Annotated in this window: 50 protein-coding genes (1 of these 50 cut by a window edge); 29 read left to right on the plus strand and 21 right to left on the minus strand. The window is 70.9% G+C overall.

Annotated elements, in window-relative coordinates; all coding sequences use genetic code 11:
• Positions 1–185 precede the first annotated feature (185 nt).
• Genes AB0O15_RS35270 through AB0O15_RS35285 form a run of 4 tightly spaced genes read right to left on the minus strand, consistent with a single transcriptional unit; the run spans position 186 to position 5,990 of the window.
• Complete coding sequence (locus AB0O15_RS35270; RefSeq protein WP_364327986.1) at positions 186–1,010, minus strand: carbohydrate ABC transporter permease; 825 nt, start codon at positions 1,008–1,010, stop codon at positions 186–188.
• Positions 1,007–1,936 (minus strand): sugar ABC transporter permease, encoded by a 930-nt coding sequence (locus AB0O15_RS35275; RefSeq protein ID WP_364327989.1) that lies wholly within the window; start codon positions 1,934–1,936, stop codon positions 1,007–1,009. The genes AB0O15_RS35270 and AB0O15_RS35275 overlap by 4 nt, the downstream gene beginning before the upstream one ends.
• 2 nt (positions 1,937–1,938) lie before the next feature.
• On the minus strand, positions 1,939–3,264 hold the full coding sequence (locus tag AB0O15_RS35280) for an ABC transporter substrate-binding protein (protein WP_364327992.1): 1,326 nt from the start codon (positions 3,262–3,264) through the stop codon (positions 1,939–1,941).
• Positions 3,261–5,990 (minus strand): glycoside hydrolase family 78 protein, encoded by a 2,730-nt coding sequence (locus AB0O15_RS35285; protein WP_364327995.1) that lies wholly within the window; start codon positions 5,988–5,990, stop codon positions 3,261–3,263. Before AB0O15_RS35285 ends, AB0O15_RS35280 begins: the two co-directional genes overlap by 4 nt.
• A 189-nt stretch (positions 5,991–6,179) precedes the next feature.
• Here AB0O15_RS35285 and AB0O15_RS35290 point away from each other — a divergent pair, with 189 nt between their 5' ends.
• Positions 6,180–7,130, plus strand: a complete 951-nt coding sequence (locus tag AB0O15_RS35290) for an AraC family transcriptional regulator (RefSeq protein WP_364327998.1) — start codon at positions 6,180–6,182, stop codon at positions 7,128–7,130.
• On the opposite strand, the gene AB0O15_RS35295 is transcribed toward AB0O15_RS35290, so the two are convergent.
• Complete coding sequence (locus tag AB0O15_RS35295) at positions 7,116–7,394, minus strand: hypothetical protein (RefSeq protein WP_364328001.1); 279 nt, start codon at positions 7,392–7,394, stop codon at positions 7,116–7,118. The genes AB0O15_RS35290 and AB0O15_RS35295 overlap by 15 nt on opposite strands.
• Before the next feature lie 108 nt (positions 7,395–7,502).
• Here AB0O15_RS35295 and AB0O15_RS35300 point away from each other — a divergent pair, with 108 nt between their 5' ends.
• Positions 7,503–7,940 (plus strand): GNAT family N-acetyltransferase, encoded by a 438-nt coding sequence (locus tag AB0O15_RS35300; RefSeq protein ID WP_364328004.1) that lies wholly within the window; start codon positions 7,503–7,505, stop codon positions 7,938–7,940.
• Here AB0O15_RS35300 and AB0O15_RS35305 read toward each other — a convergent pair.
• Positions 7,937–8,473 (minus strand): TetR family transcriptional regulator, encoded by a 537-nt coding sequence (locus tag AB0O15_RS35305; protein WP_364328006.1) that lies wholly within the window; start codon positions 8,471–8,473, stop codon positions 7,937–7,939. The genes AB0O15_RS35300 and AB0O15_RS35305 overlap by 4 nt on opposite strands.
• Before the next feature lie 71 nt (positions 8,474–8,544).
• Between AB0O15_RS35305 and AB0O15_RS35310 the strand changes: the two genes are divergently transcribed.
• Positions 8,545–9,216 (plus strand): SDR family oxidoreductase, encoded by a 672-nt coding sequence (locus AB0O15_RS35310; protein ID WP_364328008.1) that lies wholly within the window; start codon positions 8,545–8,547, stop codon positions 9,214–9,216.
• Positions 9,217–9,255: 39 nt separating this feature from the next.
• Here the strand turns inward: AB0O15_RS35310 and AB0O15_RS35315 are convergent, their stop codons facing one another.
• Entirely contained in the window at positions 9,256–10,290 is a 1,035-nt protein-coding gene (locus tag AB0O15_RS35315; RefSeq protein WP_364328009.1) for an RICIN domain-containing protein, read from the minus strand.
• Positions 10,291–10,407: 117 nt separating this feature from the next.
• Positions 10,408–11,157 (minus strand): hypothetical protein, encoded by a 750-nt coding sequence (locus AB0O15_RS35320; protein ID WP_364328011.1) that lies wholly within the window; start codon positions 11,155–11,157, stop codon positions 10,408–10,410.
• A gap of 39 nt (positions 11,158–11,196) precedes the next feature.
• On the opposite strand from AB0O15_RS35320, the gene AB0O15_RS35325 reads away from it, so the two are divergent.
• Complete coding sequence (locus tag AB0O15_RS35325) at positions 11,197–11,979, plus strand: sulfotransferase (protein ID WP_364328013.1); 783 nt, start codon at positions 11,197–11,199, stop codon at positions 11,977–11,979.
• 71 nt (positions 11,980–12,050) lie between these two features.
• Positions 12,051–12,218 carry a hypothetical protein gene (locus AB0O15_RS35330; RefSeq protein ID WP_364328016.1) on the plus strand — a complete coding sequence of 56 codons (168 nt, stop codon included), beginning with the start codon at positions 12,051–12,053 and terminating at the stop codon, positions 12,216–12,218.
• A 4-nt stretch (positions 12,219–12,222) separates the two neighbouring features.
• Here the strand turns inward: AB0O15_RS35330 and AB0O15_RS35335 are convergent, their stop codons facing one another.
• Positions 12,223–16,560, minus strand: a complete 4,338-nt coding sequence (locus AB0O15_RS35335) for a glycoside hydrolase family 2 TIM barrel-domain containing protein (RefSeq protein ID WP_364328019.1) — start codon at positions 16,558–16,560, stop codon at positions 12,223–12,225.
• 157 nt (positions 16,561–16,717) lie between these two features.
• Here AB0O15_RS35335 and AB0O15_RS35340 point away from each other — a divergent pair, with 157 nt between their 5' ends.
• From AB0O15_RS35340 to AB0O15_RS35360, 5 genes are all read left to right on the plus strand, one after another.
• Entirely contained in the window at positions 16,718–17,290 is a 573-nt protein-coding gene (locus AB0O15_RS35340; RefSeq protein ID WP_364328021.1) for a DUF642 domain-containing protein, read from the plus strand.
• Positions 17,291–17,352: 62 nt separating this feature from the next.
• Positions 17,353–18,432, plus strand: coding sequence for a DUF3616 domain-containing protein (locus AB0O15_RS35345; RefSeq protein ID WP_364328024.1), 1,080 nt, complete (start codon positions 17,353–17,355; stop codon positions 18,430–18,432).
• A 109-nt stretch (positions 18,433–18,541) separates the two neighbouring features.
• A complete protein-coding gene (locus AB0O15_RS35350; RefSeq protein WP_364328027.1) occupies positions 18,542–19,504 on the plus strand; it encodes a helix-turn-helix transcriptional regulator in 963 nt (320 codons plus the stop codon).
• Positions 19,505–19,645: 141 nt separating this feature from the next.
• Entirely contained in the window at positions 19,646–20,194 is a 549-nt protein-coding gene (locus AB0O15_RS35355; protein WP_364328030.1) for a hypothetical protein, read from the plus strand.
• 115 nt (positions 20,195–20,309) lie between these two features.
• Positions 20,310–21,068: an NAD-dependent deacylase gene (locus tag AB0O15_RS35360; protein ID WP_364328031.1), complete on the plus strand. Its 759-nt coding sequence runs from the start codon at positions 20,310–20,312 to the stop codon at positions 21,066–21,068.
• On the opposite strand, the gene AB0O15_RS35365 is transcribed toward AB0O15_RS35360, so the two are convergent.
• Entirely contained in the window at positions 21,001–21,501 is a 501-nt protein-coding gene (locus tag AB0O15_RS35365) for an NUDIX domain-containing protein (protein ID WP_364328034.1), read from the minus strand. The two genes, AB0O15_RS35360 and AB0O15_RS35365, sit on opposite strands and share 68 nt — an antisense overlap.
• A 181-nt stretch (positions 21,502–21,682) precedes the next feature.
• Here AB0O15_RS35365 and AB0O15_RS35370 point away from each other — a divergent pair, with 181 nt between their 5' ends.
• Positions 21,683–23,113, plus strand: coding sequence for an aldehyde dehydrogenase family protein (locus AB0O15_RS35370; RefSeq protein WP_364328037.1), 1,431 nt, complete (start codon positions 21,683–21,685; stop codon positions 23,111–23,113).
• Positions 23,114–23,128: 15 nt separating this feature from the next.
• Here the strand turns inward: AB0O15_RS35370 and AB0O15_RS35375 are convergent, their stop codons facing one another.
• Entirely contained in the window at positions 23,129–24,325 is a 1,197-nt protein-coding gene (locus AB0O15_RS35375) for a helix-turn-helix transcriptional regulator (RefSeq protein ID WP_364328040.1), read from the minus strand.
• A 322-nt stretch (positions 24,326–24,647) separates the two neighbouring features.
• Between AB0O15_RS35375 and AB0O15_RS35380 the strand changes: the two genes are divergently transcribed.
• Positions 24,648–25,295: a ThuA domain-containing protein gene (locus tag AB0O15_RS35380; protein ID WP_364328042.1), complete on the plus strand. Its 648-nt coding sequence runs from the start codon at positions 24,648–24,650 to the stop codon at positions 25,293–25,295.
• Here the strand turns inward: AB0O15_RS35380 and AB0O15_RS35385 are convergent.
• The gene (locus AB0O15_RS35385) at positions 25,288–26,379 is read right to left on the minus strand and encodes a crosslink repair DNA glycosylase YcaQ family protein (RefSeq protein WP_364328044.1); all 1,092 of its coding nucleotides are present in this window, start codon (positions 26,377–26,379) and stop codon (positions 25,288–25,290) included. The genes AB0O15_RS35380 and AB0O15_RS35385 overlap by 8 nt on opposite strands.
• Positions 26,380–26,570: 191 nt before the next feature.
• On the opposite strand from AB0O15_RS35385, the gene AB0O15_RS35390 reads away from it, so the two are divergent.
• Both AB0O15_RS35390 and AB0O15_RS35395 read left to right on the plus strand, forming a co-directional pair.
• On the plus strand, positions 26,571–28,145 hold the full coding sequence (locus tag AB0O15_RS35390; RefSeq protein WP_364328046.1) for a serine/threonine-protein kinase: 1,575 nt from the start codon (positions 26,571–26,573) through the stop codon (positions 28,143–28,145).
• 58 nt (positions 28,146–28,203) lie between these two features.
• Positions 28,204–28,764 (plus strand): DUF2087 domain-containing protein, encoded by a 561-nt coding sequence (locus AB0O15_RS35395; RefSeq protein ID WP_364328048.1) that lies wholly within the window; start codon positions 28,204–28,206, stop codon positions 28,762–28,764.
• A 7-nt stretch (positions 28,765–28,771) separates the two neighbouring features.
• Here AB0O15_RS35395 and AB0O15_RS35400 read toward each other — a convergent pair whose 3' ends face one another.
• Together AB0O15_RS35400 and AB0O15_RS35405 are read right to left on the minus strand one after the other, a co-directional pair.
• Complete coding sequence (locus AB0O15_RS35400; RefSeq protein WP_364328050.1) at positions 28,772–30,163, minus strand: DUF4041 domain-containing protein; 1,392 nt, start codon at positions 30,161–30,163, stop codon at positions 28,772–28,774.
• A 271-nt stretch (positions 30,164–30,434) separates the two neighbouring features.
• On the minus strand, positions 30,435–31,436 hold the full coding sequence (locus AB0O15_RS35405; RefSeq protein WP_364328052.1) for a LacI family DNA-binding transcriptional regulator: 1,002 nt from the start codon (positions 31,434–31,436) through the stop codon (positions 30,435–30,437).
• A gap of 155 nt (positions 31,437–31,591) precedes the next feature.
• Between AB0O15_RS35405 and AB0O15_RS35410 the strand changes: the two genes are divergently transcribed.
• The 5 genes from AB0O15_RS35410 (at position 31,592) to AB0O15_RS35430 (ending at position 36,956) form a co-directional block, all read left to right on the plus strand.
• Positions 31,592–33,424 carry a beta-L-arabinofuranosidase domain-containing protein gene (locus tag AB0O15_RS35410; RefSeq protein WP_364328054.1) on the plus strand — a complete coding sequence of 611 codons (1,833 nt, stop codon included), beginning with the start codon at positions 31,592–31,594 and terminating at the stop codon, positions 33,422–33,424.
• Between the two features lie 15 nt (positions 33,425–33,439).
• Entirely contained in the window at positions 33,440–34,726 is a 1,287-nt protein-coding gene (locus AB0O15_RS35415; RefSeq protein WP_364328056.1) for a sugar ABC transporter substrate-binding protein, read from the plus strand.
• Between the two features lie 68 nt (positions 34,727–34,794).
• The gene (locus AB0O15_RS35420; protein WP_364328059.1) at positions 34,795–35,736 is read left to right on the plus strand and encodes a sugar ABC transporter permease; all 942 of its coding nucleotides are present in this window, start codon (positions 34,795–34,797) and stop codon (positions 35,734–35,736) included.
• Positions 35,733–36,587, plus strand: coding sequence for a carbohydrate ABC transporter permease (locus tag AB0O15_RS35425; RefSeq protein ID WP_364328062.1), 855 nt, complete (start codon positions 35,733–35,735; stop codon positions 36,585–36,587). Before AB0O15_RS35420 ends, AB0O15_RS35425 begins: the two co-directional genes overlap by 4 nt.
• A 243-nt stretch (positions 36,588–36,830) precedes the next feature.
• Entirely contained in the window at positions 36,831–36,956 is a 126-nt protein-coding gene (locus AB0O15_RS35430; protein WP_364328065.1) for a hypothetical protein, read from the plus strand.
• Here the strand turns inward: AB0O15_RS35430 and AB0O15_RS35435 are convergent.
• The 4 genes from AB0O15_RS35435 to AB0O15_RS35450 are packed head-to-tail and all read right to left on the minus strand — an operon-like array spanning position 36,943 to position 40,026.
• Positions 36,943–37,809 carry an ABC transporter permease gene (locus tag AB0O15_RS35435; protein ID WP_364328068.1) on the minus strand — a complete coding sequence of 289 codons (867 nt, stop codon included), beginning with the start codon at positions 37,807–37,809 and terminating at the stop codon, positions 36,943–36,945. The genes AB0O15_RS35430 and AB0O15_RS35435 overlap by 14 nt on opposite strands.
• Positions 37,799–38,530 carry an ABC transporter ATP-binding protein gene (locus AB0O15_RS35440; RefSeq protein WP_364328071.1) on the minus strand — a complete coding sequence of 244 codons (732 nt, stop codon included), beginning with the start codon at positions 38,528–38,530 and terminating at the stop codon, positions 37,799–37,801. The genes AB0O15_RS35435 and AB0O15_RS35440 overlap by 11 nt, the downstream gene beginning before the upstream one ends.
• A gap of 1 nt (position 38,531) precedes the next feature.
• On the minus strand, positions 38,532–39,596 hold the full coding sequence (locus AB0O15_RS35445; RefSeq protein ID WP_364328074.1) for an ABC transporter substrate-binding protein: 1,065 nt from the start codon (positions 39,594–39,596) through the stop codon (positions 38,532–38,534).
• A gap of 7 nt (positions 39,597–39,603) precedes the next feature.
• Positions 39,604–40,026: an Rrf2 family transcriptional regulator gene (locus AB0O15_RS35450; RefSeq protein WP_364328399.1), complete on the minus strand. Its 423-nt coding sequence runs from the start codon at positions 40,024–40,026 to the stop codon at positions 39,604–39,606.
• Positions 40,027–40,145: 119 nt separating this feature from the next.
• Between AB0O15_RS35450 and AB0O15_RS35455 the strand changes: the two genes are divergently transcribed.
• Both AB0O15_RS35455 and AB0O15_RS35460 read left to right on the plus strand, forming a co-directional pair.
• Positions 40,146–40,937 (plus strand): serine hydrolase, encoded by a 792-nt coding sequence (locus tag AB0O15_RS35455; protein WP_364328077.1) that lies wholly within the window; start codon positions 40,146–40,148, stop codon positions 40,935–40,937.
• Positions 40,938–41,002: 65 nt separating this feature from the next.
• Positions 41,003–41,599, plus strand: a complete 597-nt coding sequence (locus AB0O15_RS35460) for a dihydrofolate reductase family protein (RefSeq protein WP_364328080.1) — start codon at positions 41,003–41,005, stop codon at positions 41,597–41,599.
• Here the strand turns inward: AB0O15_RS35460 and AB0O15_RS35465 are convergent.
• On the minus strand, positions 41,568–43,082 hold the full coding sequence (locus AB0O15_RS35465) for a hypothetical protein (RefSeq protein WP_364328402.1): 1,515 nt from the start codon (positions 43,080–43,082) through the stop codon (positions 41,568–41,570). The two genes, AB0O15_RS35460 and AB0O15_RS35465, sit on opposite strands and share 32 nt — an antisense overlap.
• Positions 43,083–43,149: 67 nt before the next feature.
• Between AB0O15_RS35465 and mptB the strand changes: the two genes are divergently transcribed.
• Together mptB and AB0O15_RS35475 are read left to right on the plus strand one after the other, a co-directional pair.
• Positions 43,150–44,682 carry a polyprenol phosphomannose-dependent alpha 1,6 mannosyltransferase MptB gene (mptB, locus tag AB0O15_RS35470; RefSeq protein WP_364328082.1) on the plus strand — a complete coding sequence of 511 codons (1,533 nt, stop codon included), beginning with the start codon at positions 43,150–43,152 and terminating at the stop codon, positions 44,680–44,682.
• Positions 44,679–45,860 (plus strand): glycosyltransferase 87 family protein, encoded by a 1,182-nt coding sequence (locus AB0O15_RS35475; protein ID WP_364328085.1) that lies wholly within the window; start codon positions 44,679–44,681, stop codon positions 45,858–45,860. Before mptB ends, AB0O15_RS35475 begins: the two co-directional genes overlap by 4 nt.
• Here the strand turns inward: AB0O15_RS35475 and AB0O15_RS35480 are convergent.
• Complete coding sequence (locus AB0O15_RS35480; protein ID WP_364328088.1) at positions 45,793–46,818, minus strand: LacI family DNA-binding transcriptional regulator; 1,026 nt, start codon at positions 46,816–46,818, stop codon at positions 45,793–45,795. The genes AB0O15_RS35475 and AB0O15_RS35480 overlap by 68 nt on opposite strands.
• A 240-nt stretch (positions 46,819–47,058) precedes the next feature.
• Here AB0O15_RS35480 and AB0O15_RS35485 point away from each other — a divergent pair, with 240 nt between their 5' ends.
• The 5 genes from AB0O15_RS35485 (at position 47,059) to AB0O15_RS35505 (ending at position 52,092) form a co-directional block, all read left to right on the plus strand.
• Positions 47,059–48,342, plus strand: coding sequence for an ABC transporter substrate-binding protein (locus AB0O15_RS35485; protein ID WP_364328091.1), 1,284 nt, complete (start codon positions 47,059–47,061; stop codon positions 48,340–48,342).
• A gap of 69 nt (positions 48,343–48,411) precedes the next feature.
• Positions 48,412–49,395: a sugar ABC transporter permease gene (locus tag AB0O15_RS35490; RefSeq protein WP_364328094.1), complete on the plus strand. Its 984-nt coding sequence runs from the start codon at positions 48,412–48,414 to the stop codon at positions 49,393–49,395.
• The gene (locus tag AB0O15_RS35495) at positions 49,392–50,270 is read left to right on the plus strand and encodes a carbohydrate ABC transporter permease (RefSeq protein ID WP_364328096.1); all 879 of its coding nucleotides are present in this window, start codon (positions 49,392–49,394) and stop codon (positions 50,268–50,270) included. Before AB0O15_RS35490 ends, AB0O15_RS35495 begins: the two co-directional genes overlap by 4 nt.
• A 104-nt stretch (positions 50,271–50,374) precedes the next feature.
• Positions 50,375–51,304, plus strand: coding sequence for an ATP-binding cassette domain-containing protein (locus AB0O15_RS35500; RefSeq protein WP_364328099.1), 930 nt, complete (start codon positions 50,375–50,377; stop codon positions 51,302–51,304).
• Complete coding sequence (locus AB0O15_RS35505) at positions 51,301–52,092, plus strand: ABC transporter permease (RefSeq protein ID WP_364328102.1); 792 nt, start codon at positions 51,301–51,303, stop codon at positions 52,090–52,092. Before AB0O15_RS35500 ends, AB0O15_RS35505 begins: the two co-directional genes overlap by 4 nt.
• Here AB0O15_RS35505 and AB0O15_RS35510 read toward each other — a convergent pair.
• Positions 52,018–55,101, minus strand: coding sequence for a BTAD domain-containing putative transcriptional regulator (locus tag AB0O15_RS35510; RefSeq protein WP_364328105.1), 3,084 nt, complete (start codon positions 55,099–55,101; stop codon positions 52,018–52,020). The two genes, AB0O15_RS35505 and AB0O15_RS35510, sit on opposite strands and share 75 nt — an antisense overlap.
• Before the next feature lie 124 nt (positions 55,102–55,225).
• Between AB0O15_RS35510 and AB0O15_RS35515 the strand changes: the two genes are divergently transcribed.
• Positions 55,226–55,852, plus strand: the 5' portion of a protein-coding gene (locus AB0O15_RS35515; protein WP_364328108.1) for a LacI family DNA-binding transcriptional regulator. Its footprint extends 423 nt past the window's final position; 627 of the gene's 1,050 nt are visible here — the first part of the coding sequence; its start codon is at positions 55,226–55,228; its stop codon lies beyond the right edge, outside the window.

Genomic DNA, 55,852 nt, shown 5'->3' on the forward strand with positions numbered 1-55,852 from the left:
GCGCGGTGGCCCCGAGCGCGGTGGCCCCGAGCGCGGTGGCCCCGAGCGCGGTGGCCCCGAGCGCGGTGGCCCCGAGCGCGGTGGCCCCGAGCGCGGTGGCCCCGAGCGCGGCGGCTCGGGGGCGCGGCGGCACGGGAGCGCGGCGGCACGGGAGCGCGGCGGAGTGGTCGGGGGAATCGAGCGCGCTAGCCCTTGACGGCTCCGGAGGTCATGCCGGCGACGATCTGGCGGTTGAAGAACAGGAACATGATCAGCGGCGGGATGGTGACCAGCAGGATGTCGGTGAAGAGCAGGTTGTACTGGGTGTTGAACTGGCTGTAGAAGTTGTAGAGGGTCAGCTGGACCGTGGCGTTCTGTTCGCCGGGCAGGAAGTACAGCGGGTTCACGAAGTCGTTGAAGACGTTCACCGACTGCACCAGGATCGCGGTGATGGCGACCGGGCGGAGCAGCGGGAAGATCACCCGGAAGAAGAGCCGCAGCGGGGTGGCGCCGTCGATGATCGCGGCCTCGTCCAGTTCGCGGGGGATCGTCGAGATGAACGCGCGGAACAGCAGGATGCAGAAGCTGAGCCCGAACGCCACCTCGACCAGGATCAGGCCGGGCATCGTGCGGAACAGCCCGAGCCGTTGCAGCACCCAGATCGTCGGCACGACCGCCGGCGGCATGATCAAGCCGGCCAGGACGAGGCCGTTGACCAGCGCGCTCCAGCGGCTCGAGCGGCGTTGCAGGGTCCACGCCACCATCGCCGACAGCACCACCATGATGGTCACGCTGGCCACCGTGAGGATCGTGCTGTTGATGAACGCGATGATCAGCAGGTAGTCGCGCGCCTCGATGACCGCCTGGAGGTTATCGAGGAACTGGAAGTTGCGCGGCCAGGCGAAGGTGAGCTCGGACGCCTGCGTACGGTCCATGAAGGACGTGAGCAGGATGAAGGCGAAGGGTACGAGGAACACCACGACCGACGCCAGGATCGCGAAGGCGCTGAGAAACCAGCGGGGCCGGGTCACATCTCCACCTCCTTCCGGTTCAGGAAACGCCAGAGCGGGAAGACGATCGCCGTCACCACGATGAACAGCACGACGTTGCCCGCGGTGGACAGGCCGTAGAAGCCGGCCTGGTACTGCTTGTAGATCACCGACGCGATGACGTCCGAGGTGAAGCCGGGGCCGCCCCGGGTCATCGCCCAGATCAGGTCGAACGATCGCAGCCCGCCGATCAGCGACAGGATGATGACGGTGACCGTGGCCGGGCGGGCCAGCGGCAAGATGATCTTGCGGAAGTTCTGCCAGGCGCCGGCGCCGTCGACCCGGGCCGCCTCGAAGTACTCCTGCGGGATCGACACGATGCCGGCGATGTAGATGAGCGTGGCCAGCCCGACGCCCTTCCACACGTCGACCAGGGCCACCGACAGCAGCGCGTAGCTGGGATCGGTCAGCCAGCCCGGGCCGTCGATCCCGACCTTGCCCAGGGCCTGGTTGATCAGGCCGCGCTCGGGGTTCATCAGGATCGTGAACGTCAGGCCGACCCCGATGGTGCTGACCAGGGTCGGGAAGAACACCACCGAGCGCAGGTAGCCGCGGGCGATGATCTGCGAGGTCAGCAGGATGGCCAGCGCCATGCCGAGGACCACCTTGAGGCCCGAGGTGACCACGGCGTAGACCAGCGTGTGCCACAGGCCCGAGAACAGCGCCGGCTCCCGGAAGAACAGCGCGTAGTTGTCGAAGCCGATGAACTCGTTGGAGAACAGGCTCCAGCGGGTCAGGCTGAAATAGAGCGCCAGCACGGTCGGGACCAGGAACAGGATCCCGTAGATGGCGGCCGCGGGCGCGTAGAACCAGTAGGGGTAGGGGCTTTGTCGTCGTCCCGCGGAGGGGGCCGGACCGCGCTTCGCGACCCGGCCCTCCGTGCGGCCGGCGGCGGTGGACGTCGCCACTGCTACCAGCCTTCCAGCCCGAGCTGTTGGGCCTGCTTCTTCACATCCTCGTCGTAGAGGGCCGCGCCGGCCGGCGCCTTACGGATGCCGGAGCCCACCTCGACGCAGATCTGCTCCAGCGCCGGCCCCTTGACCGGGGACAGGAACTCCAGCGCCAGGCTGGACGTGTTCTGCCCGTCGATGTACGTCTGCATGTCCTTGGCCACCTGCGGCACGTCGGCCGGGAGCTGGCAGCCGGTCACCGCGTACGGCCCGGTCGGCGCCGAGGCCGTGGTCTGCGAGGTGCAGCCGTCGGGGCTGCCGACGAAGGCCAGGAACTTCTTGGCCGCCGCCAGCTTGTCGCCGGTCGTGGTCTGCGGGATGTAGAGGCCGTTGGGCGTCCACACGGTCAGGCCGTTCTTGGCCGCGTCGTTGCCCGGGATGGGGAACAGGCCGACGTCCTTGGCCTGATCCTTGTAGTTGGCCACGATGGTGGCGATGGTGCCGGACAGGATCGGGTAGTGCACGCCCTCGCCCTTGGCGACCATCCGCAGGCCGTCGTCCAGCTTGGCCGACGCGAAGTCCTTGTTGAGGTAGCCGGCGTCGTGCACCTCCTGCAGGTGCTGGAAGCCGAGCAAAGCGTTCGGGTCGCTGGCGTACTTGGCCTGGTTCTTCGTGTACTTGTCCGGGAAGTCCGGCTCGGCGGCGAGGACGTTGTGGAAGTCGCCCAGGATGAACAGCTGCGACGTCCACGTCTCCTGGTAGGTCTGGATGACCGGCGCCGCCTTGCCGTCCGCCTTGATCTTGGCGTTGTTGGCCATGAACTCGGCCCAGGTCTTCGGCACCTGGAGGCCGAGCCGCTGGTAGATCGGCCGGTTGTACATGATCCCGCCGGCCGAGAAGGTGCCCCACGGCACGCCGTAGAGCTTGTTGTCGGCCGACACGGTCTTCTTGAAGTTCTCGTCGAGCTGGCCCGCGTACGGCTGGTCGGTCACGTCGACCAGGTTCTTCTGCGGCGCGATGGCCTGGAACAGCGAACCCGAGTTGTACATGAACACGTCGGTCATGTCCCCGGTGGACAGCCGCGTCTTGATGATGTTGTCGCCCTCGGTGCCGGCCGGGCGGGTCTCGACCTTGACCGTGATGTCGGGGTTCTTGGCGGTGAAGTCCTTGGCCAGCTGCTCGCCGGCCCGGACGGTGTCCTCCGAGTTGTCCACCAGCAGGGACAGCGTGACCTTGCCGCCCTCGCCGCCGTCGTCGTTGGAACCGAGGCTGCCGGCGCTGCACGCGCCACCGGCGGCCATCGTCGCGGCGGCCAGCGCCCCGACGGCCATGGTGCGAAATCTCATCTCGACCTCTCAAGAAGGGTTTGCAGGGCGGCGCGGAACGCTTCTGCGCCGGGTACGAAGCCTCGGCCGGTGGCGGCGTCCGCCAGGTCGGTGGTGGGTGCGTCGAGGTAGCGCGCGAGGCGGTCGGCCAGCGCGGCTTCGCCGTCCGCGACGCCCGCTTCGGTCGCCGCGGCGACCACGCGCTGCCAGCTCGGTTCGTGGTCCATCAGCCGGCGGATGGTCGCGCCGGTGGGCAGCTCGGGTTCTTGCGCGTACGGGTCGTCCACGGTCCATTCGTGTACGCCGTGCGCCACCTCGACCGTGTCGCCGCCGGGGATCTCCACGGTGGCGCGGCTGCCGACCGGCACGGTGACGGTGAGCGTGAGCCGGCCGCCGGCCCGCTCCCATCCGGCGGCGGCCTCGCCGTACGGCGTCAGGTGCCGGGCGCTCGCCGACGTCAGCGCGTGACCGGGCAACGGGCGTACCGAGATCGTGCGGTAGCCCGCGTCACCCGGCGCCAGACCGGCGACCCGGCGGTGCATCCAGTCCGCGACCGCGCCCAGCGCGTAGTGGTTGAACGAGGTCATCTGGCCCGGGTTGATGCTCCCGTCGGGCAGCATGCTGTCCCAGCGCTCCCACACCGTGCTGGCGCCCATGGTCACCGCGTAGAGCCAGGACGGGCAGCCGGTCTGCAGCAGCAGCCGATACGCCAGCTCCGGCTCGCCCGCGTCGGCGAGCACGTCGGTCATCAGCGGCGTGCCGACGAAGCCGGTGCTGATCCGGTAGCCGGCCGCGCGGACCAGGTCGGCCAGCCGCTGACCGGCCCGTTCGCGCTGCCCGTCGTCCGGCAGCAGGTCCCAGTGCAGGGCGAGGGCATAGTTGGTGGCCGAGTCGGAGAGCACCCGGCCGCCGGCCGTCGTGTACTCCCGGGCGTACGCCGCGCGGGCCCTGGTGGCCAGGTCGGCGTACTGCTTCTCGACCGCCGTGTCACCGGTCACCGCCGCGGCCTTCGCGACCAGGCCGGCCGAATAGGCCAGGTGCGCGGTGGCGATCACGTCCGGGTCGGCCTTGGCCCGGAACGGGTCGGCCGGCGGTGCGGTCGGGTCGAGCCAGTCGCCGAACTGGAAGCCGCCCTGCCACAGCAGGTCCGGGCCGGCCAGCTCGACCATCCGGTCGACCCAGCCGCGCATGCTCGGCAGCTGGCGGGCGAGCAGGCCGGCGTCGCCGTGCGCCCGGTAGACCACCCACGGCACCACGGTCGCGGCGTCGCCCCAGGCGGTGGCCGACGGTCCCGCGTCGCGGATCACGTCCGGGATGACGAACGGGACCGAGCCGTCCTTCTGCTGCTCGGCGGCCAGGTCGGCGAGCCAGTTGGTGAGGAAGCCGGCGCTGTCGTACAGGAAGGTGGCGGTGGGGGAGAAGACCTGGAGGTCGCCGGTCCAGCCGAGCCGTTCGTCGCGTTGCGGGCAGTCGGTGGGCACGTCCAGGAAGTTGCCGCGCATGCCCCATACGACGTTCTCGTGGAAGCGGTTGAGCAGGTCGTGGCTGCTGGTGAACCACCCGGTGCGCTCCAGGTCGGAGTGCAGCACGACGGCCTGGATGTCGTCCTTCGCCAAGGCAGGAACACCGGTCACCTCGGCGTAGCGGAAGCCGTGGAAGGTCAGCTCCGGCTCCAGCGTGACCTCGTCCGGGCCGGCCAGGATCCAGGTGTCGGTGCACTTGGCGGTGCGCAGCGGGCGTACGCCGAGCTCGCCGTTCTCCAGCACCTCGGCGTGCCGGATGGTGATTTCCTGCCCGTTTTGTCCATCGCGGACCCTGAGCCGCACCCGGCCGACCACGTTCTGCCCGAAGTCGACGAGGGTCTTCCCGCTCGGTGACGCCGTGATCGCCTTGGCGCTGACGATCTCGGTGATGCGTACGGGTGGGCCGTCCGGCGCCACGAGCCGGCTGAGGTCGGCGTCGACCACGCTGACGGGCTGCGACGGCGCATCGAGGTGGCGGAGGTCGGTGGTCTGGCCGTCGTAGAGGTCGTTGGCCGTCACGGTGCTCGCCCGCGCGGTCCACGAGCCGTCGGTGCCGAGCAGGTGCGTCTGCCCGTCCTCGGTGGTGACCTCGAGCTGGGCCAGCAGGGCGAGGTGGTCGCCGTAGAGGCCGCGCTGGCCGCGGAAGCCGAGCCGGCCGCGGTACCAGCCGTTGCCGAGCTGGATGTCGAGGCGGTTGGCGCCGGTGCGGACCAGGCCGGTGACGTCGAAGGTCTGGTAGCGCAGGCGGTGCTGGTAGGCGGTCCAGCCGGGGGCGAGCTGGTGGTCGCCGACGCGCTGCCCGTTCAGGTGCGGGATGTAGAGGCCGTGGGCCGTCGCGTACAGCCGCGCCCTGGTGATCGAGAAGGGGATGTCGAGGGAGGCGCTGAGGATGGGCGCCTCGGCGTCCGGGTCGCCCTGGACGAATCGGGCGGTCCAGTCGCTCGGCTCGAGGAGGCCGGCTTCGGCTTCGGCGTACTCGCTCCAGCTGTCGTTGACCTTCACCCGGACCCGCACCCGGTCGCGGGATCTCAGCGGCGCCGCCGGCCACGGGACCAGCACCTGCTCGTCCGACTCGACCCGGAACGTCTCGGCCGGACCGTCGTTGCGGCTGATCTCCAGCTCGTACGCGGTCTGGGGCTCATCGTTCCACCACGACAGCCGGGGCGTGGCGGTGCCGATGCCGAGGGCTTCGGTGTGGTGCTCGAACCGGAGGCGGTGGGGCATGTGCTCGACTCCCTGAAACGATTCATTGAGAAGGCGCGAAGGTGGAAGCGGTTTCCGGAAAATGTCGGGGGGATTGCGGTCGTCTCCCGATCCTGCGTGGCTCAGGTCACACTCAGCTAGCCCAGACTTGACCGGTACTAGCACGAACTTCACCTGGGACCGGTTCCGGAACCGCCCTATACTCGGTCGATGAGGGAGTTGCCGGTCAACACGTCAACCGATCTCATGCATCTGACGGACGGCGCCATGGCCTACGCGGGCCACTGGCAACACGACGGTGTCTGCCCCACCCACACCCACAGCTTCGTCGAGGTCGCCCTGGTGATGTCGGGTCACGGCGTGCACCACAGCCTGGCCGGCCGGCAGGAGACGCGCGTCGGCGACGTGGTGCTGCTGCGGCCCGGCGTGTGGCACGGGTACGAGGACTGCCGGCAGCTCGACATGTACAACTGCTGCTTCTCGGTCGAGCTGCTCCAGCACGAACTGTCCTGGACCCGCGAGGACCCGCTGCTCGGTTACCTGCTCTGGTCGGGCCCCTATTCCGGTCAGCGCCGCGGCATCCTCACCGCCCACCTCGGCCCGGCCGACCTGGCCGAGTGCGTCAGCCACCTGGACGCGCTCAGCGCCCTGCGGACCAAGCCGACGAGCTTCTTCCGCGGCGACGTCATCGGCCGGCTGTCGCTGTTCCTCAGCGCCCTGGCCCGAGCGGTGATCGTCGACGGCGGCGACGTGCTGGCCGGCGTCGTGCACGCCACCCATCCCGCGGTCGTCGAGGCGATGCGGATGATGGAGGACCGCCCGGCCCACCGGTGGACGCTGGCCGAGCTCTCCGACGCGCTCCACCTCGCGCCCGGCTACCTGGTCCGGCTGTTCAAGTCCGCGACCGGGCTGCCGCCGATCGCCTATCTGGCGCGGCATCGCGTCGAGCTGGCGGCGACCCAGCTGCTGCGTACGGACGAGCCGATCGCCCGCATCGGCGAGTCGGTCGGCTGGCCCGACCAGAACTACTTCGCCCGCCGCTTCCGGGCCCACTTCGGGCTGAGCGCCTCGGCCTACCGGTCCCGCTTCACCAACAACGCCGTGCGGTTGCGTACGTGGGACGCCCCGCCGCTCCGCGGATCTCTGTCACCTGCCCGCTGACGATGGTGGTTCGTCGAACTCGCCCAGCGCGTACCGCAGGCCTTGATTGAGGTCGTGGATCGCCTGACACAGCTGGTCCTCGGTCGCGGCCGGCGCGATCAGCCCCTCGTGGGCCAGCCGCTCGCGCAGCCGCCCGAGCAGATGGGACGATACCCCGCCGACCATCAGCTCACCCTCGAGGACGGCGAGCAACCCGATCAACGCGGCCAGGTCACGAGCCCGGCAGAGCCGCAGCGCCAGCCCGTCACCCAAGCCGTCCCCCATGGCGACACCTTAGTGAAGTTTTGCTCGAGCGCGTCGACCGCGCGCAGTTCCTGCAGCATCATCCGGACACCCTCCTGACGGTTGCGGGAAACTGCCAAACTTCTTCGAATGGATGTACAGCTTCGCCCGGTCCGGCGGCAGGACGCGGCCCGACTCGTTCCGCTGCTCGACCAACTCGGCTATCCGACCACCGAGGCGGCCGTGCACGAGCGGCTCGACCACTGGCTCGACGCCCCCTCGGGCCGGCTCATCGGCGCCGACGACGACGGCGTCCTGGTCGGCGTCGCGGCGCTGGCGATGATGCCGCTGCTCGAGGTGACCGGATACCTCGGGCGCCTGATCGCCCTGGTCGTCGACGAGCGCTACCGCAGCCTGGGTGTCGGTCAGTCCATGGTCCGGGCCACCGAGGAGCAGGCCCGGGCGGCCGGCTGCGTCAAGCTGGAGGTCACCAGCAGCCGCTACCGGACGAGAACCCACGAGTTCTACAAGCAGCTCGGGTACGAGGACATCTGCTCGTCCAGCGCCCGCTTCCTCAAGAGCCTCTAAGGGCGGGGCTCGGTGAGGGCCTCGCGGGCCGCGGCCAGGATGCGGTCAGAGACCGGGGCGCCGGCGGTCGCGCGGGCCAGGGTGACCGCGCCGACCAGGAGGCTCAGGGTCACCAGGTCTTCGCCCTCGTCACCGGCCAGCCAGCGGGCGTAGCGCTCGATGGCGTCGGTGAAGTTCGCGCGGGCGGCGGCGTCGGCGGGCTCCCGGGCCACGTCGGGGGCCAGGGCGACGGCCGAGCATCCCGCGCCGGGCCGGTCCCGGTGGGCGGGGGAGAGGTAGTCGTCGAAGAACGTCGACAGGGCGGTGTTCGCCCGCTCGGCCCGCTGCTGGGCGAACGTGGTCTGCACGGCCTCGGCGACCAGCGCCTCCTTGGACGCGAACTGCTTGTAGAAGCCGCCGTGGGTCAGCCCGGCCTCGGCCATCACGTCGGCCACGCTGACCGCGTCCACGCCTCGTTCGCGGAAGAGCCGGCCGGCGGCCTCCACGACGCGTTCCCGGTTCTCCCGTGCCTGTGCCTGCGATACCCGTCCCATCCGCCCAGTATAGATGTCTGGTGTCATCTATCACCTTGCCGCTATTAGATGACGTGCCTAATCTAAAGGGCATGGATCTCCAGAACGCAGTTGCTCTCGTCACCGGGTCGAATCGCGGCTTCGGCCGTGCCCTCGCCGCTCAGCTGGCCGATCGCGGCGCCAAGGTCTATGCCGGGGCCCGCGACCCGGAATCGGTCGACCTGCCGGGCGTGATCCCGGTGCGGCTCGACGTCACCGACCCCGGCCAGATCGTCGAGGCCGTCGCGGCCGCGCCGGACGTCACCCTGCTGATCAACAACGCCGGGGTGGACACCGGCGCCGACCTGCTCACCGGCGACCTCGCCGAGATCCGGCGGGAGATGGACGTGCACTACTTCGGGACGCTCGGCGTGACCCGCGCGTTCGTGCCGGTCATCGAGGGGAACGGCGGCGGCGCGATCCTCAATGTGCTGTCCGTGCTGTCCTGGACGCACCCGCCGCGCTTCGGCGCGTACGGCTCGGCCAAGGCCGCCGGGTGGGCGCTGAGCAACGCCCTGCGCGCCACCCTGGCCGACCGGAAGATCACCGTCACCGCGCTGCACGTCGGCTTCATGGACACCGACATGGCCGCGGCCGTGCCCGCCGGCCAGAAGACCGACCCGGCCCTGGTCGCGGCCCTCGCCCTCGACGGGGTGGCCGACGGCGCGCCCGAGGTGATCGCCGACGACTTCACCCGCGCCGTGAAGAGCCGCCTGGCCGCCTGACGCGAGGCCCGGTCAAACGAGGCCGGGTGGTACAACCGCCTAGGGCAGTGCCCAGTTCTGGCCGGAGCCGCCGCAGGCCACCACGGCCACGTCGTTGTCGTTGCTGGACAGGCACTGCTTGGAGCCGTTGTTGACCAGCGTGTTGCCGGGGCCGGCGCGCCACTGGCCGGCGGCCGCGTTGTTGCAGACGCGGACCTTGACCTCGCCGCCCTCCTGCACCGCGCAGGAGCCGCCCACCCTCAGGGTGCCGTCCTTGGCCAGGGTGAAGCGCTGCGACGAGGTGTTGTTGCAGTCGCGGGCCACCAGCTCGTCGCCGAGCAGCAGGATGCCGGCGTCGATGTCGAGGCAGTTGCCCGACGCGGCCACGACCGGGCCGACACGGTCCGCGGCCGGCGGCGGCGCGAGGGTGGCCGGCGGGGTGGTCTGCGTGGGCGGGCCGTTTCCGTTTCCGTTTCCGTTGCCGGCGGGCGGCAGGGGGAAGTTCGGCGTGTTGATGCCGGGCGCGGCCGGTGGCTTGGTCGCGGCGCTGCCCTTGGCGCCCGTCGCGGAGGGTGACGCGGAGCCCTTGGACGGGCCGGCCGAGGGGGCGCCGGCGGGGGCGGAACCCTCCGGTGAGCCGGGTTGCCCGGCCGCGGGCGGTGCGGGGCGCGGCGCCGCGGCGGTCGGGGTCTCCTCCTCGTTGCCCGGCCAGAGCGCGAACATGGTGACCGCGACCGCGATGACCAGGGCGAGCCCGGAGCCGATCAGCCAGACCATCTGCCGGCGGTCGGACTCGGGATTGACGTGCGACACCGGAGGCTCACGGTCGCTGTCGCCGGGCAGCACCATCGGCGTGGGGTCGGGCACGAAGACCGGGCCGGTCTGCTCGGGATCGTCCTGGTAAGGGCGCTCGAAATCGGGCTGCTCCGGAAAGGTGTCTTCCGGAAAATCGGGCTCCTCCGGGAAGGCGCCGCCCTCGGGCAGGCTGTAGTCGGGGGAGTCCGGCGGGATGTACGGCCGGACGAGGACGTTGTCGCCCGAAGGAGGCGTCGACGGAGGATCCCCATAGCCCGAGTAGTCCTCGAAGTCGCGCACTGCTCCCACCATCCCGGCCGTCGATACCACCGGGCGGCAAAATACCGGGATCAAGGTCAATAGTCACGTTTCAATCAGACGACGGACGTAACCTGCCTGGTAGGGCAAATGTCGACGTCAGAGCAGCCACGGATCGAGCTGTCCGCCGCGCGGCGGGTCGGTCACCGCGGGTGGTGGCGGGCGTCGCTTTCTGGTCACGTTCAGCAGCGGGCCGAGCAGCCGTCCGAGCGGTCCCGGGCGCCCGGCGCCGAGCCGGGTGAAGTCCCGCCGGGACGGGCCGGTCGGAATGTCCTTCGGCAGCGACGCGGCGGCCACCAGCCAGGTCGGCAGCCCGAACATCCGCAGCACCCGGGACAGCCGTTCCGACTCGATCATGCTGTCGGTGTCCAGCCGCTCGGACAGCAACTCGGCCAGGTCGGCGGCGGCGGAGGGGTTGCCGAGGGCCGCGGCGAAGGCGGCCGCGTGCTGAGTTCCGTACGGATCATCGAGAACGTCTTCTTCCGCACCCGGCTCGCGGGAGGGATCGCTCAGATAGCGCCCGGCCTCCTCGCCGTCCACCCAGACCGCGAGCAGCAGCTGCCGGTCGGCGCGCACCCGGACGGCCAGCACGGTCCCGCCCAGCCGCTCGGCGAGGAACGAGGCGACCCCCACGACGCCCCGCCGGCCGGCCGCGACGGTCCCGGCCCCGGAGGCGGTGACGATGGGCAGCCAGCCGTTCTCGGGCGCGCCGACCCAGCCGCTGAACCGGATCTCACGTAGCGCGGCGCCGACCTCGGCCGGTCGGAGCAGGACCGCCGCGTACGTGTAGCCCTCCGGCCCGTCCGCCGACGGTGACGGAACATTGCCGGGATAGCCCGGGAAAACCATGGCCCGCGTCCTCTCCGCGCAACGGGTCGTTCACTCACCATGCGTGAGCACATCCCCCAGCAGGTACGAAAAGCGCTTTCCCCCTTGCGCCGTGGCGGCACCCGGCTGGTGCGCCGGGGCATCCGGGTCGCGAGCAGGCACGTCGGCGTGGTGGCCGACTACGAGTACCTGTTCGTGCTCACCTACGGCCGCTCGGGCTCGACGTTGCTGGCCGGCCTGCTCAACTCGATCCCCGGCTACCGCGTGCGCGGCGAGAACTACAGCGCCCTCTACCGGATCTACCAGGCCGACGCCGCGATCGCCAAGGCCCGGGAGAGCTTCTCCGGCGCCGACCATCTCAGCCCGCTCAGCCCCTGGTACGGCACCCCGCGGGTCCGGGAGAACCGGTTCCGGGCCGGCCTGCTGAACAACTTCGTCAGCAACGTCCTGCGTCCCGAGCCGGGCGACCGGGTGCTCGGCTTCAAGGAGATCCGCTACACCCCGGTGCACATCCCCGACCTGGCCGAATACGTCGCCTGGCTGCGCCGCTCGTTCCCCGACCCGCGGATCGTGATCAATCACCGGGACCCGGCCGCGGTGGCCCGCAGCGGCTGGTGGCCGGACAAGCGGAACGCCGAGAAGACGATCCGGGCGGCCGACGAGCGGCTGTGGAACATCCCGGCCGACGACCGGCACCACCACTTCAGCTACGACGACATCGACGACGGCCTGGCCAACGTGCGCGCGCTGTTCGACTTCCTGGGCGAGCCGATGGACGAGGCAACGGTGCGTGAGGTGCTGGGTACGAAGCACAGCGCGTATCCGGCGACGGATGGCAGATGATTACCCCCCGATTGCCTGAATGTCATGTGTCGGTGGTTTACCGGTACGGGCTGGTCGGCCACCGTGGACCCATGATTGCTGTCGCCGGTATGGCGCTCGCAGCCGGCGCCGGCGTGTTGCTCGCGGCCCTGGAAAACCCGAACGCCGGGAACAGCCCGCGCCTGCGCAAGCTCTGCACCGTTCTGTTGATCGCGTCGGGCGCCACGCTGGCCGCGGCGGGCGCCGACGCGATCTGGTAGGGATTCAGCAGCTCAGGCGGGCACCGGCCCAGTCGGCGTGATCCAGGCCGTTGCCGTCGCCGGCGTCGGTCACCCGCAGTTCGAGGGTGCTGCCGCCGGTCAGGTCGACGTCGATCGGAACGGCCGCGCCGTCGCCGGTGAGCCGGGCCGTCTGGGTGAGCTGCCGCCCGTCCAGCCAGGCCGAGAAGAGCACCGAGCCGCCGCTGCCGGTCTCGTCGTCCACGCCCGCGTCGGCGCGGAAGCGTGTGCAGCTCCCGCCCAGCGGCACCCGGACCACCGACAGGGCGTGAACCCCCAGACCCTTCGGGTACGCCCGACCGGCGATGCTCAGCGTGTCGCCGTCCCCGGCCGCCTGCTCGCCGTTGCTCAGGTCCCGTTCGGCCGGCCCCCAGCCGTTGCTGACCGCCTCGAACGGCCGGTCGCTCAGCCAGGCGTAACCGGGCGGCAGCGGCGTCGCCACGGTCGCCGACGCGGTGGTGGTCGAGGTGAAGCCGCTGGGTGTCGTGCTGACCACGGTCGCGGTGAGCTGATGAGTGCCCACGTCGGTGCCGGCCGGCGCGGTGACCTGGAAGGACGCCGTGCCGTCGCCGCCGAGGGACACCGACGGCGGCGTCACGGTCCAGCCGTCCGGCACGTCGAGCGTGACCGTGGCGCTGGTCAGGCCTTCGGCGCAGCGAGCGGTCACGGTCACGTCCACGGTCGCCGGGGTGCCGGGGGTGACCGTGTCCGGCGCGTTCAGGCCGACGGTCGGCGGGCAGGGTGCCGGCACGTCGGAGTCGGGCACGCCGCCCCGGGCCGCCTCGCCGGTGGTCAGCGGGCGAAGGACCAGCTCCTGGGCGTACGGGCGGTGGGCGGGCAGGCGGTAGGGCGGGAGCACCGAGTTCGGCGTCTCGCCCATGCCCGTCTCGCCGGCCAGCGCGTGCAGCGTGACCCAGCCGCGGTTCTTGACCAGGGGCAGCTGGTGGTCGTACTCGGCCCGGGCCAGCTCGTCGTACGCGGTCACGCTGACGTCGTTCATGCCGCCGACCAGCAGCCCGTCGCGGCCGTCGGTGAGCGAGGCCCAGCGCGCGTCGGTGTGGTTGCCGTACGCCTGCGGCCGCGAGTACCGCACGTACTCGTCGGCGACCGTGCTGCGGTAGACGCCCATCGCCGCCCCCGACTTCCGGTCGTTGTAGGTCTCGTGCGGGCCACGCCCGTAGAACGCGAACTTCTGCATCGCGTCCGGGACCTTCACCGACAGACCCACCCGCGGCAGGTACGGCAGGGAAGCCGTCCCGGAGCCCGAGGGCGTGACCTGCTGCCGCAGCGTGACCGTGCCGTTCCGGTCGATCCGGTAGCGCAGCGTCTGGTCGAACGCGATGGTCTTCCCGGCGTACCGCTCGACCACCTCGACGACCGCGGCGTCGGGCTCGGCCGAGGTGTGCACCGAGGTGACCGTGTGTGACAACGCGTCCAGGCCGATGTCGTGCCAGACCCCGCCGTCGTTCACATTCCAGTCGTACGTCTCGTTGCTGGTCGGCGGGCGGTAGACCGACAGCGCCGGCCCGCCCTTCAGCAGCTCCCGGCCGCCGGCCCGCATCGAGGCCAGGGTGCCGCCGTCGAAGCGGTACCGGAAGTCGTCCCCGCTCACCGTGATCGTGCCGGCGGTGCTGGTGAGCTTGGGCGCCCCGCGTACCGGAGCTGGGAGAACACCGGGAACCGCCCGGCCGCCGGCCGCGAACTGACCCTGACCCAGCACCCACCCGGCGCGCGCCCACTCGGTCGCCCGGGCGCTCAGCGCTTGCACCGTGAGGAAGCGTTCGCGGTCGTGCGGGTTGGCCGGCGCCTGATCAACCGTCACGTCGGCGCTCGCGCCCGGAGCGAGAACGAACGTTCTTTCTCCCTTGCGCAACAATCGCTCGGCCTCGGTCAGCTTCCACGTCACGCGCAGTGAGTGCGAGCCCGCCTGCTGCTCGTTGGTCAGGCGCACGACCGTGGGCGAGACCTGCGAGACGCGGATCGGGGACTGCGCCCAGGCCATCTCCTGCGTCTCGGGCTGGAGGTAGCGGTCCGAGCCGACCAGGCCGTCGGTGCCGGAGAGGCTGATGCCCAGGCTGAGGAAGTCGCCGCGGCGCTGCGCCGACTCGAATTCGAGGGCCAGCACCGGGTCGGCGCCGGCGCCGTAGACGCGGGCGTAGTCGACCTCCCCGTGCCCGGTGCGCGCGCTCCACAGGTCGTTGTCCAGCTGGGTCTCGGCGTTGTGGCCGATCTGCACCTCGTACAGCCCGGGGTCGATCTTCCCGGTCTTCGCCGCGGTCGCCACCTGGACGCCGTCGATGAGCAGGCGCAGCGCCGAGCCGTCGTAGGAGCCGCTGACCGTGTGCCAGGTGTCGTACCAGTCGGCCGGGACGTCGGCCGCCACGGTCGTCCAGCCGCCGATGTCGGCGCCGAACTCCAGGGTGTCCCGGTCGCGCATCTGCACGGCGTACCCCAGGCCCTTGGTCAGGATCGGGAAACTGCCGGACCACGCGCCCGGCTTGACCCGCGCCTCGAGCCGGACGGCGTCGGTGAGGTCGAGGGCGGGGGAGCGGAAGGTGTCGACGAAGTCGTCCAGGCCGGAGAGGTCGACGGCGCCGTCCGCCACCGTGGGCTTGCCGACCAGGAAGGCGTTCTCGCCCACGAAGTAGAGCGGCTGGCGCAGGTTCTGCTCGGCCCAGTCCCAGATGAAGCCGCCCTGCATCGACGGATATCGGCGGGCCAGCGCCCAGAACTCGTCGAAGTTGCCGAGGCTGTTGCCCATCGCGTGGGCGTACTCGCCCATCACGATCGGCTTGGCGCTGCTCTGCGTCCGCGCCTCCAGCCGGGCCGGCGTCGGATAGCGCGGGCCGTCCACATCGGCGAACGGCGCGTCGCCGTCCGGGCTGTTGGACTGGTGGTAGAGCAGGCGGGTCGGCTCGTGGGCGTCGGCCCAGGCGGCCATCGCGTAGTGCGCGGCGCCCAGCCCGGCCTCGTTGCCGGTGTCCCAGAAGATGACGCTCGGGTGGTTCTTGTCGCGCTCGACCATCCCGCGGAACCGGTCGGCGAACGCGGCCTGCCACTCCGGACGGTCGGCCAGGCACTGGCTCGGGCAGCTCTCGTGGTTGTGCGTCTCGATGTCGACCTCGTCGTCGATGTACATGCCGTACTTGTCGGCGAGGCGGTAGAGGTACGGATCGCTCGGGTAGTGCGAGGTGCGGACCGCGTTGACGTGCAGGCGCTTGAGCGTGAAGACGTCCTGCTTCATGAACTCCCGGGTGGCGGCGCGGCCGGTGTCCGGGTTGGTCTCGGCGCGGTTCACGCCCTTGATCAGGATGCGTTTCCCGTTGACCAGGATTTGCTTGTCCCGGACCTCGAGGTCACGGAAGCCGACCGCCTGCGACGTGGTGTGCACGACCTTGCCGTTGCTGGTGAGCTGGAGGATCAGCGTGTAGAGGTTGGGCTCCTCGGCGCTCCAGCGTTTCGCGCCCGGCACGGTCAGGCGATCGGTTCCGGTGGCGACGAGCTTCCCCTTCTCGTCGAGGAGCTTCGCGGTGACCTGACCGCTTCCCGCGATGGTGGTCCGCACGGTCATCGTCTCGCCGGCCGTCGTGACGTACGCGTCCTGGAGGTGATTGGTCTCGGTGCGGTAGAGCCACACGTCGCGGAAGATGCCGCTGTAGCGCCACTGGTCCACGTCCTCCAGGTAGGCGCCGGAGCCCCAGCGGTGCACCTGGACGCTCAGCTGGTTCCGGCCGGGCCGCAGGTGGTCGGTGATGTCGTACTCGGCCGGGGTGTAGCCGCCCTGGTCGTACCCGACGTACTCGCCGTTCACCCAGACCAGGTAATTGCTGGTCACGCCCTCGAAGCGGAGGACCGTGCGCTTGCCGTCCCACTCGGCCGGCACGGTGAACGTCTTGACGTAGGCGCCGGTCGGGTTGACGTCGCGCGGCACCCGCGGCGGGTCGTCCGGCACGATCTCGGAGGGAATGTTCCGGAAGATCGGGTGGTCGATGAAGTCGGACTGCCAGGTGTGCGGCACCTGGGCGGTCGGCCAGTCGCCGGCCTGGTCGGCGAAGTCGGCGGGCACGTCGGTCGGCTTGTCGAAGATCTTCAGCCGCCACGCGCCGTCGAGCGACATCGAGTACGGGTTGGCCGCGTTCCGCTCGGTCACGTCGGCCGCGGCCGACCGCTCGTCCGGGTACGGCCGGAGGTCGGCGTGCGGCTCCTCCTGGCCCTCCTGGGTGAGCTGTGGATCGTCGAGATAGCGGTAGATGTCGAGCGGCTCGGCGGCCGGTGGCGCCGCGAGCGACCCGGTCATCAGAAGCACGACGGCAGCGAGACGCACGGCACCTCCCCGTAACAGATCGACAATGAACGATGTTTCTTCTTTCGGGGTCGTCCGTCAAGACTTTTAAGCGGTAATTTTGGGCGTTTCAACCGCTCTGACCCTGTTTGACGGGTTTTCCTGTAGGCCAGGTTCCCGACATTCAGGAGTGAGAGATATGAAGGCTTCCCGACTCGCCTGTGCCGCGGTGGCCACCGCGGCCCTCATCACGGGTGCCGCCACCCCGGCTCAGGCCGCCGCCAAGCTGGTCGTCGACTCGTTCGAGTTCCCGCCCGCCCCGGCCAACGGCTTCACCAGCTACAACGCCGGCGACTGGATCGGCCCGTGGGTGGTCAGCAAGGGCTCGGTCGACGTCGTCCGGGAGAACTACTGGGACGCCGCGCACGGCCGGCAGTCGGTCGACCTGTCCGGCAGCTCGGCCGGGGCGATCACCCGGACTTACCAGAAGCTCATCCCGGGTGTGAACTACCGGCTCAGCTTCCAGGTCGCCGGCAACCCTGAGTGCGGCAAGGGCCTCAAGTACGGCGACGTCTGGATCGACGGCAAGAAGGTCACCTGGTTCGTCGCCGCCCCCGCGACCAAGCAGTGGATGGACTACGACTACAAGCAGGTTATGTTCAAGACCAAGTGGTTCTCCAAGACCGCCAAGGTGACGATCAACAGCAACTCGAACGGTTACTGCGGGCCGGTCATCGATGACGTCCGGCTGAGCCCGGCCTACTTCCACTAGGTCGTTCTTCCGGCCTCGCTCTGGCCGGAACGCTGGTTCGACAGGTGCCCGGGGATGCGACGATGGAGATCATGACCCTGGAACGCACGGTCCGGCTCCGCTTCGGGCACCTGTCCCGCGCCAGCGCGACACACACCAACCTCTCGGCCGTCCGGTCCGACGGGAACGTGCTGTGGATCGCCGGCGACGAGACGGCCACCCTCGAACGTCTGGTGGCCGACGACCCTGTGCTGCCGCAGGAGTACGCCGAGGACGCCAGCTTCCGGCTCGCCGACTTCGTCGAGCTGCCCGGCGAGGACGCCGACGAGGAAGCCGACATCGAGGGCGTCGCCCGGAACGGTCACTTCCTCTGGGCGGTCGGCTCGCACGGCCTGCGGCGCAAGCAGATCAAGGCCAGGCACGCGGGGGAGAAGGCGATGCGCCGGCTCGGCCGGGTGGTGGGTCAGGACAACCGCCAGATCCTGGTACGCCTCCCGATCGCCACCGTCGACGGCCTGCCCACCCCGGTACGCAGCCTGGAAGCCGACGGCGAGACCCACCACGCCGCCGCGCTGGCGCCCCGCGACAACCTGCGCGAGCTGCTCGCCGACGACGAGCACCTGAGCATGTTCCTGCCCATCCCCGGCAAGGACAACGGCCTCGACATCGAGGGCATCGCGGTCCACGGCGAGCGGGTCTACCTGGGTCTCCGCGGCCCGGTGCTGCGCGGCTGGGCGTTCGTCCTGGAACTGCGGCCGTACGTCGACCCGGCCTCGCCGGCCCGGCTCCAGCTGCGCCGCTTCGACGACGGCCGGGCGTACCGCAAACACGTCCTTGATCTGAACGGGCTGGGCGTGCGCGACCTGTGCCCGGCCGGCGAGGACCTGCTCGTGCTGGCCGGGCCGACGATGGACCTGGACGGCCCGGTGCGGATCTACCGCTGGCACCAGGCGATGAGGGCGGAGCAGCCGTCGGTGGTGCGCGACGAGCTGATCACGCGCGAGGTCGAGCTCACCTTCGGCGAGGGCGACGACCACGCCGAGGGCATGGGCCTGATCGGCCCGGCCGACCGCAAACAGGCCCTGATCGTGTACGACAGCCCGGCGGTGGCCCGCTTCCACGGCGACGACATCGTCCTCGCCGACGTGATCAACCTGCCTTGATTCCATCCACTGTGTGTAGTGGAATCGATACGTGGCGATGATGATCTAGTCTGATGCTGATCAATCGCCCGTGGACGATGTCTGCTGACCCGGTGGAGTGGATCCGGACATGTCTGATGTGCCCAGCACCGGGCCGGTCGCCGCGTTCTGCGCCGAACTGAAGGAACTCAGCCGCGCCGCCGGCCGCAAACCGGCCGCGCTCGCCGCCACCCTGTCGATGAGCCGGGGCCAGCTGTACGCGATCATCAACGGCGAGGTCAAGCGGCCGCCCGACTTCGCTCGGTTCGTCGAGCCGTTCGTCCGGGCGTGCGGTGGCGATGACGCCGCCGTGGCTCAATGGCGGCGCCGCCACGACGTCATGGTCCGGGTGTACGACGAACTTCGCCGGCACCAGCCCGTACCCCAGCCTTCGCCGTCGCCTTCGTCGTCCCCGGACATGGAACCGCCGCCCTACGCCGCGCCCCGGCGCTGGCCGCTCGTCGTGGTCACCCTCGTCGTCGCGGTGCTTCTGTCGGCGGTGGCCGGCGTGGTGTCCGCTCATCTCGCCGCGCCGGCCGCCGGTCCGGTCGCCGCCCCGGCCTCCACCGCCCCGGTCCCGTGCGCCGGCGCCGTCCCGCCGGTCGGCGCCGACCTGATCGACGCCACCCACGGACCGGCCGACACCGCCCAGCACGCGCCCGACTGGTGGTCCAACACCGACCGGGTGCGGGCCCTGACCTTCGACCGGCACCGGTGGGACGCGTCCGTGGAGGAGGGCTCGAAAGAGCCCTATGACGTGCTGGTCGTACACAGCTGCGTGTCGATCGTGACCGCGCGGAAGTACCGGCTGTCGTTCCGCGCGTCGGCCGACCGGGCGGAGACGATCTGGGTACGGGTGCAGGACAACCAGCCGCCCACCTTCGCCGCGTCGCTCTACGAGCGGATCCCGCTCGGCGCCACCGCGCGGTCGTGGTCGTTCGACTTCATCGGCACCGTCACCACGCCCGCCGGTGAGCTGATGTTCCAGCTGGGCGGCCGGCCCGAGATGAAGGTCGAGGTCTCGGACATCCGGCTGGTGGCCGTCCAGGGGTGACCGGCGTCCGGTGTTGTCCGGCGCGCCCGAGCCGATGACCGGGGGTGGACGGCCCTCCGGTCCGGTGTTGTCCGGTGTTGCGGGCGGCCGCACACGGTGTCCACTGTCCTGGTGAGGACGACCAACCTCTCAGGAGCGATGATGACGAAGGAAACCGTACCCACCGCACCGCCCGGCGTGGTCACCGCGGCCGGCGACCGCGGGCTGGGCGAACTGGTGGAAGCGCGCAAGGAGACGAACCCGCTTGTCGGCGCCGCGATGGGGCTGGGCGCGGGCGCGGTCTGCTACGGCCTGCTGTGGGGCATCACCGCGATCGGCGAGCAGTTCTCGCTGCGCGCGGCCCAGAAGCTGGCCGGCTGGCTCGGCTTCGCCGCCTGCTTCCTGATGGTCGTCTGCATCGTGTACGTGCTGTACGTGCTGATCCGCGGCGCCCGCGCCTACTACGTGTGGTCCGGCGGCTTCGTCTACCAGCACAACACGACGATCCGGGCGATCCGGTGGCCGGAGGTGACCGAGCTGCGGGGGCGGCTCCACGAGTCCGGCGACAAGGCGGGCAAGGTCGCCGAATATCAGCTGGTGCCGGCCGAGGGCAAGCCGATCACCGTGCCCCTGGACGTCGACGACGGCCGCGACAAGCTGGTCGACGCGCTGATCGCGGCGCTGCGCGCGGAGGGCCGGCCCGTCGTCTGAGCCGGCCCGTCGTGCCGGCGAGGCTGTCGATCCGCCTGCTGACCGGCGCGGGTCGGTCAGCAGCCACTTTGTTGATGCGGGAAGAAGAACAAAGTCCCTCGGGGAGACTTGGACCATGGACGAGACGCTGCGCGAAGCCGCGGACCTGGTGGCCACGGCCGAGCGCGTGGTCATCTTCACCGGCGCCGGGATCTCCGCCGAGAGCGGCGTGCCCACCTTCCGGGAGGCGCTGACCGGCCTGTGGGAGCGGTTCGACGCCGCCAAACTGGCCACTCCCGAGGCGTTCGACGAGGACCCGGCGCTCGTCTGGGGCTGGTACGAGTGGCGCCGCGCCCTGGCGCTCACGGTCGCGCCCAACCCCGGTCACATCGCCGCCACCGAGATCCTGGCCGACGCCGGCCACGCCACGCTGATCACCCAGAACGTCGACGACCTGCACGAGCGCGCCGGCGCCACCGGCGTGCTGCACCTGCACGGCAGCCTGTTCACGCCTCGCTGCTCGGCGTGCGCCCGGCCGGCCGCCCTGTCGCCGGCGCCCGACGGCGAACCGGGCCGCATCACGCCGCCGCCGTGCGACCGGTGCGGCGCCCCGATCCGCCCCGGCGTCGTGTGGTTCGGCGAGGCGCTGCCCACGGACGGCCTGGAGGAAGCCGTCGAGGCCGCGGCCAACGCGGACGTGCTGATCAGCGTCGGCACGTCCGGCCTGGTCTACCCGGCCGCCGAGATCCCCCAGGTCACCGCCCGCATGGGTGGCGCGGTCATCCAGGTCAACCCCGAGCCGACGCCGCTCGACCCGGTGGCCCGGGTCAACCTGCGCGGCCCGTCGGCCGAGATCCTCCCGGCGCTGCTGCGCCAGAGCCGGCCGTCGACGTGACCTCCTCGTGCGCGCCCAGCGCCAGATAGATGGCGAAGAAGTGCCGCGTCGACGGCGCGAGGTCGAGTCCCATGATGACGTCCACCGGCAGGAACCTCATGTCCCGGCCCTCGCCGAGCCGCACATCGGAGTCGTCGCGCGGCGTCGTGGCCGCGAAGGTGTGCTCCAGGTAAGGGGTCCCGGTCCCGGCCTCCAGGGTCTCGGTGATGTGCCCCGAGAACAGCGGTCTCAACGAGCCGGCCACGTCGAGGCCGGCCTCCTTTAGCACCTCACGACCAGCCGCGGCCGCCGGCTCCTCACCGGGCTCCACCGCGCCGCCCGGCAGGCACCACATGTCCGGGCAGGTCGGCGCGTTCTCGTCCCGATGTTGCAGCAGCACCCAGCCCGCACTGTTCACCACGAAGACCGACACACCCTGCTGGAGAACCTTCACGGCGTCGTTCCACCTTGTCAAAATCGTTTCGCTCGCGCGCGCGGCCGCCGCCACCCCCACCCCGGCACTGGGTGGGTGTCAACGTAGCCGGGAAATGTGGCGGATCTGTGGCTATCCACAGGGGTTCGGGCACGGTGAAGGTCACAGCTCGCCCGGACGGCGCCGGCACTAACGTGGTCGCATGCGGATGTTGGTGGATGGGGCCTGGGTGGACGCTGCGTCGGGGGCGACCACGGTGGCCGTCAGCCCGGCCACGGGTGAAGAGCTCGGCACTGTGCCCGAAGCAGATCGCGACGACGCCCGCGCGGCGATCGCGGCGGCCCGGAAGGCCGCGCCACAGTGGGCCCGGGTCTCGGCCTTCGAGCGGGCCGCCCTCCTCCACCGGGTCGCCGACGTCATCGAGTCGAGGCGTGACCCGCTGGCGCGGACGCTGACGCTCGACCAGGGCAAGCCGCTGCGGGCCGAGGCGTACGACGAGGTGGACGAGCTGGTCGCCTACTGGCGGATGGCCGCCGAGGACGGCAAGCGGCTCGGTGGCCTGCTGCCCAACTCCGCGTCCACCGGCAAGCGGGCGCTGCTGGTGCGTCGGCCGCGCGGTGTGGTCGGGGTGATCACGCCGTGGAACTGGCCGTACACGATGCCCGCCGAACTGATCGCGCCCGCGCTCGCGTCGGGGAACACCGTGGTGTGGACGCCGGCCCCGACCACCTCGATCGCGGCCGGCGCGCTGGCCGAGTGTGTGGCCGAGGCCGACCTGCCGCCGGGCGTGCTCAACCTGGTCACCGGGCCGGGCGCGGTGGTGGGCAACGAGATCGCCGGCCACCCGGGCGTCGACGCGGTCGCGTTCATCGGGTCGACGGCCACCGGGCGGCTGGTCGCCGAGGCGGCCGTGGGCAAGGCGACGCTGCTCGAGATGGGCGGCAACGGGCCGCTGGTGGTGCTGGCCGACGCCGACCTCGACCGGGCGGTGGAGGGCGCGCTCGCCGCGTGTTTCCTCTGCGCGGGGCAGAGCTGCACGGCCGGCGAGCGCCTGCTCGTGCACGAGTCGGTGCGCGACGACTTCGCGGCGCGGCTGGCCAAGGCGGTGACCGAGGGGGTCCGGCTGGGCGACCCGCTGGACGACGCCACCACGATGGGCCCGCTGAACAACGCGGCCGTCGCGGCCAAGATGGACGAGCACGTCGCCGACGCTCTGAACCGGGGCGCCCAGGCGCTGACCGGCGGCTCGCGGGCCACCGGGTTCGCCTCCGACCTGTACTGGCCGGCGACCGTGCTCACCGGCGTACCCCAGGATTCTCTCGCCGCGACCGAGGAGACCTTCGGACCGATCGCCCCGATCGTCGGCATCGGCTCGGTCGAGGAGGCGATCGAGCTGACCAACGCGTCGCGGTACGGGCTGCTCGCCGCCGTCTACACCGCCGACCTGAGCGCCGGGCTGGCCTTCGCCGACGCGGTGCGCACCGGCTGGGTCAACATCAACGAGTCCACCAACTACTGGGAGTCGCACCTGCCGTTCGGCGGCCGCGCCGGATCGGACAGCGGGCTCGGCCGGGTCGGCGGCGCCCACCCGATGGAGGCGTTCACCGAGCTCCAGACCGTGATCATCGGCTGATCGACAGGATGCGCCCTAGACCGCGATGTGCATCCGCTCGCACAATCCGCGCAGCTCGGCGCCGCCGGCCTCGCGCCGGGAGCGTTCCAGCAGCGACCGCACCGTCTCCTGGGCCGTCGACGAGGTGTGCACGTGTTGCGGCGCCACCCGTTCCGCGGTGAGCAGGTAGCGGATCGCCTCGCGGTCGCGCCCCTTCATCGCGGCGAGCGCCCGGCCCGCGTCGGCGTAGTAGAACACCTGCCGGCACCCGAACGGCAGCACGGCCGGGTTGGTGGTCGCGGCGATGCCGGCCGCGGTGTCGGGCTCGCCGCCGTCCACCTCGATGCCGATCCGCCAGATGTCCACATTGGTCGGTCCGAAGGTCAGCCCCAGCGCCGGGCTCTCGCCGGTCCGGGCGGCCAGCCCCGCCGCCTCCGCCGTCCACCCGCGGCTGTCCTCGACCCGTTTCAGACCCCGGCTCGCGTACGCCGAGACGAGCTGCAACGTGCCGACCGTCTCGAGGGCGCCCGGCAGGCCCAGATGGGGCTGCATCTCGTCCACCGCCCGTCCGGCGAGCGCCAGCCCGCGCTGGAACGCGTCGGCGGCCAGCGCGGCATTGGCTCGCGCGTATCCGGCGTACCCGATCAGCACCGGATCTTCCGTCGCGGCCGCCGCCTCCCGGCACCGCTCCGCGGCCAGCCACGCCTCGGCCGGATGCCCCAGGTTGCGCACCGCGCCCGACGCCAGGAACGTCGCGTGGCACAGCATCCGCAGCGCGACCTGCCGCTGCGCCGGGTCCTCGGCCAGCGCGTGCAGATCGCGGAGCAGGTCCGGCAGCACGCGCGCGGCCCCCGCGTAGTCGCAGGCCCGCCGCAACGTCTCGACCAGGTCGAGGGTGCGGGTCAGCTCTTGCACGGTGAGCGCCGGCCGGTCGGCGGGCTCGTTCAGGTCGGTCTCGATCAGCGCCTGGTGGATGGCGTGCACCCCGGCATGCGCGGCCAGCGCGTTGCGGTCGCCGGACGGCACGAACATCCCAGCCAGCTCGACGGTCGAGCACTCCAGCGCGGTGGCGATGTCCGCGAGCACGAACCGGTTGTCGGCCGCCTGCCGCCCCCGTTCGATGCGGCTCCAGGTGGCATGCGAGATCCCGGCCCGGCTCGCGGCGTGGCGTACGCTCCAGCCCCGCAACAGCCGCCGGTGCCGGATCCGTTCCCCGATGGTCAGCGTGTCCATGACCTGACGCTAACCACGGTCACCACGGGTGGTGGTACGCATCCGCACCGCTCAATCCGCCCTGGTCACCCGATCGGGGGAGACAAGGTGGACTTCCCACCCCAAATCGCGGTCAAGAGCTTCATGTCGCACCTGGGTGGATGGTGCAGACCGCAGCTCCCGCCGAGGCCGGGCGCGATCAGCCTGGCCGCTGGCGCGTCCATAACGGCCGCCCGCGCCCTTCATTCTGCGTGCGTGGTCACCCAGAAAACCCCTCGTGCCCGCCGAGGACCGTGCGGGGCGGAACTGATCGTGGCTGGCTGTGGGCGGTAGCGTCGGCGGGATGAGGGCCTTGATCGTTCGCGGCGGGTGGGAAGGTCACCAGCCGGTGGCGTGCACCGAGCTCTTCCGCGGCTTCCTGGAAGGGCACGGCTTCGAGATTCGAACGGCCGACACCCTCGAGGTGTACGCCGACCGCGCCGAACTCGCCGCCGCCGATCTGATCGTGCAGTCGTGGACACGCGGCGAGTTCACCGAGGAGCAGGAGAACGGGCTGGTCGACCGGGTCCGTGACGGGGCCGGGTTCGCGGGGTGGCACGGTGGCGTGCTGGCCGTCGGGTTCCAGGCGTGGCGCTACCAGTTCATGGTCGGCGGGCGGTTTCTGGTGCACCCGGGGGATTTCGTCGACTACCGGGTGCGGTTCGCGGACGACCATCCGATCGCGGCGGGGCTCGACGACGTCGACGTGCACACCGAGCAGTACTACGGCCACGTCGACCCCTCGCTCACCGTGCTCGCCACCAGCGTCTTCGACGGCGGGCACGGTTACCCGGAGACCGCGGGGGTGGAGATGCCGATGGCGTGGGTGCGGGAGCACGGCGCCGGGCGGGTCTTCGTGAGCACGCTCGGGCACGGGCCGGACGATCTGGCCGTGCCACAGACCCGGACGCTCACCGAGCGCGGGCTGCTGTGGGCCGCCGGGATCACTTGATCAGCAGGTCGAGGCCGAGCCAGCCGGCCAGGTCGTCGAGTTCGGCGTGGACCGCCGCCCGATCGAACGGCACGTCTTCGTGGATCGCGTCGACCCGGAGCACGCCCGCGGCCCGGTCGGCGGTGGCGTCGACCTTACCGACTAGTTGGTCACTAAGCAGGATCGGCAGGGCCCAGTAGCCCCAGCGCCGTTTCGCCGCCGGCTTGTACATCTCCAGCTGGTAGTCGTACTCGAAGATCTCGGTCATCCGCTTGCGGTCATAGAGGAGCCGGTCGAGCGGGGACAGCAGCGCCGTGCGGCCCTCGAAATCACGGCCGAGGTACGCCGGGTCGACGCGCCACTTCCCGCGTACCCCCTCGATCGTGGCCGGCTCACCGGCCTCGCCCACATGGTTGGGCTCGCCGGGCACGGCCGTCGCGCGGGCCCGGGCGATGCCGAGGGCGTGCAGCCGGCGCTCGTCGCGGATGCGATTCGCCTCGTCGGGCGGGACCGGCGGGTCGTCGGGGTAGACGCGTTCGGCGAGGTCCCACAGCCGGTCGCGGCCGCGGCGCCCGACCACGGCCACCTCGCCGCGGGCGGCCATCTGGTCGAGCAGGCGGATCACGTTGCGGTCGTTGTTCCAGCCCGAGGAGCGCCACGGGACGATGGTCAGGTCGGGGAAGGCGCGGGCGGTCAGCGGGTTCTCGTCGTAGAGGCGGGCCAGGATGTGGCGGCGGCACTCGTCGTTCGCGGCCACCCAGTCCTCCAGCGCCGCCTCCCACTCGCTGACCTCGCCGCGGCCGGGCCAGTCGGCCATGTCGGCGCGGAACAGCGCGATGTCCTCGGCCGGGCGGATCATCATGTTCAGCTCGATCAGCGACTGGCCGGCCAGCGCGGCGGCAAGGTCTTCCGGCGCGTACGCCGGGCCGAGGCGGCTCCAGAGGATCAGATCGGCGTTCGGCGCGACGGCGGCCGTCTGGTCGTACTGCAGAAGGGTGAGCCGTTGGATGACCGCGGTCAGGTCTGGTGGCCGTGCGTGATCAAGCAGTTGCGCGGTGATCGCGATCTGCCGGGCCTCGGCGCGAGTGAGCTGGTGAACGGCCATGCGGGCAGGTTAGCGGGCCCGGAAGACAGTCTCTCTGAATACGAAGGAATCATGGATCGGGTTCATCTTCCCCCTCACTTTGCACGATTGACTTCGATCTTCCGCCGCGCGTGCGCCGAGCGGGCCGAACCGCGTTGATCAGGAGTAAGGTCCGCGACGGCGTGCCGGGCTGATATCGGAGGGGAAATCGGATGAGCATGCCCCTGCATCCGGGCGAGGCGACCTGGCTCGGTGACTACCAGTTGGTGGGGCGGTTGGGCCGTGGCGGTATGGGCACGGTCTACCTGGGACGGGCACCGGACGGCGGCAAGGTCGCCATCAAGGTGATCCGGGCCGAACTGAGCGACCACGAGTTGCGCGCCCGGTTCCGCAGCGAGGTGAACCGGCTGCGTCAGGTGCCGTCGTTCTGCACCGCGGCCGTGCTGGACGCCGACGTCGACCACGACCCGGCGTACATCGTCGTGGAGTACGTGGACGGCCCCAGCCTGGCCGACGTGGTCCGCGATCGTGGCCCGCTGTCGCCCCAGAAGTTGCACAGCGTGGCTGTCGGCATCACCACCGCGCTGTCCGCGATCCACGGGGCCGGCGTCATCCACCGCGACCTCAAGCCCGAGAACGTGCTGCTCCCGGTAGGCGGGGTCAAGGTCATCGACTTCGGGATCGCCCGTACGCTCGACGCGACCAGCCTGCACACGCGCACCGACCAGATGGTCGGGACGGTCGCCTACATGGCCCCGGAACGGTTCGCCTCGGACGGCAGCCGCACGGTCACGCCGGCCGCGGACATCTTCGCCTGGGGTGTGATGGTGGCGTACGCGGCCACCGGGCGCACGCCGTTCGCGGCCGGTTCGCCGCCCGCCACCGCGATGCGGATCCTCTCCCAGCCGCCGAACCTGGACGGGCTCACCGAACCGATCCGCGGCCTGGTCGACCGGGCGCTGGCCAAGGACCCGGCTCAGCGGCCGTCCGCGCGGCAGATGCTCGACGCCCTGCTCACCGAGGACACGGTGGTCATGTCCGCGCCGGTCGCGCGGCCGATCGCTCAGCGCGTACCCCGCTCGGTCGAACGTCTCACCGCACGGACCGCCCGCCGCCGCAAGCGCAACGCTTTCGCCGCGGCCGGCGGCGCGGTCGCCCTCACCGCCGCCGTGCTCGGCTTCGCCCTCGTGCCCTCGCTCGGCCGGGCCGACGCGCCCGAGGCGCCGCGGCCCGGCAGTGTCGCCGTCCAGCGCGCGGGCGGCACCGCGGCCACCGACCCGTCGAGCCCGCCACGCAAGCCGGCCGCCGCGCCCGCACCGGCGACGAAGGCCGCGACCCCCAGCGCGATGCTCGAGCTGCTGTCGCGGATGTTCCCCGACCGCACCCTGTCCCGGGGCGCCACCGTGGACGACGGCGACCGGCTCTGGGCGCAGGTGCTGATGGACGGCGGCGACGGCCCCGGCCGCGTGTCGATCGAGGTCACCCGGGACAAGAACCCCGATTCCCAGGTACGCACGACCGGCCCGAAGATCACCGTCGAGCACCAGGAGAGCAACTGCATCCAGAACGTGCTCGTGCGGTCCGACTGGGACGACGGCACCCACGTCTTCCTGGCCGTGTCCACCTGCCTGCCCTGGGACGGCGCCGGCAACCCCGAGACCGCGCCGCCGCTGACGGTCACCGAGGCGCGCAAGGTCGTCTCCGACCCGCGCTGGGGCGTCACGATGGACGCCGACCTGGTCACCGCCGGCGCGAAGAACTACCCCAAGCTGATCAAGGTCGGCTGACCGGCCCGTCGCGATAAAGCAGTGTGCGGCGGCGCCCCGCTCTCGTACGGTGGTGCCCATGTCGCTCGAAGCCGCGCGTGCCGCCGACGTGCTCGCCGCGCTGTCCAGCCCGATCCGCCTGAGCGCGCTGGCCGAACTCACCCGCCGCGGCCCCGAGGGCGCCACGATCGCCGAGCTGGCGTACGCGCTGGACGCCTCGGTGCCGCAGACCGGTGACGCCTGCGCCCGCCTCGTCGCGCTGTCCCTGGCCACCGGCTCCGGCAACGGCGTCTACCGGGCCCGCCCCGAGGGCCTGCGCGAGGCGTCGGCCGCGGTCGACCGCCTCCAGCCGATCGCCCCGCTCCTGGAGTCGTACCCACAGCTCCGGGGCTATTTCGCCCACGGACGCCTGGCGTCGCTGCCACCCACCCTGAGCGAGCGCTACACCCAGCTCGGCGAGTTGCTGGCCCGCTTCCTCGCCCTCGACGGCCTCTACACCGAGGACGAGATCAACCAGCGCCTGGCCGCGGTCACCGACGACGTCGCCGGCGTCCGCCGCATGATGGTCGACACGGGCTGGCTGGAACGAGACCGAGCAGGCACGAATTACGGTGCTGGCCGCTCGGTCCCCACCGCCTGAAGCAGGTCTACCTACCCGCGTCCTTGCGGCTCTTCTGGCTGGTGTGCCACTCCACCGCCTCCGCTGCTTCGTGGTATTCGAGCAGGTGTTGACCGGCAACCGCGGCGAGGATGTCCCGCACCTCGGTCGGCGACGAGTAGAAGAATTCCCGCTGCTGGTTCACCAGGTTGACCTTGCGGTCGGCGAGCGTCTGATGCAAGCGGGCCTCGAGCCCGACGGCATCGTCGCTGAAGATCAGAGCGTGGGTGTCGAAGCGGAACGGGACGCTGGCGTCGCCCAGTTCCCTGATCCGGTCGCTGGGCTCCAGCCGGCGAGTCATCCCGATCTTGACCATGCCGGGACCGAAGGCGCCGATGTTGCTGATCACGTAGACGTAACCGGCGCGGATGTTGGCTTCACGTTCCTCGACACCGTGGATGGCGCCGGCGATCTCGTCCAGCTTGCCGGCGAGCTGCTCGGCGCCCGCGGCGTCGCCCTGATCCCGCATGCGTTGCAGGACGGCCCGGTAGTGGGCCTGTTCCTTGAGGAGCCGGGCCTTCTCGCGCTCGAACTCGCGCTGGGCCCGTTCCTCCTCGCGCTGTTGTTCCCGCTGAGCGCGGATCCGCTCCTTCTCCTGCTCGACCTTGCCGAGGTGGTCGGCGGTGAGCCTGATCTCCGACAGCCGAGCCCGGTGGTACTCGGCGGAGATCACGATGTCCATCGTCTTGCCGAGCCGGGCAATGGTGTCCCGGACCTTGGTCAGCCGGTCGGTGACCGCGATCAGCCGATGTGGACGTACGGTGCGAACGCAGTTGTCGGCCTCGGCGTTGTAGGCGCGCAACATCAACTTGGAGAAGTCGCGAACCATCGCCATGCCCTCGCGAGCGGACCCGTTCACGGTCCAGTTCGTCGTCGCGTTGACCGCCGCGTCCGAGCGTGTCATCGATTTGATCTTGTCCTTGATGCCCGCCAGCCGGGCCTTGTAGGCGACCGCGTCCTCCAGCGGATGCAGGTACTCGTAGATGCCGGCTTCCTGCAGGATCGCGGTCTCCTGCACCGCGACCAGCTGCTGCCGCAGCGCGGCCAGTTGTGCTGTCGCCACCGCGGCCTGCTCCCGGGCAACGTCACGTTCGTGGACCAGGCGAGCTGCCTCGCCGCGCAGGAGCCCCGGGTCGAGACCCAGGATCCGTCTCAGCTCGCTGTTCGAGGCCTCCACCGCGGCCGTGAGCCGATCCATCTCGGTCTGTAGCGCGACGTTTCGCTGTGACAGCCTGGTGTTCTCGTCCCGTGCCCCGGCCACGACGATTCCCAAGGCGTTGACCTCGGCTTCGAGCTCCTTGCGCCGCCCGCCGAACAACCCGGCGGACGCCTTCACCGGCAGGACCGGCTCGGCCGCCTGGTTGGTCAGCGCGCTGCTCACGGGAGCGCGCCAGAACTGCCATCCAGGCGGCGCCGGAGGCCAGCTCGGATCAGGGGCCCACCCGGGCGGTGGAACCCAGCCGTCAGGCGGCTGGGGCCAGCCGGGAGGCGTGACGAACACTTGACCGGTCACGCGGACCACCGGCCCTCGGGGCATTCGGATGACGGGGCGGGAAGCATCGATTCACGGTAGGACGCGCCCTCTCCGATGTGGACGCCTTTACGGTCCGCGTTTTCGGACCAACGGACCGTGTCCTTCGTCGGTCACCTGGTCAGGACTCCCGGACGACCAGGTGGCTGGGCACGATGTGGACGCCGGGGGTGGGGTGGCCGTCGATGGCGGCCAGGAGGAGGTCGCCGGCTCGGTGGCCGATTTCCTCCAGGCCCAGGTCGACGGTGGTCAGGGGTGGGCGGGCGGCCTCGGCGATGACGCCCCAGTTGTCGATGCCGACGACGCCGGCCTGCATGGGCAGGGAGACGCCGGCCTCGCGCAGGCCGTCCAGGACGCCGCGGGCGATCACGTCGTTGCCGCAGAAGACGCCGTCGACGTCGGGGGCCGTACGCAGCACCTGCGCCACCGCGAAGCGGCCCCACGCCTCGGTCCAGCTGCCGAACAGCGGCTCGCCGACCATCTCGAGGTCGAAGGCGGCCAGGGACGAGGCGGCGCCGGACGCGCGTGACCGGGCCGACTCGTGCGACTGCGGGCCGGTGATGTGGGCGATGCGCCGGCGGCCGGTCTTCACCAGGTGTTCGACGGCCAGGTGGGCGGCGCCCCGTTCGTCGCTGACCACGCTGCAGTCGTGCGGGTCGCGGCTGCGGCCGAACGCGTACACCACCGGAACCGGCAGGTTGTCGGCCAGCGGCTCGCGGGCGTCGGTGCGGCGGCCGGCCACGATGATGCCGTCGACCTGGCGTTCCAGCAGCTTGCGCAGGTGGTGCTGTTCGCGGATCGGGTCGTCGCGGCTGTCGCAGAGGAAGGCGATCATCTCGCCGACACCCAGCGAGTCCTCGACGCCGCGGGTCATCGGGATGCTGAACCGGCCGTAGCTGTCGGTGGTGATGATGCCGACCGTGAAGGTGCGGCCGCTGAGCAGGCTGCGGGCCACCGCGTTGGGGGTGAAGCCCAGCTGGTCGGCCGCCGCGCGTACCCGGGCCCTGGTCTCCGCACGCAGCGTGCCGCGGCCGTTGAGCGCCTTGGACGCCGTGCCCAGCGAGACACCCGCGAGGGCGGCGACGTCGGCGATCCCGACGCGGCGGGTGGCCGGAACTGTCATCGCCACAGCCTAGACAGGAAAACGTTTTCCCTCCAAGTGAAGCGGCATTCTCGATTAGAGAACACTGCAACGAGCGCTTGACCAGCGGACAAGCGCCCTCCTAACTTGGCGGTTGAACAAACGGTTTCCTAGAAGTTTCCGGAAGCGGAGGCCCTGTGAGCACCCCCGTCGCCCCACGCGGCAAGACCCGTCTCGTCCCGGCCGAAGGGCGTCTCGACGCGGGCGAGTTCCTCGGCGCCTGGCAGGAGCTGAACGCGGCCGCGACCATCCCGCACTGCGTCGAGAACCTCGAGACCTCCGGCGTGGTCGACAACTTCCGCCGCCTCGCCGACGGTGGCGCGGACGGCCCGGCCGGCGAGTTCCGCGGCTTCTGGTTCGCCGACTCCGACCTCTACAAGACGCTCGAGGCGATCGGCTGGGAGCAGGCCCGCAGCGGCACCCGGGACCACACGGCGCTGCTCGACGAGGTGGCCGCGCTGTTCGAGCAGGTGCAGACCAGCGAGGGTTACCTCAACACCTACGTCCAGGGCACGCCGGGCGAGACCGAGTTCGCCCACCCCGAGTACGCCCACGAGCTCTACTGCGCCGGCCACCTCATGCAGGCCGCCGTGGCGCTGCACCGGGGGAGTGGCGACGAGCGGTTCCTGACCGTGGCCCGGCGGCTCGGCGACCTGGTCGTGACGCGGTTCGGCGACGACGGCGAGCCGCTCATCGACGGTCACCCCGAGGTGGAGACCGCGCTGGTCGAGCTCTACCGGGAGACCGGCGAGCCGGCCTACCTGCACGCCGCCGAGCTCCAGATCGAGCGCCGCGGGCACCGGTGGCTGGAGCCCGGCCGGTTCGGCTCGCTCTACTACCAGGACCACCTCCCGGTCCGCGAGAACGCCGAGGCGCTCGGGCATTCGGTGCGCCAGCTCTACCTCGCCGCCGGGGTCACCGACCTCTATCTGGAGAACGGCGACGAGACCCTGCTGGCCGCGATGGAGAGGCTGTGGGACTCGGCCTTCCGGACCAAGCTCTACGTCACCGGTGGGCACGGTTCGCGGCACCGCGACGAGGCGTACGGCGACCCGTACGAACTGCCGCCGGACCGCGCGTACGCGGAGACCTGCGCCTCGATCGCCGCCTTCCAGTGGTGCTGGCGGCTGCTGCTCGCCACCGGCCGGGCGCGCTACGCCGAGGAGATGGAACGGGCGCTGCTGAACGCCATCGCCGCCTCCACCGCGTCGACCGGCAGGGCGTTCTTCTACTCCAACCCGTTGCAGCTGCGCACCGGCCACGAGGGCTCGGACGAGGATTCACCCAGCGAGCGGCTCCCCTGGTACGCCTGCGCCTGCTGCCCGCCGAACCTGGCCCGGCTGCTCGCCTCGCTCGGCGGCTACGCGGCGACGTCCGACGACTCCGGCCTCCAGTTGCATCTGCTCGCGGCGGGCACCTACGAAGCGCCCGGCATGACGGTCACCGTGCTCACCGCGTACCCCAGCGATGGTGAACTGACGATCAGCGTGCGGGGCGCCGGTGAGCTTGCCATCCGCGTGCCGGCCTGGACGAGCGGCGCCTCCATCGACGCGGCCGGGTCCGACGGCGAACCCGTGCCGGGCGAATACCTTCGAGTGTCCGGTGTGGATGGTGAGACGATCCGGCTGAGCCTGCCGATGACGCCGCGGCTGGTGCGCGCCGACGACCGGGTGGACGCCGTCCGCGGCTGCGTGGCCGTCCTCCGCGGCCCGCTGGTCTATTGCATCGAGCAGGCCGACCTGCCCGGCGGCGTGCTGGTCGAACAGATCCGGCTCGACCCGGCCGCGCCCATCTCGGTCGAGGGCGACCGGCTCCGCCTCACCGGGCGGGCGGCCGCCCTGAACACCGAGCTCTACTCGGCCGCGGGTGACGGCGAGGCGGGCGAACCGATCACCTTCACCGCGATCCCGTACCACTCCTGGGCCAACCGTGGACCCGGCGCCATGCGGGTCTGGATACCCACTCTCTGAAGAAGGTCGAAGAAGATGATCAGGAGATCCACCCCGCTCGCGGTGACCGCCGCGACGGCTGCTCTCGCCCTCGCCGTCACGGGGTGCGGTGGGGGCGACACCCCGGAGTCCAGCGCCACCGACAAGCCCACCGGCAACGCGACCCTGTGGGTCCGGGACAGCCAGAAGGGCTTCATCAACCTGCTCACCGACCAGTACAACAAGACCCACGACGGCAAGATCCAGGTCACCGTGATCCCGGCGGCCAGCTTCGTGCAGAAGTTCGGCACCGCCGCGCAGACCGGCTCCGGACCCGACATCGCCTCGATCGACCTGGTCTACCTGCCGTTCTTCGCCTCCAAGGGCGTGCTCGACGACCTGACCGAGGTGCAGAACCAGCTCACCTGGAAGGACGCGCTGAGCCCGGCGCACCGCAAGCTCGCCGAGTACGAGGGCAAGGTGTACGCGCTGCCGTTCACCGCCGAGGCGTCGATGATCTTCTACAACAAGGACCTGTTCACCAAGGCCGGCCTGGACCCGTCAAAACCGCCGACGACCTTCGACGAGATGCTCAACGCCGCCCGGAAGATCCACGCGCTGGGCAAGGACTACTACGGCTTCACGATGGCCGGGCAGTGCGGTGGCTGCAACGTCTTCGAGGTGGCGCCGCACATCTGGGCGAGCAAGGGCGACATCCTGTCCGAGGACGGCAAGACCGCGCAGTTCACCAGCCCGGAGGTCACCGACGTCCTGACGTTCTACCGGCAGATGTGGACCGAGGGCCTGATGCCGCCGAACGCCAAGACCGACAACGGTTCCATCCAGGGCACCACGTTCCAGGGCGGCAAGACCGGCATGGTGACGCTCGGCGCGTTCTACGTGCAGACGCTGATGGCCGACAAGAAGGTCGACTTCGGGGTCACGCCGATCATGGGCAAGGACGGCGGCACGGCGTCGTTCGCCGGCGGCGACGAGATCGCGGTGACCAAGAGCGCGAAGAACAAGGCCGTCGCGTACGACTTCGTCAAGTGGGCCACCAGCGAGGAGGCGCAGACGATCCTGGCCAAGAACTCGATCGTCCCGGTCCGCACCGACCTGATCGACAAGATCTACGCGCCGATCGACCCCCGCTACAAGCCGCTGGGCGAGGCCATGTCGACCGGGCAGACGCCCTACAGCGTGGTCGAGAACGGCATCATCAACGACAACAACGGCCCCTGGGCCACGCTGATCAACCAGGGCGTCTTCGGCGCCGGTGACATCAGGCAGGCGCAGGAGACGGCCAACAAGGCGGCCCAGGCCATCATCGACAAGGGCGCCTGACCTTCCATGAGCTCCCGCCGCGGCCGGCCCGTCGGCCGCGGCGGGTCCCCTTCCCGGGAGTCCTACCAATGACCGAGACTTTGGCTCATCCGGCGACGGAGATCGCGCCGTCGGAACCCAAGCGGCCCTGGCTCACGAACCGGCGCCGCCGTCAGCTCATGGGCCTGCTGCTGGTGTCGCCGGCGCTGGTCGTCGTGATCGTCTTCTTCATCGTGCCGCTGGTGATGACGTTCTGGATGTCGTTGCACGACTGGCCGCTGCTCGGCGACCACGAGTTCGTCGGCCTGGCCAACTACAAGCAAGCCGTGGACGACACCGAGTGGACGAACGCGATCTGGTTCACCCTGAAGTACACGCTGCTGATCACGCCCGCGCTGCTGATACCGGCGCTGATCCAGGCCTTCCTGGTGAACCGGCCCGGCCGCGGGGCGCGGTTCTTCCAGACGATCTTCTTCCTGCCGGTGGTGATCGGCTTCGCCGCCGGGGCGTACCTCTGGCTCTATCTGGCCCAGCCCGGCCTGGGCCCGCTCGCCGACCTGTCGGCCAAGCTGGGTTTCTCCGACTCGACCGACAACTGGTTCGCCACCGGCACCAGCGCGCTGCTCCTGGTCAGCCTCATGGTGGTGTGGAAACAGACCGGCATGCAGATGATCCTGCTGCTGTCCGGCCTGCAGTCGATTCCGGACGAGCTGAACGAGGCCGCGCGGATCGACGGGGCCGGCCGGTGGAAGGCGTTCCGCTACATCACGCTGCCGCTGCTGCGGCCGACGCTGGCCCTGGTGCTGGTCTTCTCGGTCGCCGGTTCGCTGCTGGCCTTCGACCAGTTCTTCATCATGACCGCGGGCGGCCCGTCCAACACGACGATCACCGCCGTCTACCAGATCTACCGCACCAGCTTCATCAACTTCGATCTCGGGTACGGCGCCGCGCTGTCCGCCATGCTGATGGTGGTCCTGGCCGCGGTCAGCGCCGTGCAGATGCTTCTGCTGCGGAGGACGGACCACTCATGAACGCCATAACCGAGGTTCGACGGGCCGTCCCGCGCATGGCCTGGTGGGCCATCTGCGTCTGCCTGTCCGTCATGGTGGTGTATCCGCTCTACATCATGGTGTCGCAGTCGTCGAAGCCGGTCGGCGAGGCGACCCGGAACCCGCCCACCCTGTTCCCGCACGCCCTGTCGGCCGACAACTTCAAGGCGCTCAGCAACACCGGCCAGGTCGGCATCTGGACGCACATCTCGAACAGCGTCATCGTCTCGATCGGCGCCACCCTGCTCACGGTCGCCCTGGCCACGCTGGCCGGCTACTCGTTCGCGAAGCTCCGCTTCCGCGGCAGCGGCCTGCTGTTCTTCATCATCCTGGCCACCTTCATGATCCCGTTCCAGGCCATCATCACGCCGCTGTTCTCGATTCTGCACGGCCTGGGCCTGAGCAACACCCTGCTCGGCCTGACCCTGGTCTACACCACGTTCCAGCTGCCGTTCGGCGTCTTCCTGATGCGCAACAGCTTCGCGGCGCTGCCGGCCAGCATCGAGGAGGCCGCCCTGATCGACGGCTGCGGCTTCTTCTCGGCCATGAGCCGCGTCATGCTCCCGGTCGCCATCCCCGGCGTGATCAGCACGGCCCTGTTCACGTTCTTCACCAGCTGGAACGAGTTCTTCGCCGCGCTCATCCTGGTCACCGACGAGACCAAGTTCACCCTGCCGGTCACCCTGACCGTCCTGGCCTCCAACCAGATGGGCACCCTGAACTGGGGCGTCATGCAGGCCGGCGTCGCCGTCACCGCCATCCCGTGCATCGTGCTGTACCTGCTGCTCCAGCGCTACTACGTGAGCGGTCTGGTCGCCGGCGCGGTCAAATAACCCCCGATCAAGAGCACGATGTCGTGCCTGGGTGGGTGGCACTGACCGCAGCTCCCGGCGCCCCTCTGTCAAGGGGTGTCGGGAGCTGCGGTCTGCACGCCCCACCCAGGTGCGACCGCAAGCTCTTGATCTGATGGTCGCGAACCGGCGTCGGAGGCGGGCGGTTCGGCCAGCGCTCGGGCTGCGCGCCGGATCACCTTCTCGCCCGCCGTCCTGGACGACGTCGCCGCCCGCAGCGAGGGCGTGACGGCCTCCTTCATGAAGGAGCTGGTGCGCCGGGCCGTCCTGATCGCCACCGACGACGACCTGGCCGGGGCCGTCCAGGAGATGCTGGCGGAGGTGGCGGGTTGGACCGCTACGAGTCGGTGAGGCCCCAGCGTTTGCGCAGCGAGGTGTCGGCGAGGTTGAAGAGCAGGTCGATCATGATGCCGATCACCAGGACCACGATGATGTAGCTGATCACCAGGCTGGATTCGAACAGGTCGCGAGCATTCTGCATGCGGACGCCGATGGAGACGGCGCCGGGCACGATGACCAGGAGCTCGCCCGCCATCAGGCTGCGCCAGGAGAAAGCCCAGCCCTGCTTGAGGCCGGACACGAACGACGGCAGGGACGCGGGCAGGATCAGGTGGCGGTACTTCGCGAAACCCTTCATGCCCAGCACCTGGCCCACCCGCAGCCAGGTGCGGGGGACGTAGTCGATGCCGCTGATCAGGCCGTTGGCCACGGACGGGGCGGCGCCGATCACGACGACGAACAGGATCGCCTTCTCGCCCAGCTGGAACAGCAGGATGGCCAGCGGGAACCACATGATCGACGGCATCGTCTGCAGGCCGGTGATCAGCGAGCCGATGGCCGCGCGCAGCGGCGGGATGGTGGCCACGGCCGCGCCGACCAGGGTGCCGATCAGCACGGCCAGGGCGAAGCCGGTGACCGCCCGGGTCATCGTCAGGCGCACGCCGGCCCAGAAGTCGGCCGTGGTGATCAGGCTGCCCAGGTCCTGGAAGACCGCGGCCGGCCCGGGGAGCACGAAGGCTTCCTTCCACCCGGAGAGCACCACGAGTTCCCAGATCAGGATGACCAGCGCGATCGCCAGCAGCTTGGGCCAGGCGCTGCGCCAGACGCGACGGCCCAGATCGGTACGCCGCTGGACTGGCGCCAGCTCCAGAGCATCCAGGCCGGCGGTGGTGTCGCGCTGGTTCGGGATCAGGTCAGTGTGCATGGCGCGCCACCTCCGCGCGGAGCTTGTCGGTGATCTCGGCGGCCTGGGTGGACACCTCGGGCGAGTCGATCCGCCGGGGGCGGGGGGAGGTCACCGGGAAGTCCTCGATGACCCGGCCGGGACGGCTGCTGAGCAGGATCACCCGGTCGCCCAGGCGCACCGCCTCGCGGACGTTGTGCGTGACGAACAGGACGGTCAGCGACTGTTCCCGCCAGATCCGCTCCAGCTCGTCGTGCAGGATGTCGCGGGTCATCGCGTCCAGGGCGCCGAACGGCTCGTCCATCAGCAGGATGTCGGCCTCCTGGGCGAGCGCCCGGGCCAGCGCGACCCGCTGGCGCATGCCGCCGGAGAGTTCGTGCGGCCGCTTGTCGCCGAACTCGCGCAGCCGCACGATCTCCAGCAGGTCCTCGGCCCGCGCCCGGCGTTCGGCCCGGCCCACGCCGTTCAGCCGCAACGGCAGTTCGATGTTGCCCCGCACCGACAGCCACGGGAAGAGCGCGGCCTCCTGGAACATCAGCGAGACGCGCCGCCCGCCGATGTCCAGGACGCCGCCGCTGATCTCGTCGAGCCCGGCGACCAGGGACAGCAGGGTGCTCTTGCCACATCCCGAGGCGCCGAGCAGGCAGACGAACTCGCCCGGCGCCACCTCGAGCGACACGTGGTCCAGCGCGAGCAGGGACCCGTACCGCTTGGAGACCCGGTCGAGGGTCAGGACGCTCATGTCAGGACGCCGCGTCGGTGATCGCCGGCTGGCCGTCGGCCTGCAGCACCTCGTTGACCAGGGTCAGGTCGTAGATTCCCTTGAGGTCGACCGGCTTGAGCAGGCCGACGTCCTGGGCGTGCTGCGCGCTGGTGTAGAGCGACGGGGCGATCGGGTCGGTGGTGAAGCTCAGGTTGGCGAAGGCGGCCTTGAGCACCTCGGGCTTGAGCGGCTTGCCGCTGAGCGCCTCGAGCTGGGCGTTGGCGTCGGTCTGAGCCTTGTCGCCGTTGTCCTTGATGTACTTGATCGACGCGACGTGGCCCTGCAGCAGCTTCTTGACCGTGCCCGGGTACTTCTTCAGGAAGTCCTGCTTGACGATCAGGTGGGTGGTGACGAACTGCCCGCCGGGCCAGAGCTCCTTCTCGTTGACCAGGAGCTTGCCCTTGGAGTCGAGCAGCATCCGGCTCAGCGTGGGCTCGGGCACCCAGGCGCCGTCGATCGCGCCCTGGGCGAAGGCCTGGGTGGCGGTGGCGTTGTCCTGCGGCAGCACCGAGACGTCGCCGCCGCCCTGCTGGTCGGCGTTCAGCCCGTTCTGCTTGAGCCAGGCGCGCAGTGCCACGTCCTGGGTGTTGCCGAGCTGCGGGGTGGCGATCTTCTTGCCCTTGAGGTCGGCCGGGCCGGTGATGCCCGGCTTCACCACCAGGCCGGCGCCGCCGGAGGTGCTGCCCGCGATGATCTTCAGGCCGGTGCCCTTGGACTGTGACCAGCCGTTGATGGCCGGGTTCGGCCCGATGTACGTGGCGTCGATCGCGCCGGAGAACAGCGCCTCGATCGCGGCCGGGCCGGCGTTGAAGGTCTTCGCCTCGAGCTTGGTCGAGCCGAGGGCCTGCTGGAACAGGCCGTCCTTGACGCCGATCAGGGCCGGCGCGTGGGTGATGTTGGGGAAGTAGCCGAGCCGGATGGCGGATGCCTCAGCCGCGGCGCCGTCGCCGCCGGAGGACGAGGAGGAGGCGGCGTCGTCGCCGCAGGCGCTGAGCGCCGTGGCGGCCAGGGCGGCGATGGCGAGCGTACTCAATAAGCGGCGCACAGGGTCCTCAGTTCTCGATCTTTTCCAGAGCGGAAACAGCAGTCAGTTCGGCCAGGGTCTTGTGGTCGATGACGCCCTCGATGGCGGCCTCGACGGCGACCCAGACATCGCGCAGGCCGGTGGCCGCGCCGTGGTAGACAGCGGTGGCGGTGGGCAGGCCCCGGACGGTGGTGAGCGCGCCGCCGGCCGCGCGGACCACGTCACCGACGGTGATCTCGGCGGCGTCGCGGGCCAGGTGGTAGCCCCCGTCCACGCCGCGGTGGCTGTGCACCAGGCCGGCGCGTTTGAGGTCGAGCAGGATGCCCTGCAGGAAGCTGAGCGGAATGTCCTGATCGGCGGCCAGGGTCGCGGCTTTGACCAGGTCGGGGTGCCGGGCGGTCAGCGACAGCATCGCCTGGACGGCGTAGTCGGTGCGGGCCAGGACATGCACACGCCTCACCCCTCGTTTTCTTCTTATCCCATCTGTTCCATGGGAATAATGGACGAGGTGGGGAATGGTCGTCAAGGTGGGGTCCGATTTGGGTTCCCCGGGAGGGGGAGGATGGCGGCATGACGCTCTCCGCCGTGGTCGCCGAGGTGGTCGCCGGCACGCCCGAGGTCAGCTGGTCGATCGCGGTCACCGGGCGGCCCGGCGCCGAGGCCGCGCACGACCCGGGGCGCAAGCTGTCCACCGCCAGCATCGGCAAGATCCTGCTGCTGATCGAGACGGCCCGGCAGATCGCCGAGGGGACGCTCGACCCGGGGGAGGTGCTGCGCCGCGACCCGGCCGTCGCGGTCGCCGACTCGGGACTGTGGCAGCACCTGGCCGTGGACGCGCTGCCGGTCGCCGACGTGGCCGCGCTGATCGGCGCGGCCAGCGACAACTACGCGACGAACGTGCTGCTCCAGCGGGTCGGCCCGGAGGCGGTCCGCGCGGTGGCGGCCTCGCTGGGGCTCGAGCAGACCGCGCTCAACCGGATGGTCGGCATCCGGCCGCCCGGCGTACACACCAAGCTCTCGACCGGCTCGGCCCGTGAACTGGCCGCCCTGATGCTCCGGCTGGCCCGTGGCAGGGTGATCTCACCGGCGGTGTCGGCGCGGGTCGACGGGTGGCTGGCGCTGAACACCGACCTCTCCATGGTCGCCTCGGCCTTCCACCTTGACCCGCTGGCCCACCTGGGTGAACGCCTGCGGAACAAGACCGGGACCGACGATGGGGTACGCGCCGACGTCGGCTATCTGCGCGGCGACCAGCCGTTGGCGTACGCGGTCCTGGCCAACTGGGATCCGTCCGCCCGCCCGGTGACCGGCGACGTCATGGAGGGCATGCGCCGGATCGGCTCGGAAATCGGCCGGACCTGATGTCGAGGACGCCGATCCCGCTCCGACCCAGGGGTGTCGGACACCTCATCAAGGAGTTGGGAAAAATGGGCAAGGTTGCGACGGGCGCCACGATGTCGATCGACGGCTACATCGCCGGCCCGGGCGACAGCGGGTTCGACCTGCTGTTCCAGTGGTACAACAACGGCGACATCGAGGTGCCGACCGCGATGCCCGGGCTGACCATGAAGGTCTCCCAGGCCAGCAAGGAACACCTCGACGACTGGAACAGCGCGTTCGGCGCGCTGGTCGTCGGCCGGCACCTCTACGACCTGACGAACGCCTGGGGCGGGCGGCACCCGCTGGACGTCACGGTCGTGGTGCTCACCCACCAGCCGCCGGCGGACCGGCCGGCCGCGGACGAGAACTTCGTCTTCGTCACCGAGGGCATCGAGGCCGCCGTGGCCAAGGCCAAGGAGATCGCCGGCGACCGCAACGTCGGCGTCAACGGCGGCGAGATGGCCCGGCAGGCGCTGGACGCCGGCCTGCTCGACGAGGTGCACGTCGACCTGGCGCCGGTGCTGCTCGGCGCGGGCACACCGTATTTCCCCAGCCTGGGCGTCAAGCCGGTCCAGCTCGCGGGCCCGATCAAGATCGTCGAGGGTACGGGCGTCACGCACCTGACGTACGCAGTGCCGAAGTGAGCCGGTAGCGACCGGGGCCGGGGACCCGGACGCGGGTCCACACCCCGGCCGGCTCCACCACCGCGGGCGGCTCGACCCGCAGCCAGCGGTAGTAGCGCACCCGCACCATCACGTCGCCGGCCGCCGGAGCGTCGAAGGTCACCGACGCCCCGGCCTGCTCGACCGTCACCGCCGGCGGCGCCACCACCGGCTCGGCGTCCACCACCGCGTAGAGCCGCCAGTGCTCGTCCGACCACACCTGCCGCAGGTAGGGCAGGCCACCCTCGACCAGCGCCGCCTCGGCCCGCCCGGGCCAGGAGAACTCGGCGTCGGGCAGGGCGACGTACTGCACCGACGTCTCGGCCAGCCAGGCGCGGTAGCTGTCGGCGGTGAGCTTTACGCCCGTACCCGAGGCACCGGGCACCTTCTCGAAGAACAGCGGGTTGCGGTCGATGTCGGCCTGCCGGAGCCAGCCCCGGGCCAGGGGCACGTCACCCAGGTGGGCGGCCTCCCAGTAGTCCCGGGTCGGCGGCACCTCGACCCGGCCGGTCAGCGACACCATCGCCAGCCGGTCCCGCAGCGGCCGGAAGTACGCCGGGTCCGAGGTCGGGTTGCCGATGTCCCGCACGTCACCGACGACCACCGGGGACAGCAGCGCGCACACCGCCACCAGCGCCGGCGGCACCGCCCACTTCGGAACCCTCGCGTACGCGGCGAGCACCGGCAGCGCGAACATGGTCACCAGCCGGGTCGCGTTGAGCCCGACCGGCGTGTGGATCAGCCACGCCGCCAGCACCCCCGCCGCCGACAATGCCGCCCCGATCCGCACCGCCCGCTGTGTGGCGAGCAGTGCCACCAGCACGCTCACCCCCGCCGACCGCAGCATGTCCTGAAGGCTGATGTTCATCCAGCCCCCGTCGCCGAAGAGCAGCGCCGCCACCCCGACCGGCACCGCGGCCGGCACGGCCACCAGCAGCCCGTCCCGGACCCGCCCCGCGAGCAGCAGCGCCGCGCCCGCCAGCCCGACGAACAGCCCCGCCACCGGCGACGTCGCCCCGGCCAGCAGCGCGACCGGCGCCGCCAGCCAGGCCGCTTTCCGGTAGGTGAGGAGCAGCAGCGCCCCGAGCCCGAAGCAGACCCCGAGGCCGTACGTGACCCGCCCCGACACCAGGTTGCCGGCGATGCACGCGGCACCGATCAGCGAGCCCAGCCACGGTCGGGGGGCGCTCACCCTCCGCAGCAGGACAGCGAAGATCGCCGCGGCGGCGACCAGCGCCAGCGCACCGGTCACCCGAACACCCAGCGTGGCCATCACCGGCTGGGACACCAGGCTGTAACCGAGCTGGTTGACGCCGCCGTACCAGCGCAGGTCGACCGGCGCCCAGCCGTGGTCGGCGAAGAACCCGGCCCGTGCGACCTGGGCCGACAGGTCCGACCCCAGGGGCGGCAGCACGAGATAGACCGCCGCGAGCGCCACCGCCCACCCGGCCGTCACCCACTCCAGCCGGCGCCGCGCCCACACGCCGCCGACCCTACCGGTGGTTGCTTCGCGTCACGGTAGGGTGGCCGCCATGCCCGGCCCCGCAACCCTCCGCTATGGGGGACTGGCCGGAAGCCTGCTGCTGGCCGTGGCCGCCTACGTCCGCGGCGCCCACACTCCGTGGTCGCCGCCCATGACCGCCCGCACCATCCTCTCCGGCGCCGACGGCTGGCTCGTGCCGCTCTGCTGGCTCGCCGGGACGCTCCTGCTCGTGGCGGCGTGGTGGCTCGGCCGCCACCGGGTGCCGTCGCTGCGCTGGGCCTACGTGACGGCCGCGCTGTGGGCGCTGCCGCTGCTGTTCGTGCTGCCGCTGGGCAGTTACGACGTCTACTCGTACGCCTGCCAGGGCTGGGCGCTGACCGCCGGCCACGATCCCTACGCGGCCGGCGTGGCCGCGTACCAGTGCCCCTGGCTCGACGCCGTCGCACCCACCTGGCGCTCCTCGCCGGCCCCCTACGGCCCGGTCTTCCTGCTGCTGGCGGCCCTGACCACGGTGGCCGGCGGTTCCCTGACCGGCACGCTCGCCCTGCTCCGGGTGATCGCCGTGCTCGGCGTCGTCCTGCTCGCCGCCGGCCTGCCGGCCCTGGCCCGCCGCCACGACGTCGACCCCGGCCGCGCGGTCTTCCTGGCCGTGGCTTGCCCCCTGGTCCCGATCCACCTGATCTCCGGCGCCCACAACGACGCCGTGATGGTCGGCCTTCTGGTCGCCGGCCTGGCCCTGGTCTTCCGTGAGCGACCGGCCTGGCTGCTCGCCGCCGGTGCCCTGATCGGCCTGGCCGGCGGCGTGAAGGCGACCGCCCTGGTCGTGCTGCCCTTCGTCGTGCTGCCGCTGCGCCGGAACTGGTGGGTCGCCCTGGGCGCCGTTCTGTCGCTGGGCCTGGCGTCACTGGCCTCCGGGCTGGGTTTCGGCTGGCTCTTCGCGCTGGCCGGCAGCGGCGTCTCGGTCCAGTGGACGTCCCCGCCCACCGCCGTCGGCATGACCGCCTCCCTGCTCGGCGCCGGCGACACCGCGATCACGGTCGCCCGCCTGGTCGGCCTGGCCGCGCTGGCGCTACTGCTCATCACCCTCTGGTGGCGCTTTGCTCTGCGCACCCATACTCACCCCCTGGTCGTGCGCCAAGGGTTGCCGGAGAGTGCGCAGGTCAGGGGGGCTGAGGCGGTTGATCCCGACCCGGAAGTGCCGGTGGGTGCGCAGGCCGGTGAGAGTCATCAGCGCCGGCCGGCTCGCACGAACACGCAGGTCAGCGCGAGACGCGGCGTTGTCGCGCGCCTAGAGGTGAGTATGAGTGCGCAGAGCAAAGGGGCCGGGCTGGCGTTGGTGGCTACCGTGGCGCTGGCGCCGGTATTTCACCCCTGGTATCTGACGTGGCCGCTGGCGGTGCTCGCGGCGACGCTACGCAGGGACACGCGGTGGCTGGTCGTGCCGTGTGCGGTGGCGTCGGTGCTGTGTCTGCCGGATGGTTACAACCTGGCGCTGGCCGCCAAGGCGCAGGGCGCGATCGCGATGACGGTCGTGGTGGTGGGTGTGGTGGTCTACGCGGTGCGGTGGCGGCGACGGTCATGAAGAAGCGGGTCGCCGCCGTCGCCGGCCTGGCGGTGGTCACGCTGGTCGTGCTGTGGCTCAGCGAGCGGCGGAACACCTGGTTCGACGCGCGGGTCTACTACGGGGCGATCAACTACTGGTTCGACGACGGCGGGATGGTCTACGACTTCCTGCGGCTCAACTCGCCGTACGGCTTCACCTATCCGCCGTTCGCGGGGCTGGTGATGGCGCCGATGGCGGTGGCGCCGTTCCCGGTGGTGCTGGTCGTCACCACGGTGGCCACGGTGGGCGCGACGGTGTTGCTCGTGCGCTGGCTGAGCCCGGGCAAGGGCTGGTTCGGGCCGGCGGTGGGGGTCGGGCTGGCGCTCTGCTTCGAGCCGGTGCGCGAGACGATCACGCTCGGACAGGTCAACATGGTGCTGCTCGTGGTGGTGGCGGCGGATCTGCTGTTCGGGCTCAGCGCGGGGCGGCGCTGGGCCGGCGTGGGGGTCGGGCTGGCCACCGCGATCAAGCTCACGCCGGGGGTGTTCATCGTCTATCTGCTGGTCACGCGCCGGTGGAGGGCGGCCTTTACGGCGATGGGTACGGCCGTCGCGGCGACCCTGGTGGCCGCGGCGATCTTTCCGGATCAGTCGCGGGAGTTCTGGACGGCCGCGCTGTGGGACACCGATCGGGTCGGCGATCTGTCGTATGTGTCCAATCAGTCGCTGCGGGGCTTCGTGGCGCGGTTGCCGTTCGAGGGCTCCGCGACGTACATCTGGATCTGTCTGGTTTTGATCGCACTGGGGTGGTGGGTGTGGCGGGTCCGGAGGGCTGATGTCGTCGGCGGGCTGGCGCTGACCGGCGTGCTGAGCTGCCTGATCAGTCCGGTGACCTGGGTCCACCACTGCGTGTGGCTGCTGCCCGCGCTGATCCGTTGCCTCAGCGGCGGAGGCGAAGGCGGAGCTGGCGGAGGCGGCGGAGGCGAAGGCGGAGGCGAAGGCGGAGGCCGCGGGCGCGGGGTCAAGGCGCTGGCGGTGAGCGCCTATCTGGTGATGACGTCCCGCCTGCTGTGGCTGTGGGAGAACCCGCCGCGACCGCCGGTGGAGCTGGTCGGGAGCAACCTGTACGTCTATTTCTCGGCCGCGCTGCTCATCTGGACCCCGCCGGTGGCGGCGCCGTGCTCCCGCGTGGGATCAGGTGAGCTGCGCCGGCCCTGAGGTGGCCGACGTTGTCGCCGGCGATGGTGGCCAGCAGCTGGCGGGCGGCGTGGGCGCCGTACTCGGCGATGTCCCGTCTCAGCGCGCTCAGCGGCGGGTGGACCAGGCTCGAAAGGGGCGAGTCGTCCCAGGCCACGATCGACAGGTCGGCGGGTACGCCGATGCCGAGCTCCTGGGCGACGGCCAGCCCGGCGACGGCCATCACGTCGTTGTCGTAGATGATCGCGGTGGGCCGGTCGTCCCCGGTGAGCAGCCGCCGGGTGGTGACGCTGCCGCCCTCGCCGGTGTAGTCGGAGAAGACCGAGACCGCCGACTCCATCCCGACCGTGGCGCAGACCTCCTCGAACGCTCGCGTCCGGGTCTGCGTGTGCAGCAGCTCGGGCATGCCACCGACCCGGGCGATCCGCCGATGTCCGAGAGTGGACAGATAGCGCACCACCTCGGTGATGGCGGGGGCGTCGTCGGACCAGACCTGGCTGATCGGCCCGGTGTCGCCGGGCCCGCCGATCACCACGGCCGGCAGGCGCAGGTCCCGGAGCACCGGGATGCGGACGTCGTCGCCGCGTAGGTCGGTGACGAACACGCCGTCCACCCGGCGCTCGCCCCACCAGCGCCGGTAGACCGCGATCTCGTCGGCCGGGGTGGACACCACCTGGATCGTCAGGGCGAAGCCGCGCGCCGCCAGCTCGGCCTCGAACCCGCTGATCAGGCGCATGAAGAAGGTCTCGACGGCGAGGATCTCGGCCGGCCGGCAGAGGGTCATGCCGACCGCGCGGGCGCTGGCGCCGGACAGCGCCCGGGCCGCGTTGCTGGGGTTGAAGCCCAGCTCCCGGGCGATCGCGACGATGCGCTGCCGGGTCGCGTCGGAGACGCCGCGCCGTCCATTGAGGGCATAGGAGACGGCGCCCTTGGAGACCCCGGCCCGTTGGGCGATGTCGGCGATCGTCGGCCGCTTCATGTGATCTCCCCGGAACCCGTATGGCCTGGTCACTTGACCGATTAAGTGGCTCAGGCCACAACACTAAGGGTCATGTAGCGGTGGGGCAACGCCGGATTTATCCGCCTTACCGAGCACCAGAGGTCATCTGGACATCGTGCCGTAACACGGTATTGACACCGATCGACGGGCGTCATACGGTCGCGCCACTTACCCGGTTCAGTAACGTCATTCGGCTCATTGCTCCAGGGGGAGGCCCACATGGGACGGTTCGGTACACGAGGCGGCGCGCTGGTGCTCGTGACAGCGCTGGCGTTGTCCGGCTGCAGCGGCGAGAAGCTGTCGGGCGGTGGTGGCAGCGGCGACGCGACCGCCGGCGCCGTGACTCTCAAGGTCAACTTCTGGGGTGACTTCGGGCTCAACGACCTGAAGGCGCAGTACGAGAAGGAGCACCCGAACGTCAAGATCGTGCTCAACTCGGGCGAGTTCAACGCCCAGCACGAGGACCTGCAGAAGAAGCTGGTCGCCGGCAACGGCGCCCCGGACGTCTCGGCCATCGACGAGGGCTTCGCCGTGCAGTTCCGCGGCCAGTCCGACAAGTTCGTCAACCTGCTCGACAAGGGCGCAGGCTCGTACCAGGCGAAGTATCTCGACTGGAAGTGGAAGCAGACGCTGTCCCCGGACGGCAAGACCCAGATCGGGCTCGGCACCGACGTCGGCGGCCTGGCCATGTGCTACCGCAGCGACCTGTTCAAGGCGGCCGGCCTGCCCACCGACCGGGCCGAGGTCTCCAAGCTGTGGCCCGACTGGCCGTCGTTCATCAAGACCGGCCAGAAGTACACCCAGGCCACCGGCAAGAAGTTCATCGACTCGGCCAGCAACATGTTCAACCCGGTGATCGCCCAGCAGCCGCAGGGCTTCTACAACGAGCAGGACCAGCTCCAGATGGACGGCGGCCCCAAGGTCGCGTTCGACGTGAGCATGCAGGCGATCAAGGCCGGCCTGTCGGCCAACCTGGTCAGCTTCCAGCCCAACTGGGACCAGGGCTTCAAGAAGGACCAGTTCGCGGTGCTGGCCTGCCCGGCGTGGATGATCGGCCACATCCAGGAGACCGCGCCCAACCAGAAGGGCAAGTGGGACATCGCCTCGATCCCCGGCGGCGGCGGCAACTGGGGCGGCTCCTTCTGGACCATCCCCAAGCAGGGCAAGAACGTCGACGAGGCGTACAAGTTCGTCGAGTGGATGGTCCAGCCGGCGCAGCAGATCTCCATCTTCAAGAAGGTCGGCAACCTGCCCTCGCAGCCCGCGCTGTACAAGGATCCGGCGGTGCTCGACTACAAGAAGGAGTTCATGAGCAACGCGCCCACCGGCCAGATCTTCGCGGCCACCGCGGAAAGTCTGAAGCCGCAGTATCTGGGCAAGAAGAACGGCCCGACCCGGGTCGCGGTGGAGAACGTCATCACCCGGGTGCAGCAGGGCAAGCTCTCGCCGGACGCGGCGTGGCCGGTCGTGGTCAAGGAAGCCGAGAAGGCCGCCAAGTCCTGATCGACGACCGTGGCGGGGCGGCCTGAGGCCGTCCCGCCCCTCCGCGACGTGAAGCGAAGGAGCGAGCCCGTGACCCTCACCCGCACCGACCCGCCACGCCAGGCCGAGCAGCAGTCGCCCGAGCCGAGGCGAGCGCGGAACTGGCTGCACCGCTTCGACATGAAGCGCACGCCGTACCTGCTGATCGCGCCGTTCTTCCTGTTCTTCGCGGTCTTCGGCCTGTTCCCGATCATCTTCAACGGCGTCGTGGCCCTGCGGACCTGGCGGCTGGACGATCCCGGCCAGGACGGCTGGGCCGGCCTGGACAACTTCGCCAAGCTGCTCGGCGACTCCGACTTCTGGAACGCGCTGCTGAACACGTTCGGCATCTTCGTGCTGTCCACCGTGCCCCAGCTGCTGATCGCGCTGATGCTGGCCAACCTGCTCAACCGCCGGCTGCGGGGCACCACGTTCTGGCGGATCGGCGTGCTGCTGCCGTACGTCACCCCGGCCGCCGCCTCGACGCTGCTGTTCTCGGTGTTCTTCGCCCGCGACAACGGCATGGCCAACTGGTTCCTGTCCCTGGTCGGGTTCGGGACCGAGAACCCGATCGACTGGCGGGCCGACAAGTGGAGCTCGTGGATCGCCATCGCCACCATGGTCAACTGGAAGTGGATCGGCTACAACGCGCTGCTCTACCTGTCCGCGATGCAGTCCATCCCGAAGGACATCTACGAGGCCGCGGCGGTCGACGGCGCCGGGCCGTGGCGGCAGCTCTGGCGGATCACGGTGCCGATGATCCAACCGGTCGTGATCTTCACCGTGGTGCTGTCCACCATCGGCGGCCTGCAGCTGTTCAACGAGCCGATGCTGTTCGACGCGAACCCCCAGTCGGCCAGCGGCGGTTCGGACGGGCAGTTCCAGACCATCGCCCAGCTGATCTACCAGGTCGGCTGGAAGAACCTCAATCTCGGGTACGCGGCCGCGATGTCCTGGGCCCTGTTCCTGATCATCCTGATCGTGGCCGGCGTCAACGCGCTGGCCACCAACCGGCTCAGTGGAGGCCGTCGATGAGCACGTCCCAGCTGGTCCGGCACGGCCGCGAGATCGGCCGGGCGCCGCAGGACACCCGTGGCACCTGGAAGACCTACCTCTCGCTGACCGCGATCCTGCTGATCTCGGCGTTCCCGGTGTACTGGATGTTCGTCATCGCCACCAGCACCGAGGAGGCGGTCTCGCAGATCCCGCCGTCGGTCGTACCCGGCACGCAGCTGCTCGCCAACCTGCGTGAGGTCTTCACCCTGCAGGACGTCTACTTCACGGCGTCGCTGATCAACAGCGCCATCGTCTCGTCGGTGGTCACCGCGTCCGTGCTGTTCTTCTGTTCCCTGGCCGGGTTCGCCTTCGCCAAGCTGCGCTTCCGCGGCCGCAACGGGTTGATGATCGTGGTGATCCTGACGCTCACCGTGCCCAACCAGCTCGGCGTGGTCGCGCTGTACATCCTGATGGGCAAGCTGGGCTGGAACGGCACCCTGCTCGCGGTGATCGCGCCCGGGCTGGTCACCGCGTTCGGCGTCTTCTACATGCGCCAGTTCATCCTGCAGGCGGTGCCGGACGAGCTGGTCGAGTCGGCCCGGATGGACGGCGCGCTGACCATGCGGGTGTACTGGAGCATCATCCTGCCGGCGATCCGCCCGGCCCTGGCCGTGCTCGGGCTGCTCACCTTCGTGGCCACCTGGAACGAGTTCCAGTGGCCGCTGATCACGCTCAACGGCACCGAGTTCCCGACCTCGATGGTGGCCCTGTCCGACCTGGCCAGCGGCAACTACGTGATCTACCGGCGGGTGCTGGCCGGCGCGTTCGTCGCCACCGTCCCGCTGATCGCATTGTTGCTGCTCGGTGGCCGGCAGATCGTACGCGGGATCATGGAGGGCGCCGTCAAGTCGTGAAAGCACCCATGCTGACCTGCACTGACACGACGCTGATGTCCGTGTCAGCGCCGTGTCAGGCGGTCGGCGCACTCTTCTCCCGTCGAACTCACGAGGGAGAAATCATGAACCAAGCGATCGTCGCCGAAGGGCTGGTCAAACGCTTCGGCGACACCACCGCCCTGGACGGCGTCGACCTCGAGGTCCGCAGCGGCACCGTGCTCGGGCTGCTCGGCCCGAACGGCGCGGGGAAGACCACCGCGGTCCGTCTGCTGGCCACACTGATCCGGCCCGACGAGGGCCACGCCACGGTCGGCGGTTACGACGTCGTCCGCCAGGCCCACCAGGTCCGCGGCCTGATCGGCCTCACCGGCCAGTACGCCTCGGTCGACGAGACGCTGACCGGCGCCGAGAACCTGATCCTGATCGGCCGCCTGCTCGGCATGTCCCGCCGGGACGTCAAGGCCAAGGCGCGGGAGCTGCTCGACCGGTTCCGGCTCGGCGACGCCGCCGACAAGGCGGCCGGGAAGTACTCCGGCGGCATGCGGCGACGCCTCGACCTCGCGGCCAGCCTGGTCGGCGCCCCGCGCCTGCTCTACCTGGACGAGCCGACCACCGGCCTCGACCCACGCAGCCGCAACGAGGTCTGGGACATCGTCCGCGGCCTGGTCGCCGACGGCGTCACCGTGCTGCTCACCACCCAGTACCTGGACGAGGCCGACCAGCTGGCCGACGAGATCGTGGTCATCGACCACGGCCGGGTGATCGCCACCGGAACGGCCGACCAGCTCAAGGCCCGCACCGGCGCGCAGACCGTGACCGTGCGCCCGATCGCCGAGGACGAGCTGGAGAAGGTCGCCGCCGCGGTCGAGTCGGTCGCGGCCGGCCCCATCACCCGGTCGTCCGGCCTGGTCACCGCGCCGGTCACCGACCCGGGCGCCCTGGCCCACCTGGTCCGGCGGCTCGACGAGGAGAACCTGCTCGTCGCCGAACTGTCCCTGCGCAGCCCCAGCCTCGACGAAGTCTTCCTGACCCTGACCGGTGGTACGAAATGACGACTCTGGCCGCGGAACCCCGCGTCACCCCGATCCAGGGCGTCCGGCACACGCTCACGCTGGCCTGGCGGACCCTGGTGCAGATCAAGCACAACCCGTTCGAGCTGATGGACTTCAGCGTGCAGCCGGTGATGTTCCTGCTGCTGTTCACCTACGTCTTCGGCGGCGCGATCTCCGGCTCGCCCGGCGACTACCTGAAGTTCGGGCTGGCCGGGATCATCGTGCAGAACCTGCTCTTCGCCACCATGAACACCGGCGTCGGGCTGAACACCGACCTGACCAAGGGCGTCTTCGACCGGCTGCGGTCGCTGCCGATCGCCCGGTTCGCGCCGCTGGCCGGCCGGATCGTCGCCGACGTGGTGAAGCAGGCGTGGGCGGTGGCGCTGCTGCTGATCGTCGGCGTGATCCTCGGCTTCCGGTTCGGCTCCGGCCCTCTGGACGTACTCGCCGCCTTCGGTCTGCTGTTGTTCTTCGGTTTCTGCGCCTCGTGGATGTCGGTGCTGGTGGCGATGCTGGTGAGCGCGCCCGAGAAGGTGCAGATCTTCGGGTTCACGCTGCTCTTCCCGCTCACCTTCGCCAGCAACGCGTTCGCGCCGACCGCGACCATGCCCGGCTGGCTGCAGGCCTGGGTGAAGGTCAACCCGGTGACGGTGCTCGCCGACGCGGTCCGCGGCCTGCTCAACGGGGGCGACGTGTCCGGCCCGGTGACCCAGTCACTGCTCTGGGCGTGCGGCTTCCTGGTGGTCTTCGCCCCGCTGTCGGTCTGGGCCTTCCGCCGCCGGGTGTAGGCCGGTCGCCTCCCGGATGGTCGCCGGGGTGACCCGCAGACCCTCGTCGTAGCAGGCCTCGAAGCCCGCGTCGCCCAGCGCGGCGCGGGCTTCGGCGGTCAGCCGCCCGACGTCCGGCAGCGAACGGTCGAGCGAACCGCGGATGCCGTCGGCCGCGCCCAGCAGCAGGGCCGCCCGTCGCGCGTCACCCTCCCGCAGCACCAGGTCGGCGCATCCGGTCAGGACGAGCGCCATCACCGGCTGGTCGGACGAGGTGACGGCCAGCTCGACCGCCTCGGTGTGCAGCCGCCGGGCCAGGGTCAGGTTCCCGGCGGCGGCCTCGATCAGCCCGCGGGCTGATCGGGCGATCGAGGCGAACTGCGGCGCGAACAGGCCGGGCGGCATCTGCTTCATCGCGCGGCCGGCGTGCTCCCGCGCCGCGTCCAGGTCACCTTCCAGCCGGGCCAGGGTCGCGGCGGCGTACTCGACCGAACCCATCACCTCGGCCAGCCCGATCTCCTCCGCGGACTCCCGCGCGTCCTTGACCATCCGCCGCGCCTCGGCGCGGTCGCCGGCCATCCACAGCTGATGGGCCAGCTTCACCTGCACCTGCGGGATGTCCTCGCGGATGCCCACCTCGCGGATCAGCCCGATCGCCTCCCGCTGCCAGCGCACCGCCTGCGCGAAATCGCCCTGGGCGGCGGCCAGGTCGCCGAGCTGGCTGAGCGAGAACCCGATGCCCCAGCGCTCGCCGATCGACCGGAAGATCTCCAGCGCCGTACGCAGCTCGGCGGCGGCCTTCTCGACGCTGAACCCGAAGTTCAGCATCAGCTGGCCGTTCATCATCCGGGCCGTCCCGCGCAGCCACGGATCGTCGGCGTCGAAGAGCTCGGCGAGCCTGTCGAACGCGTGGGTCTCGGCCGCGGCCTGGAACATCGCGCTGATCGGGACGACCATCCGCAGCGCCGAGTTGACCGTCGTGTCGCCGGTCACCAGCCGCTCGGCCTCGCGGAACCAGGCCCGCACGTCGGGCATCGGCGCCGCGCCCTCCAGGCCGTTCATCGCGGCGAAGGCGAACGCCGTGGCCCGGTCCTCGCGATCGGCCTCGCCGGTCATCGCCAGCACGTCCCGGGCCATCATCGAGCCCTCGGCCCGGTGCCCGCTCAGCCACCAGTACCAGCCGAGCCGGGCGGCCAGCGCGAAGGCGGTCGCGGCGTCGCCGGCGTCGACCGCTCCGCGCAGGGCGGCGTGCAGGTTGTCGTGCTCGGCGTTCAGCACCGCCAGCCACTCCAGCTGCTCGGCCCGGCGCAGGTGGGGTTCCGCCGTCGCCAGCAGCTCGCCGAAATGGGCCGCGTGGGCGCGGCGCATCGGCTCGACCTCGCCGGCCTCGGCCAGCCGCTCCAGCCCGTACTCGCGGATCGTCTCCAGCATCCGGAACCGGCCGGCCCGCAGCACCAGCAGCGACTTGTCGACCAGGGCGCCGAGCACGTCGATGTCGGTGCCGCAGACCCGTTCGGCCGCGGTCACGTCGGCGCCGCCGTGGAACACCGAGAAGCGCCGCCACAGGGTGCGTTCCGGTTCGGTCAGCAGCTCCCAGCTCCAGTCGACCATCGCGCGCAGCGTCTGGTGCCGGGGGAGGGCGGCGCGGCTCCCGCCGGTGAGCAACCGGAAGCGGTCGGCCAGCCGGTCCGCGACCACGCCGGGCGGAAGGGTACGCAGCCGCGCGGCGGCCAGCTCGAGGGCCAGCGGCATGCCGTCCAGCGCGCGGCAGATCGTCTCGATCGGCCCGGTGGTCGCCGCGTCCAGGGTGAGCCCCGGCCCGGCCCGGTCGAGCAGCAGCCGGACTGCCGGGAACCCGGCCGCCACCTCGGGCGGCGCGCCCTCGGGCGGCAGCCGCAGCGGCTCGACCGGCCGCAGCCGCTCACCCGGCAGGCCGAGCTGCTCCCGGCTGGTGGCCAGCAGCCGCAACCCCGGCGCGGCCCGCAGGATCGCGTCGGCCACCCGGGCCACGTCGGCGATCAGGTGCTCGCAGTTGTCGAGCAGGATCAGCATCTCCCGCCCGGCCAGCGCCTCGCAGAGCCGGGTCAGCGGGTCGACCGTCGCCTTGTTCGAAAGGACGAGGCTGCGCAGCCGCAACGCGGTGAGGACGGCCGAGGGGATCTCGGCCGGGTCGGTCAGCGGCGCCAGCTCGACCTGCCACACCTCGCCCCGGACGCCGGCCCCGGCCTCCATCGACAGCCGGGTCTTGCCGCTGCCGCCCGGCCCGGTCAGCGTGACCAGCCGGTGCCCGGCGACCAGGGCGCGGATCTCCCGTACGTCGTCCTCCCGGCCCACGAAGCTGCTCACCGACGCCGACAGGTTCCCCCGGGGCTTGCCCCGGAGCAGCTCCAGGTGCAGTTCGGCCAGCTCGGCCGCCGGATCGGTGCCCAACGTGTCGGCCAGCCGCTGCCGGAGATCGGCGAAGACCTGCACCGCCCGGCCCGGCAGCCCCTGGTCGGCGAGCGCGCGCATCAGCAGCCCGGCGAACCCCTCGTCCAGCGGATGCCTGGCGACCAGCGCCTCCAGGGCGACCGTGACGTCGGCGCCGCGCCGCACCTGCTCGGCCAGGACGGCCCGGTGGGCGGTGCGGCGCGTCTCGGTGAGGCTGGTCGCCTCGGCCCGGGACGCCTCCGGGAAGTCGAGCTCGCCCCGCCACAGCGCCAGCGCCTCGGCCGGCCGCGCCGGGGCGAGCCGCATGAACCGCACCGCGTCGATCCGCTCCGGGTCGATGACCAGGCGATAACCGGTCGGGGCGGTGTCGATGACCAGCCCGGTGCGGCGCAGCCGGGAGACCAGCGCCTGCAGGGCGTTGCCGGCCGCGGCGGGTGGATCGTCGCCCCAGACGGCGTCGATGAGCCGATCGGTGGACAGCACCCGATTGGCGTCGAGGGCGAGAACAATCAGCAGGGTACGCAGGCGCGCGCCGGCCACCGGCACCGTCCCGCCGGTGTCGGCACGCACCTCGAGCGGCCCGAGCACCCCGATGTCCACGGGTCCGATTCTGCCCTGCCGGCCCCACCGCGTCGCCGTAGGTCCGACCCGGGCCGGTCGCGGCCCGGCGGTGCCGGTTTCCGAGGTGTTGCCCGCGCGTTGCGAGGCGTTCATGATGAGCGCCATGCCGGGGCGCCCGACCATCTATGACGTGGCGGCCGAGGCGGGCGTGGCCGCCTCGACGGTGTCCCGTGCCTATTCCAAGCCGGGGCGCGTCCACGCGGACACCGCCCAGCGCATCTTCGAGGCGGCCGGACGTCTCGGCTACCGGGCCGCGCCCGCGCCGGCCACGCGCCCGCCGGCCGAACGCCAGAAGGCCATCGGCCTGGTCGTCGCGGACGTGACCAACCCGTTCTACGGCGACATCATCAAGGGCGCCTACGAGGCCGCGCGTGAGGGCGGCTACCAGCTCATCCTGACCCACACCAACGAGTCGCCGGAGGTCGAGCGGGAGAGCATCGAGCACGAGCTGGCCCAGGTCGACGGCATCGTGATCGCCAGCTCGCGGATGTCCGACTCGGCGTTGCGGATGGTGGCCAAGCAGAAGGCCGTGGTGCTGCTCAACCGGATGATCCCCGAGGCCAGCTGCGTGCTGAACGACAACGACCGGGGGATCCGGCTGGCCGCGGAACATCTGGCCGCGCTCGGCCACGACCGGATCGTCTACGTCGGCGGGCCGGAGACCAGCTGGTCGGACGGGGTGCGCTGGCGGGCGCTGCGGGAGGCGGCGGCCGACCTGGGGCTGGAGGCG

The sequence above is a fragment of the Actinoplanes sp. NPDC089786 genome (genome assembly GCF_040684855.1).
GTDB lineage: Bacteria > Actinomycetota > Actinomycetes > Mycobacteriales > Micromonosporaceae > Actinoplanes.

Excerpts from the sequence above, each read along its gene's own strand:
- AB0O15_RS35280 (WP_364327992.1), bottom strand. The coding sequence starts at position 3,264 with ATGAGATTTCGCACCATGGCCGTCGGGGCGCTGGCCGCCGCGACGATG.
- AB0O15_RS35285 (WP_364327995.1), bottom strand. The coding sequence starts at position 5,990 with ATGCCCCACCGCCTCCGGTTCGAGCACCACACCGAAGCCCTCGGCATC.
- AB0O15_RS35290 (WP_364327998.1), top strand. The coding sequence starts at position 6,180 with ATGAGGGAGTTGCCGGTCAACACGTCAACCGATCTCATGCATCTGACG.
- AB0O15_RS35295 (WP_364328001.1), bottom strand. The coding sequence starts at position 7,394 with ATGGGGGACGGCTTGGGTGACGGGCTGGCGCTGCGGCTCTGCCGGGCT.
- AB0O15_RS35300 (WP_364328004.1), top strand. The coding sequence starts at position 7,503 with ATGGATGTACAGCTTCGCCCGGTCCGGCGGCAGGACGCGGCCCGACTC.
- AB0O15_RS35305 (WP_364328006.1), bottom strand. The coding sequence starts at position 8,473 with ATGGGACGGGTATCGCAGGCACAGGCACGGGAGAACCGGGAACGCGTC.
- AB0O15_RS35310 (WP_364328008.1), top strand. The coding sequence starts at position 8,545 with ATGGATCTCCAGAACGCAGTTGCTCTCGTCACCGGGTCGAATCGCGGC.
- AB0O15_RS35320 (WP_364328011.1), bottom strand. The coding sequence starts at position 11,157 with ATGGTTTTCCCGGGCTATCCCGGCAATGTTCCGTCACCGTCGGCGGAC.
- AB0O15_RS35325 (WP_364328013.1), top strand. The coding sequence starts at position 11,197 with ATGCGTGAGCACATCCCCCAGCAGGTACGAAAAGCGCTTTCCCCCTTG.
- AB0O15_RS35330 (WP_364328016.1), top strand. The coding sequence starts at position 12,051 with ATGATTGCTGTCGCCGGTATGGCGCTCGCAGCCGGCGCCGGCGTGTTG.
- AB0O15_RS35340 (WP_364328021.1), top strand. The coding sequence starts at position 16,718 with ATGAAGGCTTCCCGACTCGCCTGTGCCGCGGTGGCCACCGCGGCCCTC.
- AB0O15_RS35345 (WP_364328024.1), top strand. The coding sequence starts at position 17,353 with ATGGAGATCATGACCCTGGAACGCACGGTCCGGCTCCGCTTCGGGCAC.
- AB0O15_RS35350 (WP_364328027.1), top strand. The coding sequence starts at position 18,542 with ATGTCTGATGTGCCCAGCACCGGGCCGGTCGCCGCGTTCTGCGCCGAA.
- AB0O15_RS35355 (WP_364328030.1), top strand. The coding sequence starts at position 19,646 with ATGACGAAGGAAACCGTACCCACCGCACCGCCCGGCGTGGTCACCGCG.
- AB0O15_RS35360 (WP_364328031.1), top strand. The coding sequence starts at position 20,310 with ATGGACGAGACGCTGCGCGAAGCCGCGGACCTGGTGGCCACGGCCGAG.
- AB0O15_RS35370 (WP_364328037.1), top strand. The coding sequence starts at position 21,683 with ATGCGGATGTTGGTGGATGGGGCCTGGGTGGACGCTGCGTCGGGGGCG.
- AB0O15_RS35375 (WP_364328040.1), bottom strand. The coding sequence starts at position 24,325 with ATGGACACGCTGACCATCGGGGAACGGATCCGGCACCGGCGGCTGTTG.
- AB0O15_RS35380 (WP_364328042.1), top strand. The coding sequence starts at position 24,648 with ATGAGGGCCTTGATCGTTCGCGGCGGGTGGGAAGGTCACCAGCCGGTG.
- AB0O15_RS35385 (WP_364328044.1), bottom strand. The coding sequence starts at position 26,379 with ATGGCCGTTCACCAGCTCACTCGCGCCGAGGCCCGGCAGATCGCGATC.
- AB0O15_RS35390 (WP_364328046.1), top strand. The coding sequence starts at position 26,571 with ATGAGCATGCCCCTGCATCCGGGCGAGGCGACCTGGCTCGGTGACTAC.
- AB0O15_RS35395 (WP_364328048.1), top strand. The coding sequence starts at position 28,204 with ATGTCGCTCGAAGCCGCGCGTGCCGCCGACGTGCTCGCCGCGCTGTCC.
- AB0O15_RS35405 (WP_364328052.1), bottom strand. The coding sequence starts at position 31,436 with ATGACAGTTCCGGCCACCCGCCGCGTCGGGATCGCCGACGTCGCCGCC.
- AB0O15_RS35415 (WP_364328056.1), top strand. The coding sequence starts at position 33,440 with ATGATCAGGAGATCCACCCCGCTCGCGGTGACCGCCGCGACGGCTGCT.
- AB0O15_RS35420 (WP_364328059.1), top strand. The coding sequence starts at position 34,795 with ATGACCGAGACTTTGGCTCATCCGGCGACGGAGATCGCGCCGTCGGAA.
- AB0O15_RS35425 (WP_364328062.1), top strand. The coding sequence starts at position 35,733 with ATGAACGCCATAACCGAGGTTCGACGGGCCGTCCCGCGCATGGCCTGG.
- AB0O15_RS35435 (WP_364328068.1), bottom strand. The coding sequence starts at position 37,809 with ATGCACACTGACCTGATCCCGAACCAGCGCGACACCACCGCCGGCCTG.
- AB0O15_RS35440 (WP_364328071.1), bottom strand. The coding sequence starts at position 38,530 with ATGAGCGTCCTGACCCTCGACCGGGTCTCCAAGCGGTACGGGTCCCTG.
- AB0O15_RS35455 (WP_364328077.1), top strand. The coding sequence starts at position 40,146 with ATGACGCTCTCCGCCGTGGTCGCCGAGGTGGTCGCCGGCACGCCCGAG.
- AB0O15_RS35460 (WP_364328080.1), top strand. The coding sequence starts at position 41,003 with ATGGGCAAGGTTGCGACGGGCGCCACGATGTCGATCGACGGCTACATC.
- mptB (WP_364328082.1), top strand. The coding sequence starts at position 43,150 with ATGCCCGGCCCCGCAACCCTCCGCTATGGGGGACTGGCCGGAAGCCTG.
- AB0O15_RS35475 (WP_364328085.1), top strand. The coding sequence starts at position 44,679 with ATGAAGAAGCGGGTCGCCGCCGTCGCCGGCCTGGCGGTGGTCACGCTG.
- AB0O15_RS35480 (WP_364328088.1), bottom strand. The coding sequence starts at position 46,818 with ATGAAGCGGCCGACGATCGCCGACATCGCCCAACGGGCCGGGGTCTCC.
- AB0O15_RS35485 (WP_364328091.1), top strand. The coding sequence starts at position 47,059 with ATGGGACGGTTCGGTACACGAGGCGGCGCGCTGGTGCTCGTGACAGCG.
- AB0O15_RS35495 (WP_364328096.1), top strand. The coding sequence starts at position 49,392 with ATGAGCACGTCCCAGCTGGTCCGGCACGGCCGCGAGATCGGCCGGGCG.
- AB0O15_RS35500 (WP_364328099.1), top strand. The coding sequence starts at position 50,375 with ATGAACCAAGCGATCGTCGCCGAAGGGCTGGTCAAACGCTTCGGCGAC.
- AB0O15_RS35505 (WP_364328102.1), top strand. The coding sequence starts at position 51,301 with ATGACGACTCTGGCCGCGGAACCCCGCGTCACCCCGATCCAGGGCGTC.